Annotated in this window: 54 protein-coding genes, 2 tRNA genes, 1 pseudogene and 1 other annotated feature; of the genes and pseudogenes, 20 read left to right on the top strand and 37 right to left on the bottom strand. The window is 43.6% G+C overall.

Annotated elements, in window-relative coordinates:
- Positions 1-88: 88 nt before the first annotated feature.
- From glsB to trmB, 3 genes are all read right to left on the bottom strand, one after another.
- Complete coding sequence (glsB, locus tag H5073_RS07810) at positions 89-1,003, bottom strand: glutaminase B (RefSeq protein WP_182678616.1); 915 nt, start codon at positions 1,001-1,003, stop codon at positions 89-91.
- Positions 1,004-1,011: 8 nt separating this feature from the next.
- On the bottom strand, positions 1,012-1,338 hold the full coding sequence (locus H5073_RS07805; protein WP_182678614.1) for a YggL family protein: 327 nt from the start codon (positions 1,336-1,338) through the stop codon (positions 1,012-1,014).
- Positions 1,339-1,424: 86 nt separating this feature from the next.
- Positions 1,425-2,141 (bottom strand): tRNA (guanosine(46)-N7)-methyltransferase TrmB, encoded by a 717-nt coding sequence (gene trmB / locus H5073_RS07800; protein WP_182678612.1) that lies wholly within the window; start codon positions 2,139-2,141, stop codon positions 1,425-1,427.
- A 183-nt stretch (positions 2,142-2,324) separates the two neighbouring features.
- On the opposite strand from trmB, the gene mutY reads away from it, so the two are divergent.
- The 4 genes from mutY (at position 2,325) to H5073_RS07780 (ending at position 4,096) form a co-directional block, all read left to right on the top strand.
- Positions 2,325-3,383 carry an A/G-specific adenine glycosylase gene (gene mutY / locus H5073_RS07795; RefSeq protein ID WP_182678610.1) on the top strand — a complete coding sequence of 353 codons (1,059 nt, stop codon included), beginning with the start codon at positions 2,325-2,327 and terminating at the stop codon, positions 3,381-3,383.
- A 40-nt stretch (positions 3,384-3,423) separates the two neighbouring features.
- Positions 3,424-3,699, top strand: coding sequence for an oxidative damage protection protein (locus tag H5073_RS07790; RefSeq protein WP_182678608.1), 276 nt, complete (start codon positions 3,424-3,426; stop codon positions 3,697-3,699).
- Positions 3,700-3,937: 238 nt separating this feature from the next.
- Positions 3,938-4,013: transfer RNA gene (locus tag H5073_RS07785), tRNA-Phe, on the top strand.
- Positions 4,014-4,020: 7 nt separating this feature from the next.
- Positions 4,021-4,096, top strand: a tRNA-Thr gene (locus H5073_RS07780).
- A 149-nt stretch (positions 4,097-4,245) separates the two neighbouring features.
- On the opposite strand, the gene H5073_RS07775 is transcribed toward H5073_RS07780, so the two are convergent.
- The 3 genes from H5073_RS07775 to glnB form a co-directional block, all read right to left on the bottom strand.
- Complete coding sequence (locus tag H5073_RS07775; RefSeq protein ID WP_182678606.1) at positions 4,246-4,956, bottom strand: SapC family protein; 711 nt, start codon at positions 4,954-4,956, stop codon at positions 4,246-4,248.
- A gap of 196 nt (positions 4,957-5,152) precedes the next feature.
- Positions 5,153-6,439, bottom strand: a complete 1,287-nt coding sequence (locus H5073_RS07770; protein WP_182678605.1) for an NAD(P)/FAD-dependent oxidoreductase — start codon at positions 6,437-6,439, stop codon at positions 5,153-5,155.
- Between the two features lie 73 nt (positions 6,440-6,512).
- A complete protein-coding gene (gene glnB / locus H5073_RS07765; RefSeq protein WP_182678603.1) occupies positions 6,513-6,851 on the bottom strand; it encodes a nitrogen regulatory protein P-II in 339 nt (112 codons plus the stop codon).
- A 245-nt stretch (positions 6,852-7,096) separates the two neighbouring features.
- On the opposite strand from glnB, the gene H5073_RS07760 reads away from it, so the two are divergent.
- Both H5073_RS07760 and H5073_RS07755 read left to right on the top strand, forming a co-directional pair.
- Positions 7,097-7,612, top strand: a complete 516-nt coding sequence (locus H5073_RS07760) for a GspH/FimT family pseudopilin (RefSeq protein WP_182678600.1) — start codon at positions 7,097-7,099, stop codon at positions 7,610-7,612.
- A gap of 124 nt (positions 7,613-7,736) precedes the next feature.
- Complete coding sequence (locus H5073_RS07755; protein ID WP_182678598.1) at positions 7,737-8,258, top strand: GspH/FimT family pseudopilin; 522 nt, start codon at positions 7,737-7,739, stop codon at positions 8,256-8,258.
- A 130-nt stretch (positions 8,259-8,388) separates the two neighbouring features.
- Here H5073_RS07755 and H5073_RS07750 read toward each other — a convergent pair whose 3' ends face one another.
- The 12 genes from H5073_RS07750 to murJ form a co-directional block, all read right to left on the bottom strand.
- The gene (locus tag H5073_RS07750; protein WP_182678596.1) at positions 8,389-8,676 is read right to left on the bottom strand and encodes a TapY2 family type IVa secretion system protein; all 288 of its coding nucleotides are present in this window, start codon (positions 8,674-8,676) and stop codon (positions 8,389-8,391) included.
- Positions 8,676-9,065, bottom strand: coding sequence for a type IV pilin protein (locus H5073_RS07745; RefSeq protein ID WP_182678594.1), 390 nt, complete (start codon positions 9,063-9,065; stop codon positions 8,676-8,678). Before H5073_RS07745 ends, H5073_RS07750 begins: the two co-directional genes overlap by 1 nt.
- 4 nt (positions 9,066-9,069) lie before the next feature.
- Positions 9,070-12,642, bottom strand: coding sequence for a pilus assembly protein (locus H5073_RS07740; protein ID WP_182678592.1), 3,573 nt, complete (start codon positions 12,640-12,642; stop codon positions 9,070-9,072).
- A gap of 9 nt (positions 12,643-12,651) precedes the next feature.
- Positions 12,652-13,077: a PilX N-terminal domain-containing pilus assembly protein gene (locus H5073_RS07735; protein ID WP_182678590.1), complete on the bottom strand. Its 426-nt coding sequence runs from the start codon at positions 13,075-13,077 to the stop codon at positions 12,652-12,654.
- Between the two features lie 62 nt (positions 13,078-13,139).
- Positions 13,140-14,096, bottom strand: coding sequence for a PilW family protein (locus H5073_RS07730; protein ID WP_404948385.1), 957 nt, complete (start codon positions 14,094-14,096; stop codon positions 13,140-13,142).
- Between the two features lie 14 nt (positions 14,097-14,110).
- Positions 14,111-14,665 (bottom strand): type IV pilus modification protein PilV, encoded by a 555-nt coding sequence (pilV, locus tag H5073_RS07725; protein WP_182678588.1) that lies wholly within the window; start codon positions 14,663-14,665, stop codon positions 14,111-14,113.
- A 268-nt stretch (positions 14,666-14,933) separates the two neighbouring features.
- Positions 14,934-15,893 (bottom strand): 4-hydroxy-3-methylbut-2-enyl diphosphate reductase, encoded by a 960-nt coding sequence (gene ispH, locus H5073_RS07720; RefSeq protein WP_182678586.1) that lies wholly within the window; start codon positions 15,891-15,893, stop codon positions 14,934-14,936.
- Between the two features lie 6 nt (positions 15,894-15,899).
- On the bottom strand, positions 15,900-16,325 hold the full coding sequence (fkpB, locus tag H5073_RS07715; RefSeq protein WP_182678584.1) for an FKBP-type peptidyl-prolyl cis-trans isomerase: 426 nt from the start codon (positions 16,323-16,325) through the stop codon (positions 15,900-15,902).
- A 150-nt stretch (positions 16,326-16,475) separates the two neighbouring features.
- Entirely contained in the window at positions 16,476-16,988 is a 513-nt protein-coding gene (gene lspA, locus H5073_RS07710) for a signal peptidase II (RefSeq protein WP_182678707.1), read from the bottom strand.
- 22 nt (positions 16,989-17,010) lie between these two features.
- Complete coding sequence (gene ileS / locus H5073_RS07705) at positions 17,011-19,833, bottom strand: isoleucine--tRNA ligase (protein WP_182678581.1); 2,823 nt, start codon at positions 19,831-19,833, stop codon at positions 17,011-17,013.
- Between the two features lie 32 nt (positions 19,834-19,865).
- Positions 19,866-20,801 carry a bifunctional riboflavin kinase/FAD synthetase gene (gene ribF, locus H5073_RS07700; RefSeq protein WP_182678579.1) on the bottom strand — a complete coding sequence of 312 codons (936 nt, stop codon included), beginning with the start codon at positions 20,799-20,801 and terminating at the stop codon, positions 19,866-19,868.
- Positions 20,802-20,874: 73 nt separating this feature from the next.
- Positions 20,875-22,434: a murein biosynthesis integral membrane protein MurJ gene (murJ, locus tag H5073_RS07695; RefSeq protein ID WP_182678577.1), complete on the bottom strand. Its 1,560-nt coding sequence runs from the start codon at positions 22,432-22,434 to the stop codon at positions 20,875-20,877.
- 261 nt (positions 22,435-22,695) lie between these two features.
- Between murJ and rpsT the strand changes: the two genes are divergently transcribed.
- Positions 22,696-22,962, top strand: a complete 267-nt coding sequence (gene rpsT, locus H5073_RS07690) for a 30S ribosomal protein S20 (RefSeq protein ID WP_182678575.1) — start codon at positions 22,696-22,698, stop codon at positions 22,960-22,962.
- 314 nt (positions 22,963-23,276) lie between these two features.
- Here rpsT and H5073_RS07685 read toward each other — a convergent pair whose 3' ends face one another.
- Positions 23,277-23,573 carry a metalloregulator ArsR/SmtB family transcription factor gene (locus H5073_RS07685; RefSeq protein ID WP_182678573.1) on the bottom strand — a complete coding sequence of 99 codons (297 nt, stop codon included), beginning with the start codon at positions 23,571-23,573 and terminating at the stop codon, positions 23,277-23,279.
- A gap of 146 nt (positions 23,574-23,719) precedes the next feature.
- Here H5073_RS07685 and H5073_RS07680 point away from each other — a divergent pair, with 146 nt between their 5' ends.
- Positions 23,720-25,165, top strand: coding sequence for a M20/M25/M40 family metallo-hydrolase (locus tag H5073_RS07680; protein ID WP_182678571.1), 1,446 nt, complete (start codon positions 23,720-23,722; stop codon positions 25,163-25,165).
- 120 nt (positions 25,166-25,285) lie between these two features.
- Here the strand turns inward: H5073_RS07680 and yaaA are convergent, their stop codons facing one another.
- A complete protein-coding gene (gene yaaA / locus H5073_RS07675) occupies positions 25,286-26,062 on the bottom strand; it encodes a peroxide stress protein YaaA (protein ID WP_182678569.1) in 777 nt (258 codons plus the stop codon).
- A 98-nt stretch (positions 26,063-26,160) separates the two neighbouring features.
- Positions 26,161-27,597, bottom strand: coding sequence for a sodium:alanine symporter family protein (locus H5073_RS07670; RefSeq protein ID WP_182678567.1), 1,437 nt, complete (start codon positions 27,595-27,597; stop codon positions 26,161-26,163).
- 444 nt (positions 27,598-28,041) lie between these two features.
- On the opposite strand from H5073_RS07670, the gene H5073_RS07665 reads away from it, so the two are divergent.
- Positions 28,042-30,408 carry a phosphoketolase family protein gene (locus H5073_RS07665; protein WP_182678565.1) on the top strand — a complete coding sequence of 789 codons (2,367 nt, stop codon included), beginning with the start codon at positions 28,042-28,044 and terminating at the stop codon, positions 30,406-30,408.
- A 461-nt stretch (positions 30,409-30,869) separates the two neighbouring features.
- Complete coding sequence (locus H5073_RS07660; protein ID WP_259394849.1) at positions 30,870-31,988, top strand: OmpA family protein; 1,119 nt, start codon at positions 30,870-30,872, stop codon at positions 31,986-31,988.
- Positions 31,989-32,077: 89 nt separating this feature from the next.
- On the opposite strand, the gene H5073_RS07655 is transcribed toward H5073_RS07660, so the two are convergent.
- Positions 32,078-32,272 carry a hypothetical protein gene (locus H5073_RS07655; RefSeq protein ID WP_182678561.1) on the bottom strand — a complete coding sequence of 65 codons (195 nt, stop codon included), beginning with the start codon at positions 32,270-32,272 and terminating at the stop codon, positions 32,078-32,080.
- A 34-nt stretch (positions 32,273-32,306) separates the two neighbouring features.
- On the opposite strand from H5073_RS07655, the gene tal reads away from it, so the two are divergent.
- The 3 genes from tal to H5073_RS07640 all read left to right on the top strand — a co-directional run bounded on the left by tal (position 32,307) and on the right by H5073_RS07640 (position 35,278).
- Positions 32,307-33,260, top strand: coding sequence for a transaldolase (gene tal / locus H5073_RS07650; protein WP_182678559.1), 954 nt, complete (start codon positions 32,307-32,309; stop codon positions 33,258-33,260).
- A 16-nt stretch (positions 33,261-33,276) separates the two neighbouring features.
- A complete protein-coding gene (pgi, locus tag H5073_RS07645) occupies positions 33,277-34,914 on the top strand; it encodes a glucose-6-phosphate isomerase (protein ID WP_182678557.1) in 1,638 nt (545 codons plus the stop codon).
- A 178-nt stretch (positions 34,915-35,092) separates the two neighbouring features.
- Positions 35,093-35,278: a DUF3545 family protein gene (locus H5073_RS07640; protein ID WP_182678555.1), complete on the top strand. Its 186-nt coding sequence runs from the start codon at positions 35,093-35,095 to the stop codon at positions 35,276-35,278.
- Positions 35,279-35,407: 129 nt separating this feature from the next.
- Here H5073_RS07640 and H5073_RS07635 read toward each other — a convergent pair whose 3' ends face one another.
- From H5073_RS07635 to thrA, 4 genes are all read right to left on the bottom strand, one after another.
- Positions 35,408-35,968: a hemerythrin domain-containing protein gene (locus H5073_RS07635; RefSeq protein WP_182678553.1), complete on the bottom strand. Its 561-nt coding sequence runs from the start codon at positions 35,966-35,968 to the stop codon at positions 35,408-35,410.
- Between the two features lie 248 nt (positions 35,969-36,216).
- Positions 36,217-37,497, bottom strand: a complete 1,281-nt coding sequence (gene thrC, locus H5073_RS07630) for a threonine synthase (RefSeq protein WP_182678551.1) — start codon at positions 37,495-37,497, stop codon at positions 36,217-36,219.
- Positions 37,498-37,603: 106 nt separating this feature from the next.
- A complete protein-coding gene (thrB, locus tag H5073_RS07625) occupies positions 37,604-38,590 on the bottom strand; it encodes a homoserine kinase (protein WP_182678549.1) in 987 nt (328 codons plus the stop codon).
- A gap of 2 nt (positions 38,591-38,592) precedes the next feature.
- Positions 38,593-41,070 (bottom strand): bifunctional aspartate kinase/homoserine dehydrogenase I, encoded by a 2,478-nt coding sequence (gene thrA, locus H5073_RS07620; RefSeq protein WP_182678547.1) that lies wholly within the window; start codon positions 41,068-41,070, stop codon positions 38,593-38,595.
- Between the two features lie 57 nt (positions 41,071-41,127).
- Positions 41,128-41,244: a sequence feature (Thr leader region), on the bottom strand.
- A 529-nt stretch (positions 41,245-41,773) separates the two neighbouring features.
- On the opposite strand from thrA, the pseudogene H5073_RS07615 reads away from it, so the two are divergent.
- Positions 41,774-42,250, top strand: a pseudogene (locus tag H5073_RS07615) (peptidylprolyl isomerase); the annotation flags it as partial.
- Between the two features lie 264 nt (positions 42,251-42,514).
- Positions 42,515-42,889, top strand: coding sequence for a hypothetical protein (locus tag H5073_RS07610; protein WP_182678543.1), 375 nt, complete (start codon positions 42,515-42,517; stop codon positions 42,887-42,889).
- 140 nt (positions 42,890-43,029) lie between these two features.
- On the opposite strand, the gene trpR is transcribed toward H5073_RS07610, so the two are convergent.
- Entirely contained in the window at positions 43,030-43,305 is a 276-nt protein-coding gene (gene trpR, locus H5073_RS07605; RefSeq protein ID WP_182678541.1) for a trp operon repressor, read from the bottom strand.
- A 269-nt stretch (positions 43,306-43,574) separates the two neighbouring features.
- Between trpR and H5073_RS07600 the strand changes: the two genes are divergently transcribed.
- Positions 43,575-44,024 (top strand): cytochrome c, encoded by a 450-nt coding sequence (locus tag H5073_RS07600; RefSeq protein WP_182678539.1) that lies wholly within the window; start codon positions 43,575-43,577, stop codon positions 44,022-44,024.
- A 69-nt stretch (positions 44,025-44,093) separates the two neighbouring features.
- Here the strand turns inward: H5073_RS07600 and H5073_RS07595 are convergent, their stop codons facing one another.
- The gene (locus tag H5073_RS07595) at positions 44,094-44,768 is read right to left on the bottom strand and encodes a cytochrome b/b6 domain-containing protein (protein ID WP_182678538.1); all 675 of its coding nucleotides are present in this window, start codon (positions 44,766-44,768) and stop codon (positions 44,094-44,096) included.
- Between the two features lie 350 nt (positions 44,769-45,118).
- On the opposite strand from H5073_RS07595, the gene hpf reads away from it, so the two are divergent.
- Together hpf and H5073_RS07585 are read left to right on the top strand one after the other, a co-directional pair.
- Complete coding sequence (hpf, locus tag H5073_RS07590; RefSeq protein WP_182678536.1) at positions 45,119-45,472, top strand: ribosome hibernation-promoting factor, HPF/YfiA family; 354 nt, start codon at positions 45,119-45,121, stop codon at positions 45,470-45,472.
- Positions 45,473-45,759: 287 nt separating this feature from the next.
- Positions 45,760-47,748 carry a chorismate mutase gene (locus tag H5073_RS07585; protein ID WP_182678534.1) on the top strand — a complete coding sequence of 663 codons (1,989 nt, stop codon included), beginning with the start codon at positions 45,760-45,762 and terminating at the stop codon, positions 47,746-47,748.
- A 115-nt stretch (positions 47,749-47,863) separates the two neighbouring features.
- Here the strand turns inward: H5073_RS07585 and H5073_RS07580 are convergent, their stop codons facing one another.
- The 8 genes from H5073_RS07580 to ffh form a co-directional block, all read right to left on the bottom strand.
- Complete coding sequence (locus H5073_RS07580) at positions 47,864-48,199, bottom strand: hypothetical protein (RefSeq protein ID WP_182678532.1); 336 nt, start codon at positions 48,197-48,199, stop codon at positions 47,864-47,866.
- A gap of 121 nt (positions 48,200-48,320) precedes the next feature.
- On the bottom strand, positions 48,321-49,463 hold the full coding sequence (tyrA, locus tag H5073_RS07575; RefSeq protein ID WP_182678529.1) for a bifunctional chorismate mutase/prephenate dehydrogenase: 1,143 nt from the start codon (positions 49,461-49,463) through the stop codon (positions 48,321-48,323).
- Positions 49,464-49,475: 12 nt separating this feature from the next.
- A complete protein-coding gene (locus H5073_RS07570; protein ID WP_182678527.1) occupies positions 49,476-50,567 on the bottom strand; it encodes a 3-deoxy-7-phosphoheptulonate synthase in 1,092 nt (363 codons plus the stop codon).
- Positions 50,568-50,762: 195 nt separating this feature from the next.
- A complete protein-coding gene (rplS, locus tag H5073_RS07565) occupies positions 50,763-51,116 on the bottom strand; it encodes a 50S ribosomal protein L19 (protein ID WP_011497180.1) in 354 nt (117 codons plus the stop codon).
- A gap of 34 nt (positions 51,117-51,150) precedes the next feature.
- Complete coding sequence (gene trmD, locus H5073_RS07560) at positions 51,151-51,897, bottom strand: tRNA (guanosine(37)-N1)-methyltransferase TrmD (protein ID WP_182678525.1); 747 nt, start codon at positions 51,895-51,897, stop codon at positions 51,151-51,153.
- A gap of 15 nt (positions 51,898-51,912) precedes the next feature.
- Positions 51,913-52,443, bottom strand: coding sequence for a ribosome maturation factor RimM (gene rimM / locus H5073_RS07555; protein WP_182678523.1), 531 nt, complete (start codon positions 52,441-52,443; stop codon positions 51,913-51,915).
- Between the two features lie 20 nt (positions 52,444-52,463).
- Positions 52,464-52,715 (bottom strand): 30S ribosomal protein S16, encoded by a 252-nt coding sequence (rpsP, locus tag H5073_RS07550; RefSeq protein ID WP_011497183.1) that lies wholly within the window; start codon positions 52,713-52,715, stop codon positions 52,464-52,466.
- A gap of 289 nt (positions 52,716-53,004) precedes the next feature.
- Positions 53,005-54,378: a signal recognition particle protein gene (gene ffh, locus H5073_RS07545; RefSeq protein WP_182678521.1), complete on the bottom strand. Its 1,374-nt coding sequence runs from the start codon at positions 54,376-54,378 to the stop codon at positions 53,005-53,007.
- Positions 54,379-54,686: 308 nt separating this feature from the next.
- Here ffh and H5073_RS07540 point away from each other — a divergent pair, with 308 nt between their 5' ends.
- Both H5073_RS07540 and H5073_RS07535 read left to right on the top strand, forming a co-directional pair.
- A complete protein-coding gene (locus H5073_RS07540) occupies positions 54,687-55,475 on the top strand; it encodes an inner membrane protein YpjD (RefSeq protein ID WP_182678519.1) in 789 nt (262 codons plus the stop codon).
- 128 nt (positions 55,476-55,603) lie between these two features.
- Positions 55,604-56,890 (top strand): HlyC/CorC family transporter, encoded by a 1,287-nt coding sequence (locus H5073_RS07535; RefSeq protein ID WP_182678517.1) that lies wholly within the window; start codon positions 55,604-55,606, stop codon positions 56,888-56,890.
- Between the two features lie 170 nt (positions 56,891-57,060).
- Here the strand turns inward: H5073_RS07535 and H5073_RS07530 are convergent, their stop codons facing one another.
- On the bottom strand, positions 57,061-57,282 hold the full coding sequence (locus H5073_RS07530; RefSeq protein WP_182678713.1) for a hypothetical protein: 222 nt from the start codon (positions 57,280-57,282) through the stop codon (positions 57,061-57,063).
- Between the last annotated feature and the right edge of the window lie 389 nt (positions 57,283-57,671).

Genomic DNA, 57,671 nt, shown 5'->3' with positions numbered 1-57,671 from the left:
TATTGTTATCTATTCAGGACAAGCGCCTAGTCGAAGGTTCTAGATCTTGGGATAGATCGAGTGATAGATCAGAAGAGAGCTGAAGGGGCTAGAAAATAGAACGGCCTAATTCTTGGCTTAATAGCTCTAACATCGCCGTACCTGCTAGGGAGTTACCATTGGGATCGAGTGCCGGTGACCAAACGCAAATAGACATGTCTCCAGGAATAACCGCAATAATGCCGCCGCCAACACCGCTTTTACCCGGCATACCAACCCGATAAGCAAATTCCCCTGCACCATCATATAAACCAGAAGTGGCTAACAAGGCATTGAGCTGCCGAGTTTGAATGGGGGTAACTAACTGCTCACCTGTGAGTGTTTTGCCTCGATTAGCAAGATAAAACATGGCTTTAGAAAGATCAGCGCAATTCATCTTTAGTGCGCAGTAATGAAAGTAACTTTTAAGCACAGTGTTGACGTCACCGTCAAAGTTGCCAAAAGACTTCATCAAATAAGCGATCGCGGCATTGCGAGCACTGAACTGATATTCAGAATCGGCCACGACTTTATCGTAACTAATTTTAGGATTGCAGCTCAGATGCCTAACGATTTCCAACATCCGCTGTTTCGGTGCGCCTAGACGGCTTTGAAGTAAATCGGCAATAACCAAGGCGCCGGCATTAATAAAAGGATTACGGGGCTTTCCTCGTTCCAATTCCACTTGAACTAAAGAGTTAAATGAATGCCCTGACGGCTCCTTACCTACTCGGTGCCAAATCTCTCTTTCTTCATATAATCCCAGTGATGCAGTAAGGCTGAAGACTTTGGAAATACTCTGAATAGAAAAAGGCTCGAGATAATCTCCAGCCCCAATAGTGTTGCCATCCATAGTCGTAATTGCGATAGCAATTTTACTTGGACAAACACTGGCAAGCGCTGGAATATAATCAGCGACCTTGCCTTTACCGAGCAAAGGCCGAACTTGTTCGACCACATGCTCTAGCAGTGCTTTATCTGCCATTGAGGGAATTAACCCCACCAGATATCGTACAACGCACTTATCTCTAAATCTTTAACGGGTTTTGCCTGCCAAAATGCTTTAACAACAGCAATATCTTCTTCGGTGCATTTACCAATATCTTGAGTAGCAATAATGCCTTCCCATTCTTTATGGCCGCCGCCATGAAAACCCAGTTTACGAGGCTCAATGACTTCATTAATGAATTGGTCCACCAAGTTATCAATATCAGCTTCAGAAACACTGTCTTCAAAAACCCAATTGATATCAAAACCAAATTCTTGGAATTCATCGACGCGAAGTTTCTTACGTAAACGGAGACTACGATTCTTAGCCATTAGTGCATCACCTTTTAGTTAACGTTAATGATCACACACTGAGTCTGTGACCTTTTTAAAAATACTGATGTTATTTAAAGTTGGAGTTATTCAATTCTTTCGAACATTATGTCCCATACGCCGTGCCCTAGCCTGTGGCCACGCGCCTCAAACTTGGTCAGTGGACGGTGATCTGGGCGTTCAACCACAGTACCTGTCGCTGACTGATTTTTATAACCCGGCGCTGCGTTCATCACTTCAAGCATATGCTCGCTATAATTTTCCCAGTCTGTTGCCATATGGAATACGCCGCCAAGCTTTAATTTACGACGAATTAATTCGGCAAATTCAGCTTGAACGATACGGCGCTTATGGTGACGCTTTTTATGCCAAGGATCGGGAAAAAATAATTGCACCCGAGACAATGAACCATCAGCAATACTGTGTTCTAACACTTCCATTGCATCATGGTGATAGACCCGCAAGTTAGTCACTTTTGCTTCACCTGCAACACCTAAACACGCCCCCACACCGGGTTTATGCACTTCGATGCCAATGTAGTTAAGTTCTGGCGCCGCTGCGGCCATTTCAACTAAAGAGCCGCCCATGCCAAAACCTATCTCCAGCACTGTGTCCGCTTCACGGCCAAAAGTCTGAGTAAGATCGATAGCTTGTGGGGAATAATCTAGCCCCATGGCAGGCCAATGAGATTCAATTGCCTGAGCTTGACCTTTAGTCAAACGGCCTTCTCTTAATACAAAACTTCTGATCTTACGAAGGTATTTACCTTCCTCATTAAATTCAGCGGTAGTTACATCGCTCATTCTAGCCTCTATATATTCACTGACTAAAGCAGGGTTTAATCAGTCTAATTCAATCTGTCATTCATTCAACCTGCAAGTATATCTGCTATTAGTTAGCAAGTGCACCCAAGAGCATAATTATTTAGTGTCCCTCAGCCTTAACTAGCGCTTGTTTCACTAAATAGGAGCCGCTACACTGCCGCGATGAATACCATACCCCTTTTTTCTGAGCGTATTATCGCTTGGTACGACGTCCACGGACGTAAAACTCTGCCTTGGCAACTCAATAAGACCCCTTACTCCGTTTGGGTGTCTGAAATCATGTTGCAACAAACTCAAGTGGCGACTGTTATTGGTTATTACCAAAAATTTATGCTGCGCTTCCCCGATATTTTAAGCTTAGCGAATGCGCCTCAAGATGAAGTGTTGCACTTTTGGACTGGCCTTGGTTATTACGCTCGGGCGCGAAACCTACAAAAGGCCGCGCAAATTATTCGCGACTATCACCAAGGGCGCTTCCCCGAAGACATAGAGCAAGTGCTGGCACTGCCTGGGATTGGTTTATCCACGGCTGGCGCAATATTGTCGCTATCGTTACAACAACATCACCCCATCTTGGATGGTAACGTTAAACGAGTGCTAGCAAGGCATGATGCCGTTGCAGGCTGGCCGGGGCAAAAGATAGTCGAAAATCGTTTATGGGATATCACTAAGCTAAAAACCCCAAAAAATGATGTCGCCAAATACAACCAAGCCATGATGGACTTAGGTGCAAGCCTTTGTAGCCGCAGTAAGCCGAAATGCGAGCTTTGTCCAGTCAATGATGACTGCCAAGCTTATAACACTCAAACTCAAGCCAACTTCCCAGGTAAAAAGCCTAAAAAAGTCATTCCAGAAAAAACGGCTTGGATGCTGGTGTTATTACAAGATGGCAAAGTCTTGATGAATAAACGCCCTCCAGCAGGGATCTGGGGCGGACTATGGTGTTTCCCTCAATTTGACAGTGAGCAAGCCATAGAACAAAAGCTTGTTGAGGAAGGCTTAAGTACGCTACCCCGTGAAGCGCTTATTTGTTTTAGGCATACCTTCAGCCACTTTCATCTCGACATTAATGCCATAGTGATTAATTTAGACAGCCAAAATGCAGCTATATCACATAGCAATGAGATCCAAGAGCAAAGCAACACGCTTTGGTATAACATAAACCATCCAGATAAAGTGGGCTTAGCGGCAGCAACGGAGCGGATCCTTGCTCAGCTATAAGTCATAAAGTGCAACATAAATTACATTACTAGGAGTAACCATGGCTCGTATCATCAACTGTGTGTATTTAAACAAAGAAGCAGCCGGATTAGATTTCCAACTTTATCCAGGAGACCTAGGTAAACGTATCTTTGAAAATGTCAGTAAAGAAGCTTGGGGGTTGTGGCAACAAAAGCAAACCATGCTAATCAATGAGAAAAAACTCAACATGATGAATCTTGACGATAGAAAATTACTTGAGCAGCAAATGATTAATTTCCTATTCGAAGGTAAACAGGTAGAAATCGAAGGTTACGTACCGCCAGCGGAAGACTAATCTTTATCAGTAATGAGCCTAAAAGCATCATTTACCCCATAGATAATGCCAAATAATGAACTAAAAATGCTCATTATGAACAATTACTAGCCGAACGATAAAAAAGCGTTAAAAAGCACTTGCAGGATAAAAGCCATAACTATACTATGTGCGCATTCCAAACGAGGGACGACTTAGCAAGCTAGATAGCGACTAAGAAAGACCTTGTTAGAATAGTAAACTAACACTTAGTTTAGTTGCCCGAATAGCTCAGTCGGTAGAGCAGAGGATTGAAAATCCTCGTGTCCCTGGTTCGATTCCGGGTTCGGGCACCACTATTTAGCCGGCATAGCTCAGTTGGTAGAGCAACTGACTTGTAATCAGTAGGTCCCGAGTTCGACTCTTGGTGCCGGCACCATAAAAATAAAAAAGCCACTCAATGAGTGGCTTTTTTATTTCCTGTAATTTATCGATAGGCAAGCAGTGAACTAGCATTTGCGTAAATGTTAGTCATAAAAAAAGCCTCTACGTGAGAGGCTTAAATTCTAGCGCTAAGTCTACACCCTGTTAGCTAGCTTGTTGTGACAAGACTTCACTGCGGGCTAGACGGTTGACCTGATTTAGTGATGCAAAATGTGCATAAATCGGCGCCAGTAAACCGCGCTTACGCAAATCTAGGTAATCTTCATCACTTAACGAATTCAACTTCTCTTCATCAATGATAAATAAGCCATTAATATTGCGTTTCTCGCCCGCAACATCAACAGTGAGGCTTTGCGACTTAAGTAACCCTTTTTGTGATAAGAAACTTAAAATACCGCGGCTAGCTTGATCTTGTTCAAAGTGCGCAATTAATGCAGCTTTTCTAGCAGCCAAAAATTCAGACTCTTTTTCGCCATCAAATAAAGCATTACCTTCAGTTTTACTCACAGAAGCCGCTTGCTCACGAATACCAATCCACACCTTATCTTTGACTTCAGGGTTTAATACGAGACCTAGTGGGTAGTCACGTACAACGGCAGGAATATACAGACCTTGCCACTTACCTTCTTTAACGCTTAGGTTAGTCCCTGGTTTTAATCCCATCATAGCAACGGCTTGAAAATCATCAGAGTCGCCATTTTTAACAAATACTATTGGGTATTCAGTCGCTGCGTGAGCAATCTCATGCAAGCTAACGGGTACTATGTGTTGCTCAGCAACGTGCTTGAAATCTGTTGCTGCAATTTTTAACTCGCCATGCTTAGATGGCTCAAGTAAGGTGATTTTGTTAGGCATTATGCTTCCTTTAATCCTTTAACTTCAATAATTAATTGTATTTCATCAGTGGAACTTCGGGTAATTCGTACACTTTACACACATCAAAGTGTTGAACTCATGTTCCTATACTTATGATCTTTATAACTTAAATATAACATAACATAAGATTTCGCGCTTAACATCGAAATATTTAGGCTAATTGCTATTTTATTGATTAATGTAATTTAAGTTTCGGTCTATGCCAGCGTAATAGTTTTTGTGCAAAACGATATACAATTGCCGCCCCCCAGCCGTATAAACTGGCTAAGTGGCGCTGGTATAAAGATACGTACATGATTCTGGCTAGATGCCCTTCAATAAAAAAAGTCCCTGAGCGTAAGCTTCCCATTAGACTACCTACAGCAGAAAAACGGCTTAAAGATACCAAGGAGCCATAATCTTTATACACAAAGGCCAATTCCTGCTGCCCTTTTAGCTGCCGCTGTAAATTAATAAATAAGCTATCAGCCATTTGTGCTGCAGCTTGAGCCCTAGGCGGAACAGCTTTGCCATCAGCAAGAAACAATTCTGCACAATCACCTAGAGCATAAATATTTTCATGTCCCTGCACTCTCATGCAAGCATCAACCTTGACTTGATTACGTGCGGTTATAGGTAGTTCAATTAGCTGGCGAAAGATATTGGGGCCTTTAACCCCCGCAGCCCACACTTTAATATTGGCGCTGATGACATCACCAGAAGCCGTAACAAAGCCTGCTTTTGTGACCTCCTTAACTTGTACTCCAAGATGCAATTTTATCCCGAGTTTACTTAATAACGTTTGAGCTCTGAGACTGACCCTATCTGGTAATTGAGATAAAATTTTCGGTGCAGCTTCAATAAGATGTACTTCAAGGTTTTGAGACGAAATATTTAAGTAGCCGTAGGATTTAACTGATTCAATCACATGGTGAAGTTCTGCTGCCAACTCAACGCCAGTCGCTCCGGCTCCGACTATGCCTATACTGAGTTTATCTTGAGTTTCATTGATGTGTAATAAACCATCGAGTAACTTATTATGGAAACGCTCTGCACTGGGTAGGTTATCTAGGAATATGCAATGTTGCTCGGCGCCTGGAGTGTTAAAACTATTTGACACTCCTCCAAGAGCAAGCACTAAATAGTCGTATGAGATTTCACGTTTAGGGACAACTTCTTCGCCATCACTATCTATAACAGCGGCTAACTCAATAAGTTTTTTATCCGGCTGGCAACCACTTAATTCACCAGATAAAAATCGATAACCATTCTTAAGGCCATGGTCGCGATATAACACCCCCTCTAGGGATTGATCTATTATACCTACCGCCACTTCGTGCAATTTAGGCTTCCAAATGTGCATTGGACTCTTATCAACCAGATAAATATCCATCTCGCCCTTAAGACCAAACTTTCGCCCCAGCTTAGATGCCAAGGCTAGACCCGCAGCCCCGCCACCAACAATCACCACTTTTACAGCCATGTACTCACCTATGTGCCCATTGATAAGATTAACTTAATTTTTAGACATAAAAAAAGGGCCCATGGCCCTTTGATCAAACTGCTTCTTCGTTTTCTTCACCTGTACGAATACGTATAACTCTTTCTATGTCAGTCACAAATATTTTGCCATCACCAATTTTGCCTGTTTTGGCGGTCGCAACAATAACATCAATTGCTTGATCAAGTAATTCATCTTGGATCACCAGTTCAATTTTAACTTTAGGGAGAAAATCAACCATATATTCGGCGCCACGATAAAGCTCAGTATGGCCTTTCTGACGACCAAAACCTTTAACCTCTGACACTGTCATGCCGGTAATACCAATTTCAGCAAGTGACTCTCGTACATCATCGAGCTTAAACGGTTTAATTATGGCTTCGACCTTCTTCATCAAATCAACCTCTTCACTTGCTAAGTACTTGTATCGGCACTATCCATTAATGCCAGGATTGGCTTTATCTTACTTGAATGTTTTTGAAGTTAAAGCACTATCGCGAATTTTTTATTCCGCCCCAAGAAAGCTATGCAATTTCATACTAAGATTAACTTATGGCTCACTGTCACTAGACTCGTTTTCACGATAAAGTAATGACAAAAGCGATGTGGGAAATAGTGGCTTAGTTACAAGGATGAACTATGTATGCCAATAAATATCATGGCTTTAACTTAGTAGAGTTACTCACAGGTTTAACGATTTTTTTGCTGCTTTCAATAATAGCCAGCCCATCTCTGAATTCGTTTGTGCTATCAACACGTGCCGATAGCAGCATACGCACCATACAACAAACCTTAATACTCGCCCGTAATATCGCTATTTCTTATGGTACACGCGTCACTGTATGCCCGATTGAAAATAATAAGTGCACCACTAATTGGCAAGATGGCCTAAGTGTATTTACCGATACAGGGCAAAAAAATCAGATAGATGGCCAAGATACCATCATTCATGTTACAGGACACTTCAATGAAGAAGATATCGTCCTTTATAATCGACCTGCTATCCGCTTTCAAGCCGATGGGCTCGCCTCAGGCACCAATGGCACCTTCAAGTATTGCCCAGAAGAATTCGATAGCCCCTACTCTAAAGCATTAGTGGTTAATCAAGCTGGACGGGTGAGATTTTCAACCAAGAAAGTGATTAAATGCGACTAAACTAAATGATTGATAATTAATCACAAGTTAATTTTTAAGTCATGAAAACTAAATAATCAATAGGAAAAACTGTCTTCATTTGCGCTCTCCCTTATACTCAATAAGTATCGACTAGGAGATATCAATGAAACCACGTTGTCTTGTTGGCTTTAGTTTGGTTGAGTTAATTGTAACCTTAGTGGTTGCTATGTTACTTATCACTGTTGGCGTGCCTTCTATGAAATCACTCTATGAAGGCATACGAGTCCAAAATATCATAGATACCATAGAGTCTTCATTTGTACTTGCTCGTAATCAAGCGGTGAATTATGGTTCAAGAGTCTCTATATGCCCTTTGAAAGGGAATAATTGTAGCGGCAACTGGATTGATGGTTTTAGTGTATTTATTGATAATGGCGTTGCTGGCACAATAGATACAACCTCAGGTATCACTGACACAGTAATAACGGTTGTAAGTGGCTTCAATGATGATGATTTTATTAAATCAGATCTCAATATTTTCAGTTTTAATGCCGATGGTTTAGTCGCCGCTTCGGGGTTGATAAGATATTGTCCTGGAAGTAAAACAAATCCAGACTCTAAAGCTGCAGAGATTGGCTCTGCCGGAAAGGTAAAATTGATAGAAACGGGCATTAATTGTAATTAATACCTAGATATTCATACAGCGATTAGCTGTAGCCAGTTACTGATATTAAAAAGCCCTCAAAAGGGCTTGTTAAATTTGAGGCTGAACCAGCCTTTAACTACTTTTATCAATACTATTATGACAGTTCTTGCTAGCGGACTGTTTTCTTATCTAAAAGTATAGCCTCTGGTCGAGAAAAGTCTTGTGCCAGCGGAGTACACTCAAGCACGTCTTTTATATAAACATCCCCTGTGGCGGTTTGCATCTTACTCGCAATTAACTTGGCCATTTCTTGAACATATTGCTTTTCATACCAGCGATAAAAACCGATCTCATGACCCATGCTGGTTTTCAGGTAGCATTTATAATCCGTCCCCCCTTCCTCTGCATGGAGATTAAAAGCCAAAAGCAGTACGATTGTAATTATGCATGTCTTCATTACCAACACTCCGTGGGGCTCTTAACCCCGGCTGATGTTAAAGAAATTGTCGCACAAGCCGAATCGCGACTCGCTTGAACACCTATGGCTGTCGCGGTTACCGTGTAGTCACCCGCCACTACTGCCGTATCAACCTGATACAAACGGTTATCCACTATAAAAGGATCCGCTGGTAATCCAAGCTTAGTCATATCAGTCTCAAAGCCTCGGTTATCTAAATAGAATTGCTCCTGTAAGTTGGCAACCCGCATAATGCCAGCAACCGCGTCACCTCTCGCTCCTCTTGCAACATATTCTACATAGCTAGGATAAACGACGGTACTCAGTAGTCCCATAATAACCACAACCACCATTAGCTCGACCAAACTGAATCCAAAACTCTTATTCATTGGTTTATTCACTCACATGATAATAAATTTTATTGGTTTTTAAGCCGTCACCAACACAATTATTGATGCAATCATCTGGATCATCCTCTGGATTAGGATCTTTTTTCACCATATCATCACCCGCATCTCCAATACCTATCAAGTACATATATCCCTTGCCGCCAGGAGGAATAACAAGCTGAGGCGTGTCTGGCACCCTTTCCCCCATTTCAAGGTATGTTTGTGTGTATGAACGGGTGCCTTTATGAAGATCAAATCCATACAAGCGCCCTACACCAGCCACCAAACACTGATTAGAAGAAGAACTATCGCCTGGTACATAAGAAGTAAAGAACACTCGACCTCGGATAATGGCAGCAGCTGATAAACTTTTCTCACCAATACTGCCGAAAGTGTAATACCAGCCACGTTTAGCACCAAAAGCTAAATTTTGTGTCTCACCTACAGGGGAAGCGGAAGTCACATCATAGAGATCATCCTTAGTTAACACTGTAGGAACTTCATTCCCAGTCGAGCCATTAAATGGTTTAGAGACAACGTTTCTGTCTTGAAGAGTAAAAAACATATCTTGACGACCTTTATCTGACGGATGAGGCCTATTACCCGAGCCAATAACCACTGCATCATAAGGAATGTTTTGATGACTAATTACGGTACTGCTGTGCCCTTGGGCATCAGTAGTCGTTACTTGAGATATGTTAGTAAATACTGTTTTAGCTACGGAGGCCTCAGCAAAGAAACGTCTATCCGTTGTCACTGAATTCCCACCAAGGCTTGCAAATTTAAATGCCGTCCACGGGCGTTCAGAATCATTTGGATAAGCGCTCGGCATATCAATACGCCATACATTCGCGCCAGTATCAGTTAAATAAATTCTATCGGTTAATCTGTCATTATTACTATCGAGTAAAGCCACGCTATTGGGTACACTATCGACTATGCCAGAGAGTTTGGTGGCATTGCTTCCTGATGACGCACCAAAAGCATGTACCAAAGTACCAGTTTCAGCATCCAGTATAAACGCCCCTCGACTATTGGTATCATCGCTGCCCACAGCTGCGCCATCTTTAGTCGCAGGTGAGTAACCGGCACCAACAATCAATACGGGTTTGGCTGCTCCCGCGCTAGAGTTGCCCGCTGGCCATCCAGGAATAAAGCCTACCACTGGTTTCGACCATGTTTGTCCCAGCTCTGACATACCAGGGGAATTCGCGTCCACCTTCCACATAAAACTTGGATTGTCGGGATTGGTAATATCAATGGCATAATAAGACTTACCACCACGACGCATACCTACGAAAATCCAAGCTTTTTCTATACTGCCACTGGCACTACGCTTTACATAGGCAACAGGCGAACTGTCCATGCCGTATACAGAGTGCACCCCGCTTGGCACATTTGCCTTTAAGGGGCGCAAATTAGGCAGTAACTCATAAGGCATAAAAGCCCATGACTCAGTGACTGTGCTTCCTGCATCTTTAAACATATGCAAGAAGCCATGATTAGTGCCTAGAATAACCCTAATATCAGGGGTTGTTTCAGAACCAAAGTTTAACGCTAGAGGCTTGGAATGCAGTGGGTCCCCCATTATATCGCGGCGATTCTCAGTCCGGTTGTTATTGCCGTTATCATCATCAACATCTTTACCTATAGCCCAATCAAAATGGCTATCTAACGCTGTTTCATCTATACCAATAAAAGTAGCTAGGTTAGATGTTCCTCCTGCAAAGGTCGCTGCATTTTGCTTGGTTAAATTAACCATGCCTCCAGAAAGATTTGACAGCATTTTCCGATGACTTGATTGTCGTAGAGCTTCTGCGGTTCCACCAATAGTCACATCATTACCATCTCCGCCATCGCTTGCTGCTGCGCAAGTTGCACTGGGAGTCCAGAAGGAACACGCCAATGATTTAATATTGCCATCACTTCCAATCGCTTCAACCCCCTTACTATCAATTATCTTCCCACTGCTGGTGACTTTAAATTTCTTTAAATTACCAGACCAACGAGGGCCTTTATTGGGCAAAAACATAGCGTAATACACTGAATCGAATGTTTCTGTTCTGTCGAAGTTATTGCTCGCAATTGAAGGTGAAGTAAAACTGGCATTGACTTCAAGAATTTGAGTAAACACCTGTTGTAGCGCGGCTTGTAACTGAGCGGCACCTTTGGCTGCAAAATATTTACCACCGCCAAGCTCCGCTGTTTTAATTAATAATGGTGCGGCATCTGCTGCGCCATCACTAAAGCCAATAGTAAATGTACTCACATTTTGGTCACCGACTAAATTAGCGTTAACATCATTGTTGTTCATCCAATGGGCTAAATTAGGTAAATAACTGCTGAAATTAGGATTAGTGTTAACATAAGCGGTTTGATTTGCGTTAGGCAACCCCTTCACTAGTGTATTGGCATTTTGATCTAAGGTGGGCACACCATCTGTTATATACACCACATAAGCACGGTTTTGGCATTCTTTAAATGGAGTAATATACTTCCCTGACTGCTCTATGGATGTGTCCCTTGGTGGGGTGTTAGGTGTATAGTTATAGCCACTGGGCTTTTTATCTTTATTACCAAAAGTGAGCGTTTTTCCGCCGAAATATTGCTGTACTTCATATAAGGTCTCACACAGTGGGGTATTTGTTTCCGGATCCAAACCCGCAATAGTTCCCAACAAGGCCAGCTTGTTTGCTTCTGTCATACTTTTAATGCCAGACACTATACGTCCGCCATCGGCGTCACCTTCACTGAATGCATTAATATTAAACACGGTTAGACCAAAATCGACACTCGGGGTTGTCACTATGGTGTTTTTAATCACCTCCTTGGCAATATCTAAACGACTTTTAGGGACATTGGCTTGATCGCCATGATACCAACGCAGATAGTTGTCAGTATAAAGCGTTAATGCTTTGCCTGTGCCAAACCCAGTTTGCTTTGCTTTAATAATTGCAGCATCGATTTGTGCCTGAGTAGAACCTGCCGAAATGGGGGTGTAACGAATAGGGTTTTGCTTATTACCAGCACTGTCAATAGGAAAGCCTGTAGGTTGACCTGCTGCATTGTTCCACTTTTTTGCTTCGATATCATCGAAGCAATCAATGACGGTAATGTTGGCACCATTATTATCAGGCACTTCCTGCCAAGTACCATTCTGACCAGAGAAAGAATATTCCCTAAAAAAACCTGTGAACACGCCATAAGTATTTAAGTAATTCCAAGAAGTTTCACAACCATTAATTGCACTTAAAAAACGTCGGCTTTCAGAGGGACTATCAGGTACAGGCATGGCGGTATTGTCTATGCCTCCTTTAGTAAAATAGAGCATACGTTCTTGCAGAGCATTGCCACTGCCTACCGCAGGATAAGTGACATTAGGATCATAAAACGCCGTAGCATCAGACTCCACTGTTCGCATAGAACCTGAATTATCAAATATTATCATCACTTGAGGCTTAGCCCCTGAGCGGGATGTAGATTCAAAGACATACAACTCGGTATCATCAGCATGGCTGCTTGCAGCCCCGATAATGACGGCGAAAAAAATACTAAAGCAACAAATTCTTGTTAACATGGTAACCCCCTAAGGTAATACCTCTTGTTCAACACCTGCCACTATGGTCAGTTGACCTAGATCACCTCGACCGAATCGACTAACACTGGAAATTTCAATCCTTCTACAACGTATATCGACACTATTTGCTTTAGTCGTTCTTTGGCAATCAACATCTGCAGCCACCATAGGCGTTAATGTATTAGTTACGCCTAGCTCTGCATCAATTTCTGATGCTGGTGCCAACATGTTAACCATAAGTTCACTTCGTGATGCCACCACTCTGTCTTGAGAACCCTTGGCACTTATCATAGCCTCCATGCGCTCACTGCCCGCTCCAGCCATACGTAATGACTGAGTTGAATTAACCGCAAGCGCCACCCCAATAATCGTCATCAAAAGCAGTATGATTAACGAAAAAAAAAGCACTATGCCTTGCTGCTTGTAAAATGTCATTTGTCAACCTTATTTACTGCTTACCTATAGTTAACTCTGTTGCAAAAACAATACGTTAAGCATTAGTTTCTTATGATCACAGGGTTCTCTAACACTATGGTGGTTGATACCACCTTACGTCGATAATGATCATTAAAATCACTGAGGGTTTTATCAGCTAATTTGTAAGTTACATCATTAATATAACTATTATCTTCCTGGGTTGAGCGCACTAATAAGAATACTTTCAGTGACACTAATCGTTGAAATAACTGATTATCCCACATTAAATCTGTGACATTTTGCGCTGGCATGTAACTGTCTGCGGTGTCATCACCATCATTGTCAAAACCATAGAGAATTCGCATATTTTCTATGCCTTCGACTAGCTGCTCCTCATTATTCATACCATTACCGATAGAAAGATTTTTTCGTCTGAGAACCGGGATACTACCGTCATTGTTAATAAAATAAATATGATGTTGATATTCCCAAATTCGGCTATTAACAATGGCGGGAGCGGCTGCGCTACCATCAAAAAATGTCAGTTGATCTGACGTCACTGCGGCATAATAACGTGTTGCCGTGGTTGCCAAGGTTGAGGGACCAATCAAACGCTTTAATTGGATCACATCGGTATTGGCTTTAGCGGTAAAACAGGGGAAATTGCCCACGCCGACGCCTTGTTCAAACCCCCAAAGCACCCTAAAGTGAGCCGGCTGATTATTAGGGAAGCTGGCATTATTGATACCAGCACCCACACAATCATTTACCACAGGGGTTGCCGATATGCTGGTGTTTCCCGTAGTGAGACCTGTACCCGTTATATCCCCCATAAAACCCAGCTGACTTAAATCACGCTCCAATAGTGCCAAGGCGATTCGTCCATTCTCTTGCAACTGGCTAAATTGACTGGTGGTAGTCACATTGGTTGATGACATGTTAAACATGGTAAATAAGCCCAAGGTTAAAAATAGGCTGATCACCATAGACACCATTAACTCAACTAATGAGAATCCCTGTTGCTTAACTTGGATCACTTTATAAGCCTCATCTATATAATGACGGTATTAATGGCCAACGAACGGCGTCTATCATTAGCCGCACCACAGCCAGACACAAAAGTATCAGCATCATCAGCGGCACCATCAGAGGTTACCCGTACGCCTCTCCAGCTGATCACCACTAACACACTCACACCATCAACACGTATACAGGCCGTCACAGAATCTAGCCCGCCGATATTGACCCCTGATGCTGACTTTTCATTTACCCCTTCAAAAGAACGCACCCACTGGTAAAGATCCCAAGCTCGGGTTTCTGCCGTTGTACACAAATCGACAACACCTATAGCAACATCACAAGACTTAGCGCTGGACACTGAGCTTCCAGTATAAGTGCCAGCATAATTGCTTAACTCGCTGTTATTCAGCCGCATACGGCTAATAATAGTGTGTATATAATAAGTCGCTTGAGTTTGCTGAAATGATTCAAAACTACCTTGTTTAGCAACGATATGTAAATTGAAGATACCAATGAGTCCAATCAAGAGTATGACCAGAGACACTAAAACCTCAATCAGAGAAAACCCTTTTGCACTATTAAGCATAACGTCAACATCCCCCTACCAGTCAAATGTTTGACTTCCGCATATAAAATTTACCCTTCTAAATCTGATGCTTACAAAAACTAAAAAGGTCAATAATCAAGCATAGTGTAAATGTAGCTAACCAGCTAGTAACATTAGCGTCTATAAAAGTAGCTTAATATACTTTGTTATTTCGAGTTTATTATGGTCAAAAAAAAACATTCAACTAGGTTTTAGCTAGCTGAATGTTTCTATTGGTATTTATGCTGATTGAACCAGCTAAGCTTATTTAGCGCAGCTCAGCAGGTACAGCAAACACTGTATCTTCTTTACGGCCTTCAATCTCTGTCACTACACTTGGCGCAATTGCCGCGATAGCTTCTATGACCTGTTGTACTAAAATCTCTGGTGCCGATGCGCCTGCGGTTACTGCGACTCGGTTAACATTAGTAAACCACTCAAGCTCAACATCAGCGGCAGTGTCGACTAAATACGCCTGAGTACCGGTTTTTTCTGCCAGCTCACGTAACCGATTTGAGTTTGAGCTGTTTTGTGAGCCAACCACTATCAGTAAATCCACATCTTTTGCCATGCTTCTTACCGCGTCTTGACGGTTTTGAGTAGCGTAACAGATATCATCTTTTCGCGGCCCTTCTATTGAAGGGAACTTCTGCTGTAATGCAGCAATAATATCCATAGTGTCATCCACTGATAATGTAGTTTGCGTCACAAAGCACAAGTTATCCGGATTTTTCACCTCAAGCTTGGCGACATCTTCAGGAGACTCAATCAAGTAAACACCGCCATTAGGGTTATCATACTGCCCCATAGTGCCTTCCACTTCAGGGTGCCCTTCATGGCCAATCAAAATACACTCTATCGCCTTACGGCTCGCGCGGGTCACTTGTAAATGCACTTTGGTGACCAATGGGCAGGTTGCATCGAAGACTTTTAGGCCTCTGTCTTTGGCTTCTTTACGTACGGCTTGTGATACGCCGTGAGCGCTAAAAATCACTATGCTATTATCTGGCACTTGCTCTAGTTCATCGATAAACAATGCGCCGCGCTGCTTTAAATTGTCCACCACATATCGGTTATGCACCACTTCATGGCGCACATAGATAGGCGGTTCAAACAGCTCCAATGCACGCTCAACTATGCTGATGGCTCTATCCACGCCAGCGCAAAAGCCTCGAGGATTGGCCAATAAAATATTAAGCTCTGGGCTTGTGGGATCCATTTTCAACATAGTCGCTTAATCCTCTAATACCTTAACAACCTCAAGTTCAAAGGTTACCTTACGGCCCGCTAACGGGTGGTTCAAATCAACCGTGATTGAGTTACCTGCAGTGTCTCTGACAATGCCGGGAATTTCACTGCCGCCAGGGCCTGCAAAACTCACAATAACGCCGGCCTCTAATTCCATATCCGCAGGAAAACGGCTTCTGTCCATATGGTGGATAGCATCTGGATTTGATTCACCAAATGCATCTTTAGCTTCAAGGGTAAAGCTGTGCTTATCACCCGCTGACAGACTCTTTAACTGAGCTTCAAACGCAGGGCTTAGGCTACCGTCACCTATGTTAAGGCGGGCAGGTTTCCCTGATGCCTTGCTGCTATCGGCAGTAGAGCCATCTTCAAGGAGGATATTCATATGGCATACTAAGGATTTTTCTATCATTTGCTCTACTCTACTTCTTTATAAAATTTTAACTATTAATGCAATAGCGATGAAACAGGAGCCGTTATCGCTTCATTCTGCTAGTAAAAAAAGTGCCAAACGATTTCGCTTGGCATCTTTTTTCTAGCAATACACAGCAATCATTAACCGCTATTTCGAGCTATCTTGCTTCACCATGGGTTCTTGCTGGGGTTTAAACGAATCCCAAATAATGAGCGCTGCACCAATGAAAATAGCTGAATCGGCGATATTAAAAGCTGGATAATGATGAGTATTCCAATAAAAATGAATAAAATCTACCACATAGCCATGATATAACCTATCGACTAAATTCCCTAGAGCGCCGCCAATAACTAAGGTAAAAGCCAAATTAGTCCGCCACAACCGATGCGATTGCTTACGTAGCCACAGGGTTAGCAAGGTGCTAAAACCTAGGGCAATAATAGTGAAAAACCATCGTTGCCAACCACCTGCGTCGCTTAAAAAGCTAAACGCAGCGCCATAATTACGCACATAAGTAAAATTAAAGAATGGCAATAACTGCACAGACTCTTCCAATTTAAAATTGGCTAACACCCATATTTTAGACAGCTGATCGGCCACAAAGGCCAATCCTGCTACCCAATACCAACGCAAACCACTGTCTTTCCAGCTTGAGGGGATGGTGCTCATTGGGCTTTCGTTTTTAGGCGAATTCACGTTGCTCACCTTCACCTTCGATGTTGGTTACGCAGCGCTGACAAAGACTTGGATGAGCCTCAATCGTGCTCACTTCTTCTCTGTGATGCCAGCAGCGATCGCACTTTTGCGCTTCGCTCTTAGTGACCAGCAATTTAAGTGAAGCAAGTTCAGTGTCGATAGCATCTAAAGGTGCACCGGCAAGTTCGGCAACCGTTGCTTTAGAGGTCAATAGCACGAAACGTAATTCATCACCGACTCTAGCAAGGGCTGCGCTTAAGTTTGCATCGGCAAACAAGGTGACTTCAGCTTCTAATGCACCACCAATGCGCTTATCACGGCGGGCTTGCTCAAGCACTTTGTTAACTTCGTTACGTACTGTAAGCAGCTCTTGCCAGTAGGCATCACTTAAATCCGTGTCTAAGGTGACAGCTTCTAAGCCTTGATACCACTCTTGAGTGAACACGTATTTATCACGTTTACCTGGCAATAGTTGCCACACTTCATCGGCAGTGAAGCTTAGGATTGGCGTCATCCAGCGCACCATAGCTTCAGCTATGTGGAATAATGCCGACTGACAACTACGACGGGCATGACCTTCTTGTTTAGCGGTATATTGTCTGTCTTTGATGATATCAAGATAGAAACTACCCAGCTCAACTGAACAGAACTGCATCAGTTTTTGCGTCACGTTATGGAAGTTATATTGATCATAAGATTCAATAATTTCTTGTTGCAGTGTCGCGGCGCGGCGTACAACCCAGCGATCTAGCGCTACCATATCTTCACTGGCAACCATATCAGTTTCTGGATTGAAACCGTTTAGGTTCGCCAATAGGAAACGTGCTGTGTTGCGAATACGGCGATAAGCATCGGCACTGCGGTTAAGAATTTCATCAGAAACCGTCATTTCACCGCTGTAATCTGTGGCAGCAACCCATAGGCGCAATATATCAGCACCGAGTTTATTGGTCACATGTAAAGGCGCAATCACGTTGCCGACAGATTTTGACATCTTGCGGCCTTTACCATCAACGGTAAAGCCATGCGTCAGCACTTGCTTGTAAGGCGCTTTGCCATTCATGGCGGTCGAAATCATCAAAGATGACATAAACCAGCCTCTGTGCTGATCGCTACCCTCAAGATACAAATCAACTTCATGACCATGGAACTCTGGGCGTGAAGCAACCACAGTTGAGAAGCTTGACCCTGAGTCATACCACACATCTAAGGTGTCAGTTACTTTACGGTAAAGCGGCGCTTCATCGCCTAATAGCTCAGCGTCATCAAGATCCCACCAAGCTTGAATGCCCTGCTGTTCGATGCGGTGCGCAACGCGCTCCATCAACGCCACGCTATCTGGGTGCAGCTCTTCGGTTTCGCGGTTTACGAATAACGTAATAGGCACGCCCCAAGTACGCTGACGTGAAATACACCAGTCTGGACGGTTCTCAACCATTTTTTCGATACGGCTCTGGCCCCAATCAGGGATCCACTTAGTCTTCTCGATTTCGCTTAAGGCTTGGCTGCGCAATCCTTTGTTATCCATAGAGATGAACCACTGCGGCGTAGCGCGGAAGATAATCGGTGACTTGTGACGCCAGCAATGTGGATAGCTGTGACGATAAGCCACGTGATTAAGCAGCGCGCCTTTTTCTTCCAGTAGCGTCACGATATTCGCATTAGCTTTAAATACGTGTTGGCCAGCAAAGACTTCAGTGTCGGCTTTATAAACGCCGTTATCACCCACAGGGTTTGCCACTTCTAGGCCATATTTTTGGCCCACGACGAAATCGTCTTGACCGTGACCAGGTGCTGTATGGACGATACCCGTACCCGCATCTGTAGTAACATGGTCTGCAACAATCGCTGGTACATCAAAGGCGTAGAAGGGGTGGTTAAAGCGCATTAACTCAAGCTCAGCGCCTTTAGTCTCGCCTAAAATAGTATGTGATTCAGCACCAAAGCGCTCAAGGCATGACTCAACTAACACTTGAGCTAAGATTAACGTCTTAGTCACGCCATCTTTAGTGAATTCCACTAGGCTGTAATCTAAATCAGCACTTAAGGCTAGCGCGCGGTTAGCAGGCATAGTCCAAGGTGTCGTAGTCCAAATAACCATGGACACTGCACTTGCATAATTAGCCACACCAAATTTGGCGGCAACAGCAGTGCTGTCTACTGCGCTAAATGCGACATCAATAGCCGGTGAGGTTTTGTCTTCGTATTCAACTTCAGCTTCAGCAAGGGCTGAACCACAATCGGTACACCAGTGCACAGGCTTAACACCTTTGTGCAAATGGCCTGACTCAATCACCTTAGCCAGCGAACGCACAATATTAGCTTCGGTTGAAAAATCCATCGTCAGGTAAGGATTGTTCCAATCCCCTAAAACCCCTAAACGGATAAAATCGTCACGCTGGCCATCCACTTGAATTGCCGCATATTTACGACATTCTTCACGAAATTCTGCCGCAGAGATTTTAATCCCAGGCTTACCGACTTTTTGCTCTACTTTGAGCTCAATTGGCAGACCGTGGCAATCCCAACCTGGGATATAAGGTGCGTCAAAACCTGACATGGTTTTAGACTTAATAATGATGTCTTTAAGAATTTTGTTAACTGAGTGACCAATATGAATACTGCCATTCGCATAAGGAGGGCCATCGTGCAAAATGAAAGGCTTGCGGCCAAGGCGGCTGTCACGGATCTGTTGATACAGTCCATCTTGCGTCCAGCGAGTTAACATTTCTGGCTCGCGATTTGCCAAATTACCACGCATCGGAAACTCAGTTTCCGGCAAATTCAAAGTAAATTTATAGTCGCTCATTGATCCCATACCGTTATTTGAGCTAAGTATTCTTAGCTAGCATCATTGCCAAACAAAGCTCGCGCTTGGTTTGCATCATTCAAAATTTGTTGTTTTAGTGCATCCAGAGATTCAAATGGCTGCTCTTCACGTATTTTGGCCACTAACTCAACCTCAACATGCTTGCCATATAAATCACCTTCAAAATCAAACAAATGCACTTCTAGTTGGCAGGTTTGCCCTTGTACTGTCGGCCTAAAGCCCACATTAGCAACCCCTTCATAAATATCGCTATTTTGCCAATAAATACGTACGGCAAACACCCCCCGTACCGGTACTACCTTACGTTTCATGGCGATATTCGCCGTTGGAAAGCCGATAGTACGACCGATCTTTTTACCGTGAGCCACGCGGCCACTTAACATAAACGGGTGGCCTAATAAACGCCGTGCTTGCTCAAGATTGCCAGCAGCAAGTTGTTCTCTTACTGCTGTTGAACTCACTCTGTGAGAACCTAACATAAAACTTTGGGTACTCACCACAGTAAAACCGTGTTTTTTACCCGCTTCAAGCAGCATATCGAAATTACCCAGACGACCTTTACCGAAACAAAAGTCATCGCCAACCACTAAATACTTAACTCCAAGCTTTTTAACCAATAAATCTTCAATAAAAACTTCAGCGGCTTGGCAGGCAAATGCATGGGTAAAATTCACACACAATAGCCGGTCAACTTCTAACTCATCCAATAAACGAACCTTATCCCTAAGCAAGCTCAAACGCGCTGGGGCGTTTGCGCCTAAGAAACGTTCTCTAGGCTGCGGCTCAAACGTCATCAGCGTCGCAGGTAATTGAAAATGATGAGCTTTGCTTACCAAGTTATTGATCACTTGAGCATGGCCACGGTGCACACCATCGAAATTACCTATGGTAAGCACACAGCCATGGTGTGAGGGTAAAATATTGTGTATACCGCGGATCAATTCCATTATGTCTGGTTACTGCTTGCCGTAAATCGGCAGATTATATACCCAAATGGGCCTAAGATGCGAGGCTGACACATCAGCTGGCCTTTTTCAATTTCCATGGTTTCACTCCAAGTAGCAGCAAGACCATAAAATAACTTAGGGCGCCGCCAGCAATTACCATGCTTAACCCCATTAATCGCTCGCCAGTATGCCAATCAAGCCACTGCTGCTCTGCGGGGCCAAAATAGAAAATACACAGAGCCATCGCTAGGGTTGCTGCCGTTACCTTGCCAATAAACATCAATGTTTCAGAGCTTATTCTATAAATATTTTGTAAATGCAGCCCACGGTACAAAAGGCCCGCATTGAGCAGGGCTGATAAAGAGGTCGCTATCGCTAGCCCTACGTAACCAAAAGGCACTGCAAACATCAGGTTAAGCACCATATTACTGACCATAGCAATAATGCCATATCGTACTGGAGTTTTAGTATCGTGCCGAGAGTAATACCCTGGGGCTAATACTTTTATTAACATGAAGTTAAGCAAACCACTGCCATAAGCTATCAAGCTGTAAGATGCCATAGTCGCGTCTTCAAAGCTAAAAGCGCCGCGCATAAATAGCACCATTAACATAGGCTTAGCTAAAACAACTAAGCCAAACATCGCCGGCATACCTAACAAGAATATGGCTTTCACTCCCCAATCCATGGTGCGCTTAAAGCCCTCACCTTCGGCATTGACAAAGTTACGGGACAGCGCAGGCAAAATCACTGTAGCAATGGCAATACCAAAAAGCCCTAAGGGAAATTCTAATAATCTGTCGGAGTAATATAGCCAGCTAATGGAGCCTGTCATCAAGAAACTGGCAATAAAAGTATCGAACAATAAATTAATTTGCGATACCGAGACCCCAAAGAGTGCCGGGATCATCAAGGTACGAATTTTAACGACTCCAGGGTGGTTCCAGCCCCAGCTGGGTTTAACTAGCGCTTTCTCCCCCATTAAAAAAGGAATTTGAAACAAGAATTGGATTAAACCACCAAAGAAAATCCCCCAAGAAAGACCGATTTCAGGCTGCTCCATTTGCGGTGCCAGGTATAAGGCAAAGCCTATTACTGAGATATTTAAAAATACCGGCGTAAAGGCTGAAACCGCAAAGCGGCCTCGAGTATTTAGAATCGAACCGGCAAGAGCTGTAAAAGTAATAAACCACAGGTAAGGGAAGGTAATCTTAAGCATTAAAGAAGCTAATTCGAACTTTTCAGCGTTCGGCCCATCATTTAACCAGTCAAGAAACCAACCGCCGCCAAATAGTGCGGCTAAAATAGGCGAGCCAATTACACCAAATAAAGTCACTAGGGTCACCAGCAAACCTAAGGTGCCTGCCACCTTGCTTAACAGCTCACGGGTTTCTTCGGGGGTTTTCTTTTCTTGGTATTCTGTCAATACTGGCACGAAAGCTTGAGCAAAGGCACCTTCAGCAAATAAGCGTCTTAAAAAATTGGGGATTTTATTGGCGAAAAAGAACACGTCAGCACTGCTACCCGCGCCCATTAGGTTAGCAATAACTATGTCTCGCACCAGACCTAAAACACGAGAAATCAATGTCATAGCACTAACTATGATCCCAGACTTAATTAACTTTTTACTCAAACATCCCCCTGACGCAAATCATGCCTTAGCACACAATAATGCAGATATATCTTAAAAATATGATTCAAAGTCTGTCACACAGCCTTAAGAGCTGTTAGAATTGCGCCACATCTTACACGAGTTGGGTTGAAGATAAGCACGCTAGATTAAGATATTTATCTTTATGATGATATTGCAATCAAAGTCATTGACAAAGTGACAAATAGCAGGCATATTCCTCGGCCTTTAAAAGTCTCAAATCCAGTTTTTAGGAGTTGCACCTTGGCTAATAGCAAGTCTGCAAAGAAGCGCGCGCTTCAATCTGAAAAGCGTCGTCAGCATAACGCTAGCCGTCGCTCAATGTTACGTACGTACGTGAAAAAAGTCATCGCTGCTATCAAAAGTGGTGACCATAAAGCGGCTACAGAAGCGTTCGCTGCTGCACAACCAATTGTTGACCGTATGGCGACTAAAGGTCTTATTCACAAGAATAAGGCTGCACGTCAAAAGTCACGCTTAAACGCTAAGATCAAAGCACTAGTTGCTTAATTCTTAATGTTTAACTTTAAAAAAACCGGCATTGCCGGTTTTTTTTTGCCTAAAATTTGGTAAAAGTAATTAGAAGTTAAATTAATGGCTTCTAGGAATGAGTAAAGCTCTGAAGAGTACTTGATAGGATGTTAGCCTGTAGAAGACAATTTAATCATTATGCAGGACTGAATTAGATAAATACGCTATTGCAGGTAAAAGGAATGCAATGGCGAGACCATTAGATGCCTAGCTGATCTGAACTTGTGGAATGACTAAAAATAAGGACAATGCCGCTCGCGCTTACGCACTTTACGGCATTGCGAGCCCAAGTTTTAATGGCAATATAAATTACTTAATACTGAAATAAGCTGCTTCACTTCATCACTCTTTAATGAATAAAAAACCGTTTGCGCCTCCTTCCTTGTACAGACGAGTTTATCCTTCCTCAACCATGCCAAATGTTGCGACAACGCAGACTGACTAAGGCCTAATTTTTTATTCATATCACCGACACACATTTCGCCTTCATTAAGAAGATGGCACAAAATAAACAACCTTCGTTCATTTGCCAGTGCTTTTAGCAGCACAACTGCGTGATCAGCCTGTTGCTGCATTAGTTCTATATTCATTTTTCGCATTTTCTCCTTATACGAACCCTGAACTAATATAGCGTTTACTTAAAAATAGGATCGCGACATGCAGCACACTTTTTGTTAGATTGTGTTCAAAAGTGAGACCAACACCCTATTCTGACAAATTAATGCCAAGGAACCTCATGATACGCCATAAAAATATTTGGATTGCCGGCCTAACACTCGGCTTGATAACCAGCTGCCAACAATACTCAGCGCCTAAGGTATACAATGCCCCGCAAGCCATTAATCAGTCCCGTGATGCCGATAATGGTGTTGAGCTTGCGCGTCAGGCATTATCTTCATCACGAGCTTTTGAGATAGTTGAATCTCTTACCGTTGAAGTAGGTCCTCGTCTTCCTGGTACCGATAAAGACATAGTCGCCGTTGATTGGGCCATGGAAAAACTCTGGAAAATGGGTTTTGATCGCGTATACAAGGAATCTGTTCAAGTGCCAGCTTGGTCTCGTGGCCTTGCTAAAGCTAGCATAATAGCGCCCTATGAACAGCCATTAGTAATAACCGCACTTGGCGGCAGTGTCGCCACTCCAGATCAAGGCATACAGGCACCAATTGTACGTTTTGAATCGTTAGCTGAGCTTGAAATTGCCTCAGTGGGCCGCATCAAAGGTAAAATCGTTTTTATCGACCACAAGACTGAACGCCATATTACAGGCAAAGGTTATGGCGAATCTGTTGGCGGTCGCTCCAAAGGTGCAATCGTTGCCGCTCAAAAAGGCGCCCTAGCTATTATTATTCGCTCTATAGGCACAGATAGCGATCGCATGGCCCACACAGGCATGATGCGCTATGACGAAGACGTCACAAAAATTCCCGCAGCAGCGATGTCAAATCCCGATGCCGATCTTATCAATGCCATGTTAACTCGCAGCAACAATGTGGTGCTGTCGTTAAACATGAGTCCTGAAAATCAGGGGATTGCGACCTCTTACAATGTCATTGCCGAAGTTAGAGGCAGCAGTAAACCTAATGAAATAGTGCTTATTGGTGCCCATTTAGATTCCTGGGATGAAGGTACAGGTGCGCTAGATGATGGAGCTGGTGTTGCTATCGTCACTGCTGCAGCCAAACTTATTCAAGATTTGCCCGAACGCCCCGCTAGAACCATACGTGTAGTGCTTTTTGCCGCTGAAGAACTTGGTTTAATCGGTGCAAAAGCTTACGCCGAGCAACATAAGGATGAGATGGAGCTGCATTACGTTGCTGCTGAGTCTGATTTTGGCGCAGGAAAAATCTATCAAATCGATTTCAATGTACACCCAAGCGTATTCGAGAAAGTAAAATTTGAGCATTCAGCCATGATACGTAATGGTGTTGCTTTAGGCACTAATGAAGCCAGTGGTGGCCCAGATGTGTCTATTCTGCCAGCCTTAGGCGTACCAGTGGCCTCCTTACGCCAAGATGGTAATGACTACTTCGATTATCATCACACCCCAAATGACACCTTAGATAAAATTGATCCAAAGTCATTGGCACAAAATGTCGCGGCCTATGCGCAATTTGCCTACATGATGGCTCAATCAGAACTTGATTTAAGACCCGTCAATAAGACAGGATTGGAAGAATAATAGTCCAGCTCTTGGTAAATAAGAGCCATTGAAACAAGTGCTATGCAGGCAAAGTAACAAGTCCCAATAACAATCCTGCCATTTGGCAGGATTGTTATTAACTCAGGATAACTTAGCAAATTACGCTTGCTCATCCCTTAAAAACACAGGGCTTGATGCTGTCGACTGGGCATCACTGTAATAGTAACCCTCAAGATCAAAGCTTAGCAGCGCAGCTAACTCTTTTGGCTGCTGCTCAACAATAAATCTGGCCATTAAACCGCGCGCTTTTTTCGCATAAAAACTAATGACTTTATATTGACCGTTTTTGCAATCTTTAAATACTGGCGTGATTAATCGTCCCTTAAGTGATTTTTCTTTTACCGCTTTAAAATACTCGTTTGAAGCCAAATTCACTATAATGTCATCCCCTTGCTCGATTAAAGCGCGGTTAACTTCATCAGTGATAATTTGCCCCCAAAACCCATACAGGTTAGTGCCTCTCGTGTTAACAAGACGCGTCCCCATTTCTAAACGGTAAGGTAAAATCAAATCCAGTGGTTTAAGCAAACCATAGAGCCCAGAAAGAATACGTAAATGAGTCTGTGCTGACTGCAGCTGCGATGCAGATAAACTGTCAGCATCAAAACCTGTGTACACATCACCGCGAAAAGCGAATATGGCTTGTTTTGCCTCACCTAAGGTGAAATTAGGCTGCCATTGCGCAAATCTTGCCGCATTGAGTCCTGCAATTTTATCGCTGACTTTCATTAATGATGCAATCTGCACTGGAGTTAACTTTTGACACTCTGCAATCAATACTTGGCTATGTTCAAGCAAGCTCGGTTGTGTGAATTCTGTTGTTAGTGGCGGATTTTCAAAATCCAATGTTTTTGCAGGTGATACTAAAACCAGCATGGGGTTTACTCCAATTAAATCAATTAGTCCATGATACTTAACTGACATAAAAAAACCATGCAAACTAGGCATGGTTTTTTCGATTAAGCTAAGCGCTTTTAACTCTTTTCAGCAGTTTTGGACGCAGTCCAAATCGTACCTTCAAGTTGCTCGTCAAGTTCAGGGAACTCACTAACATCAAAGATAGGATCTTTACCGGCATTAATTTGATCGCGGTAATCGTTAATAACCCGAATAGCTAATCCAGAAAGCAATAGCAAAGCCACAATATTAACAATTGCCATTAACCCCATGGAGACATCCGCAAGATCCCATACTAAATTAACTTTAGCTAAAGCACCAAACATCACCATAGCAAGTACAACTAAGCGAAATACGGGTAACGCTTTCTTACTGTTACCCGACAAAAACATGACGTTGGTTTCAGCATAAGAGTAGTTAGCGATAATAGACGTAAAACAAAACAGCAAAATTGCAAACGCAATAAAAGCGCCGCCCCAATCACCCACATGAGACGATAGCGCATTAATGGTTTTGGCTATACCATCACCAGAGCTTGCCACATCACCAGAAAGTAAAATAATTGCCGCCGTTGCAGTACAAATAACGATAGTGTCGAAAAATACCCCCATCATCTGCACAAAGCCTTGCGATGCAGGATGATTGGGGTTAGGTGAAGCGCTAGCAGCCACGTTTGCCGCACTGCCCATCCCAGCTTCATTGGAGAATAATCCTCGCGCAATACCCGCTTGCATTGCTTGAGCTACGCTGTAGGCCACGCCGCCCGCAGCCGCCTCTTGCCAACCAAACGCACTGTTTATCACTAAACTAAATACTGCTGGTAACTGCTCAAAATTCATAAATACCACCACAAAAGCGATGGCAACATAAGCCAGCGCCATCACAGGTACTATATACTCTGATACTTTAGCGACTTTACGTAACCCGCCCATAATGACATAAGCACTTAACCCCACAATCGCAATACCCACATACAAAGGTTCAAAACCAAAGACCTGAGTCATAGCACCGGTAATCGTATTAGCCTGCACTGCATTAAACACTAAGCCAAAGGCGATGATCAAAAATACTGAGAACAAGATACCCATCCAGCGTTGGCCTAAACCTTTCTCCATATAATAAGCAGGCCCGCCGCGATATTGGCCGTCTTCATCTTTGACTTTATAAATTTGGGCTAAGGTGGACTCAATCATGGCCGTTGCCATACCTAGTACTGCAATAGCCCACATCCAAAACACAGCTCCAGGCCCCGCTGCGCCTATAGCAACAGCAACCCCAGCCATATTACCCGCGCCAACCCTAGCGGCCATACTGGTACAGAAAACTTGAAATGATGATAATCCGTGTTTGCCTGGCCTGCGACTAATTGCCAGCACCTTTAAACCATGAACAAAATGCGTGATCTGAATAAATCCCAAGCGAACGGTAAAAAACAATCCTGCACCCACTAGGCCATAGACGAGTAACTTGCCCCACAGCAAGCTATTTAAAAAATTAACACTGGTTTCTAACATATTCTTGCTACCGCCTTGTGAATGCTCTTGCTTATATAAGCATTGCTTAACTGTGCAGCAATACCCTGTTATTGGCATGCCGCGAAAGAGTCGCAATTGTGAAGCTTAGTAGGCCTTAGAGCAAGTTTTGAATAAATATCAGTAATTAATGACGAAAAATAACCAACTTTTTTGCCTGTAGCGCAAACCTCCTACCCCTAACCAAAGTTGCCACCGTGATCAAGTTCACATTATGAATATCTTCTATCAATAAGACATTATGAAGCTTTAAAATAAAAACTCATTAAATTTCAGCAAAATAGATAGCAAACCATAATAAGCCAGCTTCAATATTCAGCGGCCATGATGAAAAGTTAGAGGGAGGACACGTTTTCGTAATTAAATTACAACTACATTATCAGCATCAGATTGAAATTATCTTTGATTGCAACAGTGAGGCTGAACATGACCCAAGCTAACGAAATTATCGCCCTTAAGAAGTATGTTAGAGCAACAAACTTTTTAGCCACGTCTCAGATTTACCTTAAGCAAAACGTGCTATACAAACGTCAGCTTGAGCACACAGATATCAAGCCTAGACTACTAGGTCACTGGGGAACATGCCCTGGTATCAACTTTGTCTATGCTAACGTAAACCGTCTTATCGTTAAGCATAACCGTGAATTCATCTACCTTGTCGGTCCTGGTCACGGCTTCCCTGCAGTGCAAGCTAACCTTTTCATGGAAGGCTCTTTAAGCCATTTCTACCCAGATACGATCCCATTTACTGAAACTGGCATCGAAGATATCTGTAAAAAATTCTCAGCAGCTTATGGTTACCCATCACACGCGAACCCAGAAGCTCCAGGCCAAATCCTTGAAGGTGGCGAGCTTGGTTACTCACTGTCTGTCGCATGGGGTTCTGTTTTAGATAACCCTAACCTTATTGCCGCTTGTTTAATTGGTGATGGTGAAGCTGAAACAGGCCCACTTGCAGCATCTTGGTATGCAAACCGTTTGGTGTCTCCTAAGCATAACGGTGCAGTATTGCCAATCGTACATATCAACGGTTACAAAATCTCAGGTCCTACTCGCATGGGTCGCATGAGCCATGAAGAACTTGATTTAGAATTCCGTGGTCTGGGTTACCACCCAATCATTGTTGATGATGAACTTGATACCGATATCTATGAGCAAATGACTGCAGCCATGGATTTATCTTATGACATGATCACCGACATTCAGCGCCGCGCTCGCTCTGGTGAAGATGTGGTTAAGCCACGCTGGCCAGTGATCTTAATGAGAACAGCTAAAGGCTGGACTGGTACTTCTGAATACGCAGGTAAAAAGCTTGAGGGTAACTGTGAATCTCACCAGGTTATCGTCAACAACTGTGCCACAGACAAAGGTCATTTAGACGCACTTGATCAGTGGTTAGCAAGCTACAAATTCAATGAATTAGTACAAACGACTGCAACTGGCGAATTGGTATTTGATAAAGACATTTTGTCCTTAGTGCCACCAAAAGACTTATGTTGTGGCCGTCAACGCCTCAGCTACGGCGGTGAAGTAGTCCGTGCGCTTGCCAACCCAGATCTAACTAAGCTTGGCTATGGTGCAGAGACTCCAAGGGGCCAACGTGGTTACTCTATGCTGAAAATGGGTCAATGGATGCGTGACGCATTCAAACTGAACCGTGATCAACGCAATCTGCGCATCTTCAGCCCAGATGAAACTTATTCAAATCAACTTCAAGCTGTGTTTGAAGAAACAGATCGCGCTTGGCAGTGGCCAATTGAGAGCTGGGATGAGGATATGTCTCGCGATGGCCGCGTCATCGAGCTGCTATCTGAAAACTTACTTTTCGGTATGTTACACGGTTACACAGTGACAGGTCGCCACGGCATGTTCCCAACTTATGAGGCTTTCTCTCAAGTTGTGTCATCAATGGCAGATCAATACTGTAAATATGTACACGCAAGCCAGGGCATCCATTTCCGTAAGCCAATTCCTGCGTGTAACGTAGTATTGTCTTCACTATTAGAACGTCAAGATCATAACGGTTACTCTCACCAGAATCCGTCTTTCTTAGGCGCTATGTTAGAGAAACACCCAGACATTATCTCTGCTTATTTACCAGCAGATGCTAACAGCACCTTGGTTTACACCGAACGTGCCTATGCTGACCGCGATAAACTCAACATTATCGTTGCAGGTAAGAAGTCTCTTCCACAGTGGTTATCACTGGATGAAGCCCGTAAGCAAGCAAAAGATGGCATCATGGTGTGGGATTTCGCTTCTGATGAAAACCCAGATGTAGTACTTGCTGGTTGTGGTGATTACGCGACTCAAGAATGTATGGCATCACTAGTGCTAATTCGTGAGATTTTACCAAGAGTACGTATCCGCTTTGTGAGTGTGTCAGAACTTCACAGCAGCGGTCTAGGTAGCCTTAAGTTCCAAAGCAAGCCTTGGATGATGGATGAAGTCTTCACTGAAGATAAAGGCGTGGTATTTAACTACCATGGCTACCCAAACACCATCAAAAAGCTAGTATTTGATTATAAAGGTAACCGTCGTTTCCGCATCAAAGGTTATGAAGAAGAAGGTTCAACTACAACGCCATTTGATATGGGCGTGCGTAACGGTACTTCTCGCTACCACCTAGTGATTGATATGGCATACAAGTTATTCCAACAAGGCGTGATCGATGAATCACAGCATGTTGGATTGACAACGGACATGCTACAACGCTTGGTTGACCACAAGAACTACATTAAAGCAAACGGTGTAGATCCTGAATCAATCGAAAACTGGGTATGGACTCGCTAAGGTTAACGACTCTAAGAAACGGATCGCTTAATTAACCTTTTAAAGAGCTATCCTTCTCATCAATAACAATGCGCCCATCAATGGGCGCATTTTTTATGTGCTAATAATTCTCCAAACTAAAATCAGATGCGTCCATGCTTTCAGCTGATTTATGACACACAGGTAGTACTCTCCGCCGCTTCACAACTTTTTAAGCTAGTTAAACACTGACGCAGCTTGAAAAGCTATCAAATATAGAGCACACGCAAAAAATTAAATCAATAGCTTAGTTACGGTATTTTTTTGACAAATGACAAATAAAAGTCTTTCAAACACTGGAAATTGATTGTTTTTACAACCATAATCCGCGTCGCCAACTACAAGAGATAAGAATCACCACAATAAGTGTTGGCAATGCCGATTCGACTTGCAATAACAAGAGAGCGGCATACTGGTGGAGTAAAATAACAATGGACTTACACATGATGAAGAACACATTAAAAGTAGTATTACTCACCTCAATGTTACCTTTTGCCGCAAGTGCAGCAGAAGAACTCACACCTTGGTATGTTGGTACTGGCGTCGGTGTAAACAACTACGAACCAAGTTGTGACCTAAAAACCATGAAGACCTGTGGCAAAGACGATCCCTATGCATGGGATGTGTTTGGTGGCTACATGTTCAACGAATATTTTGGTCTTGAATTGGGTTATCGCGATCTAGGTCGTGCCGATTGGACTGACTACAGCAACAAATCACACGATGTGGGCGCACGCGGCGCATCACTAGGCTTAGTGACTCGCATTCCACTGGCCAACAACTGGAGCATCACAGCAGAAGCTGGTGCCTTCAATTACCTATTGTCAAACAAAAAACAAGCGGGCAGTGAATATTATAGCGACAACGGCGTAGCACCTTACGTTGGTGTGGGCGTGGGGTATAACTTTACCGACAACTTAGCACTACAAGCTAAATACCGTCGTTATGAAACACTAAACGAAAAACAGTGGGATACACTGTCAATGGAAAGCAATTACTGGGGTCTAGCGTTAAGCTACCGCTTCGGTACCGCTGCAAAGCCTAAGACTAAACCAGCGCCTGTGGCACCAATGGCTCCTGCAATACCAGGCGATGCTGATAAAGACGGCGTGACTGACAACTTAGACAAATGCCCTAACACACCTATGACTCACAAAGTTGATGCTAAAGGTTGTTCTGTGTATGAATTCGTGACTGAAAAATACGACCTAGGCAGTATCCTATTTGATAATGATTCATCTGTTATCAAACCTGGTTCTTATGCTGATGTTGAGATATTAGTGTCTCACCTAGAAAAGTACCCACAGCACACAGTGATCATCGAAGGTCACGCGTCAAACGTAGGTAAGCCAGGTTACAACCTGTTGCTGTCTGAGCGTCGTGCTAATGCCGTAGCGACGGCGTTAACCACTAAGTACAAAATCAACACAACTCGCATCAAGTCTGTGGGTTATGGTGTAACCAAGCCTAAAATGTCTGGTGACACTGCTGAAGCGCACCGTGTAAACCGTCGCATCGAAGCGATAGTTACTGGTACAGAGAAGCGTGTAGTACTACGTTAATTACCCACCTAATTTAGGCCAGTACCACGGCCTTATTAAAATCGCTGCCTAGGCAGCGATTTTTTATTGTCTTTTGTTTTATTTCTTTCTTAAACAGCACCATGCATTCTTCCTGCGTTCACCAGCAGCCTTAATAACATCAAAACTATTACCTCTGCCCTAGACATCTTAATTGGTGCTAAAATACAGTTTCGAGCACAAAAAACAAATAACCGCCTAACTTTTGGTAATTTTTTTACAACTATTGTTGGAATATGCGCTAAAATCGCTTCTAATAACAGCATTACCAATACCATTTGCTTTCAGAGGACATTCTCAATGGCTAACACACTCGCACAGCTTAAATCACTGACTACTATCGTTGCCGACACCGGTGATATCGAAGCGATTAAGCGTTATCAGCCGCAAGATGCGACCACCAATCCATCACTGATCCTAAAAGCCTCACAAATTCCAGAATACGCACCTTACATAGATCAAGCGATTGCTTGGGCAAAAACCCAAAGCAATGATGTTGCACAGCAAATTGAAGATGCTGGTGACAAGCTTGCAGTCACTATCGGTGTTGAAATTCTAAAGTATGTGCCAGGACGTATGTCTACAGAAGTCGATGCTCGTTTATCTTTTGACAAGCAAAAGTCTATTGATAAAGCTCATAAACTGATTAAATTATATAAAGAAGCTGGCGTTGATAAGTCACGTATCTTAATTAAGCTTGCTTCTACTTGGGAAGGCATTTGCGCCGCCAAAGAGCTTGAAAAAGAAGGCATCAACTGTAACTTAACCTTATTATTTAGCTTTGCTCAAGCCCGTGCTTGCGCCGAAGCGGGTGTTTATTTAGTATCGCCTTTTGTTGGCCGTATTCTTGACTGGTACAAGAAAGACACAGGTCTAGATTACAGCGCAGAAACTGACCCAGGTGTTGTCTCTGTCACTGAAATTTACAACTACTATAAGCAGCATGGCCACAATACTGTCGTTATGGGTGCAAGCTTTAGAAATACAGGTGAAATCATTGAGCTTGCCGGTTGCGATCGCTTAACCATTGGCCCAGCACTGTTAGAAGAGTTAGCCAACAGCGACCTACCTGTGATGCAAAAATTGAAACCCGCTCTAACGCAAAAACCAGCGCCAGCGCCTATGAGTGAAGCTGAGTTTCGTTGGGACTTTAATGAAGATGCCATGGCTGTTGATAAGCTCGCCGAAGGCATACGTAATTTCGCTATCGACCAAGGTAAACTTGAAGTCATGCTAAAAGCAAAATTGGCTTAGTTTTAAGGGGCTTCCCATGACACAACTGACTCAAAGCAGCAGCTGGCAAGCATTGATTGCCAATGCCAGCAACCTGCCTCATATGCGTGATTTATTTGCTCAAAATCCACAGAGATTTGAGCAAATGAGCCTGAGCGCCTGCGGTCTTTTTTTGGATTACTCAAAGAATCGTGCCGATAACACCACTCTTAAGCAGTTATTTGCATTAGCAAAAGACGCCAAGCTTGCGGATACCATTGCCGCCATGTTTAATGGCGACATTATCAACACCACAGAGCAGCGGGCAGTATTGCATACTGCCCTTCGCAGTAAAGCTGGTCAAGATATCAGAGTTGATGGGGTTAACATTATCCCTGAAGTGCAGCAAACCTTGGAAAAAATGACCAAGTTTGTCGCTTCAGTCCAACAAGGTCAGTGGTTAGGTTATACAGGTAAAAACATTACTGACATCGTCAGCATTGGCATCGGCGGTTCATTCTTAGGCCCTAAAATTGTCTCTCAAGCACTGCGTCCTTATTGGAAAGCGGGGATCACTTGTCATTTTGTTGCTAATGTTGATGCCAGCTCCATTTGTGAAAAATTGAAGCTGCTTAATGCTGAAACCACACTATTTGTGATGTCGTCAAAATCTTTTAGTACTCAAGAGACACTGACAAACACCATGAGTGCTAAAGCGTGGTTTTTAGACCAAGGCGCAACACAAGCTGATATCGCCAAGCACTTTGTCGCTGTGACCTCCAATGTCACCAAAGCCACTGAGTTTGGCATGGACGCTGACAATATTTTCCCTATGTGGGATTGGGTTGGTGGCCGTTATTCCTTGTGGTCAGCCATAGGTTTGCCCATTGCACTATTGATTGGCATGGATAACTTCCGCTTGCTACTCGATGGTGCTCATCAAATGGATGAGCATTTTAAGGCGGCGCCTCTTGAGCAAAACATGCCAGTGATCATGGCACTGATGTCTGTGCTCTACACCAACTTCCACGGTGCTCAATCCCATGTGGTATTGACTTATGATCATTATTTACGGGGTTTGCCCGCGTATTTCCAACAGCTAGATATGGAAAGTAATGGCAAATCAGTGACCTTAAACGGCACGCAAGTTGATTACAGCACTGGACCTGTGATTTGGGGCGGTGAAGGCACTAATGGTCAGCACGCTTACCATCAGTTGTTACATCAAGGCACTGCACTTATTCCTGCGGATTTTATTATGCCGCTGCAAAGTCATAATCCGCTAGGTGAGCACCATGCACAACTGGCGTCTAACTGCTTTGGTCAGACTCAAGCCTTAATGCAAGGTCGAACCTTTGAAGAAGCAATGGCAGAACTTGCACAAAGTTCTGCCAGTGATGCAGATAAGGCCCTTATTGCTAAGCATAAAGTGATGCTAGGCAATAAGCCTAGTAACACCTTGCTGATGGATAAGCTAACGCCGCAGACTTTGGGGTCGCTTATCGCACTCTATGAGCACAGAACCTTGGTACAGGGCGCTATTTGGCAAATAAACTCCTTCGATCAATGGGGCGTTGAGCTTGGCAAGCAATTAGGCAATGATGTATTAGATCGCATTGGCGCAAAAGAACAGGCTACTGAACTGGACTCTTCAAGCAATGCTTTGATCAATTTATTCAGACAAGGCAAGCTGTAAAATTAGCCTGCCACAGGATTTATCGACTAAAAAACCAGCTTAGGCTGGTTTTTTTATGCCCAAAAATAATATAAATAACACCTAAAGTTAACATTTATGAAACACAATTCTTGCATCCTATAGTCTAAGTATGATATTTAATCGCATAGAAAAACATCATATAACAAGGGAGGTTGTCATGGATCGTTTAGATTATGGTACTGGCGTTGATGAAGTTATTGAGAGACCCACTCGTAGTAAGGGGGCGAATAAGAAGCGTAAATGGCGTGAAATTGAGGCTATCAAGGACAAGCATCGCTTACTCAAAGAGCTTCAAGATATGGACTACAGTTTTGATTATGATTTAGATGCTGCAATGCGCTAAATCTTGCTTACACTAAAATACAATTAACATTTAAGCAAAAGCTGCGTATTATCATTTACCCTCCTCTGTGCTGATGATGGATCTTCACAGACACAAAAATGCCACCCTTAGGTGGCATTTTTATTGGCTTTAGCGGCTCGTATCCGTATTACTGAAGTATTCCCTTAAGGATTCAAATAACACGTCGTCTGTTTGACTAAATAGCGGATCATCAATCAACTTTTGCTGACAAGCCTGATTTATCTCTTGCCAATCTACAGCACTTAAATGCTGTTCAAACAATGGAAATAGCCTGCCTTCCTCGTATTCCATATGCTGCTGTTGCAAGGTTAAATAGTCACTTAAATCAGCTACCAACTTGTCCTTAGATAACACAACATCCGACAAGACTAAATTAATACTGAACATAAGATTCTGGCTTGCAGCAATGAGCTTATGATGCTCATCTTCAAGCTGCATATCATCGAATAGCTTATTATCCAGTGAAACTGATTTAGCAACAAAATGACTAAAGATAATATCTTCTACCGGATGATGACTGTGCTCAGCATAGACTTGCATATACTCGACTATGTCCCTTATCACCTTGAAGTCGACACCACTGCCAGCCAATAGACGTAGACGCTTCTGGACTAAGATATCCAGTAATATTGAGATGTGTTTATGATCTTGCAATAACCGTTTAAGCATAACGCCCTCCTAGCTCCCTAACAGTCAGTGTAACCTAAGGAAGAAAAGTCGCTCAGATCTAGATCATATAAATGCATTTTGATCATAATGATACTGGCACTATTCCTATTGACTATTTTGCCATAAGGCGGAAATTCACAGAATATGAATTTAAGGCTGAGGCTTGCTAGCTTAAGACTTAGGCTTAAGACAAAGCCTAGCTATGTCAAAAGCCTCTAACCCTAAGTTATGTGGCCCAGCCCTAACGTTTAAGCTAGCCGCTGTAACAGATGCATCTTAAGTAACTCAAAATTAGCACTAAGAGGCTCAGACAGAATGGCTTTAGCTTCAACGGCGCTCAATGCTGGAGGTAAGGCTAAATCTGTACCCAATAAACGGTCAACCACATCTTTAAATTTAGCTGGATGGGCCGTGCCTAAAAATATTCCCGTTTCATTTTCATTAAGCGTACTTAGCCCGTGAGCAGCAATACTCCCATGGGGTTCAGACTGATAACCTAGGCTTGCTAATGATGCCAATGATGCTGCGGTTTGGGCTTCATCTACCCTCACACCACTTATCACACTTAGTGGCCAACCCATTGCAGTACAAATCGCCTCGACTCTTGGCCAATTACTCGGCTCTGAGACGTCCATAGCATTAGATAATGTCGCTACCGTGGTGTGAGGGGCCCATTGCCCCTCGACAAGGTAGCGTGGCACGGTATCGTTGCTGTTAGTTGCCGCAATAAAGCGCGCAATTGGTAAGCCCATGGCTTTAGCAAATAACCCCGCGGTTAGGTTACCAAAGTTTCCACTTGGCACTGAGACAACAATGTCTTTATCGCTGTATTGCCTTACTTGGGCAACCGCTTCAAAGTAATAGCAAATCTGCGCTAACAAACGGCTTATATTAATAGAGTTTGCAGAGTTCAGCCCCAGTGTTTGCCTAAGTTCTGCGTCTTCAAAAGACTGCTTAACTAAATCCTGACAGGCATCAAAATCTGACTCTACCGCTATGGTGTGGATGTTTTTACCCAAGGTAGTAAACATCTTCTCCTGCAGCAGACTTATCTTGCCCTTAGGGTAAAGCACCACCACTTGGACTTTATCAAGACCGAAAAAGGCATCGGCCACAGCGGCGCCAGTATCCCCTGATGTCGCCGTTAAAATAGTCAGGCGTTTATCCTCAGCTAAGGCGCTAATGCACTGGGCCATAAAACGTGCACCAAAGTCTTTAAAGGCCAAGGTTGGACCATGAAAAAGTTCAAGGCAAGCCCGATTTTCATCCACCCGAGTTAAGGGTAGCGAGAAATCAAATGCGTTATCCACTAACCTATCAACTTGAGCCTGACCTAATTCATCCCTAAGCCAAGCACCGATAATTTTCTTACAACGGGCCACAAAAGGCAGCGCTAATAACTCATTCATATCATCAAGCTTTGGGATCTTCGTTGGGAAAAATAGCCCTCTATCCTTACCTAAGCCTAATTGCAGCGCTTGGCTGAAGTTAACTCGCTCTGATACATGCTTTAAATTATATAATTCCATGGTGATGCCTTTATCTTTTTCTGTGGCTTTACGCCAATCAATGCTTAATCTCAGCGCTCGTCATTTTTTATCGTTTAATTATGGTTAAAGCTACATAGTCCCAGTGCTAAACCCGTCTGGCCCCTAGCTCATCAATGCGGCAAATATGCACAAAACCGCCACTTTGGCTCACATAATGCTGAGCTAACCAAACTTTGGCTTGCTCGGCCACCGCAATATCATCTGTAATACTGAATAAGGTAGGGCCACTGCCTGAAATTCCTGTGGTTAACATGCCAAGCTCAGTTAATGCGCTGCAGGCTTGTATGTAACCTGGAATAGCATCCTTGCGGTAAGGCTCTGCCAGCACATCTTTTAAGATCTCAATGGCAAGTTTAGGGTTTTGACTGTAACTGGCATGCACAAACGCACTTAAGTGCCGGCCAAAATCTATGGTGACGGCTTTATCATATTGTGCCGGCAGTAACGCCCGCATCTTAGCGGTGGACAATGAAACCCCGGGATACGCCACCAGCCAATACCAGTGCTTAAAGTGCGGTATCGCTGCGCAAAGCTCAGTAGGGCTATCTAGCATTAATTGCATGCCCCCAAGGTAACTTGGCGCTACGTTATCATAATGAACGCTACCAGAGATTTTGCCTTCAAACTCCCCCATTAATTGCAATAGTGCTTGAGTCCCAAACGGTGAGTCAAAATATTCATTCAAGCCATAGAGGGCGGCAACCACAGAGCTTGCGCTGGAGCCGAGGCCACTTCCCACCGGCAGGTTTTTCTCTAAATTAACTGCGATGTCAGTATGAAGCCCAAGTTTTTCCAAGAAAAACCGCGCACACTGATAAACAATATTATCCTCAGGGTTCGAGGGTAGTTTATGGCACCATATTCCTGTTTGACTAAAGATCACCTCACCCTTAGTGTTGGATAAACCCTCGGCTAAATTACCACCTTGGGATTCACTGATCCTGACTTTATCGCCCAGTAAACTACCATCAATTGGGGCAAGCGCCGCCCCCAATAAATCAAATCCGACGCCAACATTGCCCATGGACGCTGGCGCATAAACGGTTAATGGCGCTTTTTTATTACTTATCATAATTATAAATCCACTTCACGAGTCCAATTCACAGTTCTAAGCATGTCGGCAAACACCCCTGCAGCAGTGACATCTGTGCCTGCGCCATACCCTCGAAGTACGAAGGGGATCGGTTGATAGTAACGACTATAAAATGCCAATGCGTTCTCGCCGCCTTTAACGCTGTAAAGCGGATCCTTGGCATCCACGGCAATAATACGCACATAACACTGACCTTGCTCAATTTGGCCAACATAACGCAATACTTTACCTTCACGTTTTGCCGCTTCGACCTTGGCCGCGATATGAGCATCTAATGATGGCAGGCGCGCCATAAAGTCTGCCACATCGCCAGAGTCATCAAAGTCGCTTGGCAGTACAGATTCAACCTGAATGTCATCAAGTGATAACACCATACCCACCTCTCTTGCGAGAATAAGCACTTTACGCGCCACATCCATGCCGCTTAAATCTTCACGAGGATCGGGTTCTGTAAAGCATTTATCACGGGCTATTTTAGTGGCATCTGATAAGCTCATACCTTCATCTAGCATGCCGAAAATATAAGATAACGAGCCAGATAATATGCCGTTAAACTTGATCAGTTTATCACCGGCGCAGAGTAGCTTTTTTAGGTTATCGATAACAGGTAAGCCCGCGCCTACTGTGGTTTCATAAAGAAATTGACGACGTTGGGACAATGCCGTTTTGCGAAGCGATTGATAGTACTCATAGTCACGTGTATTAGCTTTTTTGTTCGGCGTCACCACATGAAAACCTGCATTCATGGCATCTAAGTAACTGTCGGCAATCTCATCGTTCGCTGTGCAATCGACCAGCACAGGGGTTAATAACTGCTGATCTTTAGCCCACTCAAGCAATTTGGCTAACTCAAAATCATGACGTTGCGGTGAATTGTCGTCAGCTAACACGCTACGCCACTCATCAAGCTTAAGACCTGTGCTGTCTAGCAGCATTTTTCGAGAGTTCGCAATACCACAGACTCGAATGCTAATATGCTGCTCTTTTAAGAACTCCTCTTGCTGGTTAATTTGCTCAAGTAAGCCTGCACCAACATTGCCACAACCCACAAGAAATACATCTAAATATTGCTGAACATCGAAAAATGCCTGATGACAAGCACACACAGCATGTTTGGTTTTTGCTTGCTCTATCACTGTTGAAATCGAGCGCTCAGAAGAGCCTTGAGCAATCGCGATAATATTTACACTCGCCTTTGCCAGCGCGCTGAAAAATTTAGCTGCCACGCCTTTATGAGTCTTCATGCCATCACCAATTAACGACACTATCGCAAGCCCCTGCCTTAGCTCTATCGGTTCAAGAAGCTCGCTTTTAATTTCAAGTTCAAACTCCTGCTCTAAAGCCCACTTGGCTTTTTGTGCTTCACTGGTAGCAACGCAAAAGCTTATGGAGTATTCAGACGAACTTTGAGTGATAAGGGATACTGAAATACCACTTCTTGAAATGGCTGCTAAAGTACGACTTGCCATTCCCACCATGCCTTTCATGCCAGGTCCTGAGACATTAAACATAGTTTGATGATCAAGATTTGAAATCGCTTTAACCTGTAAGCCTGTCCTATCTTCATCATTAGAGACTAAGCTGCCTGGGGCGCTGGGGTTAAAGCTATTTTTGATATAACAAGGAATATGATATTGCGCTATGGGCGCTATGGTTTTTGGGTGTAATACCTTGGCGCCAAAATAAGACAGCTCCATCGCCTCTTGATAGCTGAGTTGCGTCAGCAATTTGGCATCATGGACAACCCTAGGGTCGGTATTATAAATGCCATCAACATCTGTCCAAATCTCACAGCAGCTGGCATCTAAACATGCCGCGAGCACCGCAGCCGAATAATCTGAACCATTACGCCCTAAGGTAACCACTCGGCCTTTCGCATCGGCTGCGGTAAAGCCTGGCATCACCCATACTTTATTGCTGTCTAAAGATAATGCGGCAAACCTAGGCTTACTCACACCTATGTCCACCACAGACTCTAAGACTTCACCGTGGGCGACAAACAGTGCCACAGGATCTAAAAGCCCCGCTGTGACGTTTCTGCCGAGTAACACTTGTTGCATTAAAGCTGCGGATAATCGCTCACCAGACACTACGATTTGCGCCCGCACGCTATCCGGACATTCCCCCAGCAGCCCTATGCCATTAAGTTTATCCTGCCACTGCTCAACTTGGATTTGAAACTGCTGCGCTAACAATGCTTGCTGCGCTGGTGCTAGCTCAGAGGCTGCACCTTGATACAATTCATCAAACACGGTTTCGATATGCTTAATCACAGGCGTAAAATCTTTTTTATTAACTGCAAGATCAGCGATTTCCAATAACGCATTCGTGACAGTTGCTGGGGCTGAAAGCACGGTTGCAACCGCCTCAAGCTGAGCCGCAGCGATAATGATATCGGCCGCCATTGAAAAACGTGACCAGTTTGCTAGCGATGTTCCGCCGAATTTCATTACCTTCATCTTGTATTCCCTTTGCCTGTACTTTGCTCAATTCGTTAAATATCGTGTAGAACCAAAAACAAAAAAGCCCGCTTCTTGTGGGAAGCGGGCTTTTTTTATAAATCTTTTAGGTGCGCTAGCCCGCCCCCACAATATTGATTGTGGTGGTTGTAATGGTGGTGATAAGAGTAATACTCTGAGTATGGCTCGTGATCATTGCATGTACACCTTGGCTAAATGAATAAAGGTCATATTATTACTGACCGACTATGAGCTAATAGAATTAACCCTTGCGCTACCTCTTGTTAACAGAATTGCTTTTTTAGCACTGACTTGTCAAGAGGCAAACAAGATTATTTTTTAGGCTTTAAAGATAGAAGTGAAACAAAACACCTCGAAATGGCTAAAACTAGCGCTTTAGCGGGCTCGTTTTGACTAAACAGTCCCAAAGCGAACCTTTACGTCAACGTAACAAAATAAGTGACACTTAAAAAATAGCACTATAAATCAATAAATTAAACAAAAACCAAAGTCTAAGGCAATATAAAAGTGAAGCTAATGTGAATTATACTCAAGATCTTGCTTTAACTTCGCATAAATACACTTTTAAGGTCTGCTATTCATGCTGCAATTAGCATTATTGATTAAACAAAATGCCCAGTGGAATCTCGCATGACGTTAAAAAGAAAGGTATCATGCCTGCACATTTCGAAGCGGAGTTAATATGAAAATCACTAAGCACGCGGCTGTTACAATCCATTACCGCCTGTCAGACCAGCAAGGTCTATTAATTGAAAGTTCATTCGAAGGCGAGCCTATGGTCTACCTTCATGGCACTGGCAACTTGATCCCAGGTCTTGAAGCAGAACTCGAAGACAAAATCGTTGGTGATAAGCTTGAAGCTAACATTCCTGCTGAGCAAGCTTATGGTTTATACCATGATGGCCTTAAGCAAGAGGTTCCAATTGATGCCTTCGGTGATGTTGAAGATATCGTACCTGGAATGCGTTTTATTGCCGAGACTGAAATGGGTCAACGCCCAGTACAAGTAATAGAAGTAAAGGATGATGTTGTCGTTGTCGATGGCAACCACCCTTTAGCAGGCCAAGCACTGAATTTCAGCATTGAAGTAATAGAAGTGCGTGAAGCGACTGAAGAAGAACTGGCCCATGGCCATGTTCATGCTGCTGGTGGTTGTGGTCACTAATAATTGCTGCCGCAGGGCATAAGCAAATAGCTTAAGCCGAAAGTGGTAATGATAATGGGTTTTGCGCATATTATGGGCAAAACCCATTTTTTTGAGCTATAGTTGGTGAAGTTATGTGCACTAGGTTAGCACTTAATGCACAGCAACACGATTGAGCCGCATTACTTGGTTTTGACCAATAAAGGATAGTTACACCAGTCCCATAATGCGCTTTGCCCCCAAATACAATAACAATTAATAGCGAGCGACGGAGTGCTTATGTTAATTAAACCTATCTACGAACTCTTGCCCTTCACTTATATGGCTATAGGCGGCTTGAGCTTACTTTATCTAGAGCCAAAATATGCGATTGCTGCAGCAATATTGATATATATACTTGGCGCAAGAATTTATATCTTACGTTCTAACAACAGACGCACAGATCTTAAGCGAAAGCGTAAACAAGGCATAATGCCGCAAACGCTCTACAACTATTTACCCTTTCTTTGTATTTTGGCAGCAGGCATCTTATACCGCTTAGTCCCCAGAGACTCAAGCGTGTTGATCGCCATTTGCTTGCTTACCTACGGTTTATATATCCTAATGCGCCGAGCAAGTTATCGTAACCACAGAGTGCCAGCATCAAGTTTTTAAGTGAAAAGCGAAAAGTCACCAACCAAAATCGAGCTGTAAAAACAGCTTGATTTTTTGTATTCAAATGCTGAAATACTGACCCTAATCCATAGTTAACAATGACTCCTAACTCCCAGATAGGCTAGCTGAAACCTAATTCACTAAAGGATCAATTCTCTGACCTTACGCTTTTCTTCTGTAGTCATATGTTTAAGATAATTTGAACAACGGGTGATGGTCGCTATGCTGATCTCAAATTCGGCAGCTATCTGCCGCTGACTCAACTCCCCCTCTAGCAATAACTGAAAGACTTTAAGACGACCCGCAACCGCACTACGCTCCTCTTCTGTTAGCAGTAAGCTAAATAAGGTCGAGAGTTCAACCTGATTACTGTGTGTCAGCACTTTATCAATAACGAGTTCCCATCCAGCGCGCATTTTATTCCTTATTTGTCATGCCATGGCAGTACAGATTGTATCAAGAGATACTGAAAACTGACAGCCAATACCCAGATGCAATTCTCTTGTATGGCGTAGCTATGTCAGCTTGTCTTTCCAAGACATAAAACCCTTTATGTTCGGTATTGTTAATCTTGCACAAACTGAAACAAAAATTTGTTCAAAAAAATAATTGAAACAGGATAATATGAATCAAGTAAGTCACAATAATCATAATCCACCCCTAAATAATTTATAAGAGAGTAGCAATGAACAAGTTCTCAATCGCACTGTTAAGTGCCAGCTTATTAGCCCCAATCGCTCAAGCTAACAACTTCGATGATGCCAATGACGCGATTAACTACCGCCAATCAGCTTTCGGATTAATTTCTTACCAATTTGGTGACATGAGCGCCATGTTAAAAGGTAAAAAAGAGTTTAACCAAGAAGTGTTTGCTAGCCGTGCAGCCAATGTTGCAGCTTTAGCAAAGCTACCACACGAAGGTTTTATTCCAGGTTCAGATCAAGGTAAAACAGATGCTGCGGCCAAGATTTGGCAAGATAAAGCCGATTTCGATGAAAAAATGTCAACATTTGAAAATAATGCTGCATTATTGGCTCAAGCCGCTCAAAGTGGTGATAAGAATAAAATGAAGCAAGCCTTTATGGAAACAGGAAAGAGCTGTAAAGGCTGCCATGATGTTTATAAAAAAGACTAACTAATCTTAAATTAGGCGATGGTTCGCCCATCGCCTAACAGCCTTCTCCCTAATAATACCCTAAGCCTGCTAGATGTAATCCAGCACTGGCTTTAGTAAATAAAACCACACAGGCAACGCCAGCACCGCTAATAGAATTAGCGCCATCAGGGTCGATTTCATTTTAGGGATATTGCTTGACGTAAGTTGCTCACTGAGCTCTTTGTAACCTGTTAGCATAGGTTTAATAAGATTTTCACCGTTAAACCAGTAAATAAATACCGCCAATACATGCACAGCTGCACAAACAAGCAGTATGTTAAAATTAGTTTTATGCAACCAAGTTAAACCTAGCGCCACCGACTCATCCACTAAGCTAAATAATGGGCCTTCAGTAAAAACCTCATCGGTTGAGAATAATCCACTCACCAACTGGATAAGTAATAACCCCAACATAAGCAGCACCATATAACCACCTAATGGATTATGGCCTAAACTTCGCGGTTTAGGATTAGCGGTCAAATACGCTAATGCCTTGGATGGCGGCACAACAAAAGCGGTAAATCTTGCCGTATCACTGCCAATAAAGCCCCAAAGCAGACGAAAAATAATCAGGATCAGCAAGCAATACGCCAAAACTTGATGCCACTGCATCTCGCCTTGTTCTGCCGTCAGCCACAGTCCGGCAAACAACAAGAGTAATAACCAGTGAAAAAGGCGCGTTGATATATCCCATACTTTAACTTTTACCGCTGTCGCACTCATAGCACCTCACCCAATACCTAACTTGATTAAGACATATTTTAACTAAAAATACTGAAGCTGTCAGTGTACTGCGAGTGAGGTAATTAAAAGTCAGAAAAATAAAAATAAATTGGAGGATTGTTTGACCATAAATGCCAGAATGGATAAATGGACTAAATCTTATCCCAGCCAATATGCGCCGATTATTTTTCTGATTCAAGCAAATAAACCGCACTTTTTAGCATTTTTGTCTAAACGATCATATTTTCAGCAGTCACACCTGCAAAGCCAACAAAGCGTGATGTAGATCACGCTTTTTCTGGTAAACCTTGCTAACCTGAAGTTAAGCACATAACAGAAGGTTCTAAAATATGCTGAAAATCACAAGCAAACAACTTGAAGTCACAGCCCTTATTCGTGAACGTATTGAAAATCGCTTAGAAAAGCTATCCAGACATGATCTTCATCTCATTAACCCGCATATCATTATTACCCAAGAAAAACAGCTTTTTAAAATAGAAGCTTCTGTAGGCTTACCCACTGGAGAGTTATTTGCTCAGGCGAAAAGTGAAAACCTGTATGCAGCAATTACTGCAATGGGGCAAAAGCTGGAAAAACAGCTCAATCGCCTAACTCATAAACCCCAAGCTCAACGCCATGGTGACCTCAATATTGAGACCCAAGATGACTTTGAGTATGACTATAAGGAGGAAAACGCAGCTTGAAATGTTTAACATCTAACCACAGCGCGCCTCATAGGCGCGCTTTTTCATTCAACCAACGACAAGCTCTGCATCTTGAGCAGAATTGTATTGACACCTAAGCCTTGGCGCTTTAGTTTTAAGCTATGAAAACGACATCACATTTTACTTTCACAGTGTTTTTTATTCAGCCCACCTAGGAGGCGGTTTTTCTGTGTGAAAGCAAAAATGAAAATACCTAAGCCTCCCAACGGAGGCTTTTTTGTTGCTAAGCGTTAATCCATTGAACACTTTAAGCGGAATACGTATTTATGACCACACCACCGACACTCGATAGCACCAGAGAACAAATAACAGCACTAGATAATGAACTGTTAACGCTATTGGCTAAACGCAGAAATCTCAGCTTAGATGTCGCCCGTAGCAAAGAAGTTGATATACGCCCGATAAGAGACACTCAAAGAGAAAAAGAGTTGCTGGCAAGGCTAGTGCAAAAAGGCAGAGAACAAGGACTAGATGCACACTTTGTGGTATCGCTTTATCAAGGGATCATTGAAGACTCAGTGCTTAACCAGCAAGCTTACCTACATGGTCGTGCGAACCCTGATACCCAAAAACAGCAATATGCGGTGGCCTACCTTGGCGCCAAAGGTTCTTACTCTTTCTTAGCCGCATCCCGCTATTGTCAGCGAAGACAAGTGAATATGCTTGATTTAGGCTGCCAAAGTTTCGATGAAATTATCCAGTCGGTAGAATCTGGTCATGCAGATTATGGCTTCTTGCCGATTGAGAACACCTCTTCAGGCTCCATCAATGAAGTCTACGACGTCTTGCAACACACCAGTTTATCTATTGTTGGCGAAACGACCATAGAAGTGGGCCACTGCTTACTCACCAAAGCTGATGCTGCACTTAACGAGATAAAAACCGTATACGCACACCCTCAACCCATCAGCCAGTGCAGCAAGTACCTAAGCCAGCATCCAGAGTTTAAACTGGAGTACTGCGCCAGTAGCGCCGAAGCGATGGCAAAAGTTATCCAAGCGGCTGATAATAGTGTCGCTGCCATAGGCAGTGCTGAGGGTGGCGCCCTGTACCAATTACATGCCCTTGAAAAGGGACTTGCTAACCAAAAAATTAACCAAAGCCGCTTTATTGTTGTCGCCCGTAAAGCCGTAGATGTGCCATCACAATTACCGGCAAAGACCACCTTGATTATGGCGACGGGACAGAAGCCTGGAGCCTTAGTGGAAGCTTTATTAGCCCTAAGAAAGCATAATCTAAACATGTCTAAACTTGAGTCACGGCCAATACCCGGCACGCCTTGGGAAGAGATGTTCTACCTTGATGTTGATGCCAATATTGCTAACCCCATGATGCAAGATGCCTTATTGGAGTTATCGCGCTTAACTCGCTTTATAAAGGTATTAGGCTGTTATCCCTGTGAGACAGTCAAACCGACCCAATTAAGCCAAGAGCAGCTGATCCTCGCACCTGAAAGCGTTCATGTAAATCCTGTTCCTGAGTCGACGTTGGCAGTACAAGCTCAGCCTCATTCTCGCAATCATAAATCCCAAGACAGCCAAGTCAGCTGCCAAGAAATAATGATTGGCGCTAACGCCTTAGTCTCTTTTGCCTATATGGATTTGTCAAAGTCTAGTGATATGTCAAAGGCTCAAGAAGGGGCTGCAAGCTTTGAGTACAATGAATTTGAACATAAGATTAAAGCCATCAAAGAAACAGGCTTTCAAGGGGTGATCCTTGGGGGACAAATAAAGAACAATAAGCTCGCGTACTATAGCCAGACATTACGCCAAGCAGGACTCATTTGTATTTTGACCTTAGATGATAGCGCTGATATCGACGCCTTGACTCAAACCGCTGATTTATTGCTGCTAAGCGGCTCACAAATGTATAACCAGTCACTATTGACAAAACTGGGCACACTAACCAGCCCTGTTATCTTAGAGCGTCATCCCCTCGCCAATATCAATGATTGGCTTCGCGCCGCAGATACTCTGTTAAGTGGCGGAAATAAACAATTAATCTTGTGTGATTCAGGGATAAGCAATCCAGCGCAACCTAAAAGGCTCGCCTTAGATCTGGCGGCATTAGTTGAAATTAAAGGCCGCAGCCACTTGCCTATCATTATCAACCCAAGTCACAGCGTCGATACTGCTATGTTAGCCACCCAAGCACAAGCGGTGAAACAGCTACAAGGTAATGGCATAGTGCTGCCTTTTAAGGATATTGAAAGCCTGGGCTCGTATCACAGCTGGCTGCATACTCTCTATAGCTAACCTCATAAGGCGACTCGCTTATAGGCGATAGCTAGTAAGACTGATGGTTGCAATAGTTACAATTAGCGCAATAAAAAGCCGAACTAAGTTCGGCTTTTTTGTATGCACAGCACCGCTAAGGCGCGATCCCATCATGCAAGCTTAACCAGCCCTTAAAAATACGGTAGCAGAACCAACTAATTCCCACAGTATACAAGAGTAGACTTAACCAAAGCACTGGCGCTAAGTAGCCTAAAAGCAGTAACGGCAAGACGCCAACAATACTGTGTTTCTGCCAGTTTAAATGTGCTGACAAAAGCGAAGCCTCTGGGATGTGCTTTTGACTCATATTAAGCCAAAGACTCAGCATCACAGGCATAAAAAATAGCGGAAACGCACTCATTAACCCATATAAAAAATGCGCAAGGGTGACATCCTCTGTCAAATACACGTCAGCGTTACTTGCAGACATAAGACCCCCTAATTAATTGACTCACTGACATTTACTCACTAAATCACTTTTTGCTGATGATTTAACCATAAGCCGTGAACCCCAATAACGCAATGGCAAAAGCATTGAATTACACGTAATTCTACTCGCTTGGTTTCATGTCGTTAACTGACTGTAGCATCATTTTACTCTCTCGAGCAAAAGCCGGTGCATACTCACCAAACCAGTCAGATATTTGGCTAAACTGCCGAATAAACTCATCTCTGTCACCGCGTTTTAACACAGCTAACGCCTCTTGATAATGATCTAAATAATCACTCATTACCTGAACATTTCCAGGCTGGGCTAATATGATATCGGCATAAAGCCCTGGGTCTTGAGCAAACAAACGCCCCACCATGGCAAGTTCGAGTCGATAAATCGGTGAGCTAAAGCGCAGTAGATTAGCAATATCGGCATTATTTTTAAATAAATTCAATCCATAAACAAAGCTGGAGAAATGCCGCATTCCTTGAACCAACTGCATAGCATCATCGTGTTTTTTAGCTTCCGTCACTTCAATTCGTGCGCCCCAAATCAAAATCTGATCTAAAAACCATTGATATTTTTTCTGTTGGCGCCCGTGGCAGACAACCACGACTTGTTTAGCAAAGCTACCGACATCAGGGCCAAACATGGGATGCAGCCCAAGAACGGGTCCCTTGTGAGCATCAAGCATGGCCTTAAGTGGCTCAGCTTTTACCGATGTTAAGTCCGTAAGAATGCATTGCTCAGGCAACTGGGTTAATTCACGACGAATTAGCTCGCAAGTCGAACGAATAGGTACTGTCACTATCACCATAGCCGCACCAAAAAACAATGCTTTAGCTTGCTGCCAGTCATCTTTATCTAAGCTTTTTACCTGATAACCTGAAAGGCTGAGCATCTGAGCAAACAGTGTTCCTAACTTACCGGCACCGCCCACGATGACAATATGGCCAATATCAGGTTTAACTTGCTTAAAGCCGACATCTTTTTCATTCAAGTAAGATTCACGCATTAATCGGCGCAGCACATCTTCAATCAATTGCGGCGATACCCCAAGCTTTGTGGCTTCGTCTCGGCGCTTAGCCAGCATCGATGCTTCACGCTGCGGCGCATAAATAGGCACCCCTGCGCCATGTTTTACCGCGCCCACTTGTGCCACCAAATCTAAGCGCTTGCGCAGTAGCAACAGTAATTGCTGATCTACGCCATCGATGAGATCTCTTAAGTGCTCAAGATCTGCAGTGGTTTTCTCATTCATGGGTTGTTCCATTTAGCTATTTACCGCCTGTTTAACATTAAAGCGACTTGGTAGTAAACCACTGAATTGATGCGCGCCTTGGCGTAGGATAACCTCTGTGGTTTGCCAATCAATGCAAGCATCTGTAACCGATACGCCATACTTAAGTTCTGCTAATGGCTGATCACTACTTTGGTTGCCTTGGTGTAAATGACTCTCCAGCATTACTCCAATAATCGATTGATTTCCATTGCGAATTTGTTCAAACACATCGTAACATACTGTTTGTTGCCTTAAGTGATCTTTTGACGAGTTGCCATGGCTACAATCAACAACCAATCGCGCAGCTAAATTTGCCTTATGAATTTGTGTTTCGCATTCAGCCACACTCGCCGCATCGTAATTCGGAGTTAAGCCGCCGCGCAGAATAATGTGGCCATCAGGATTGCCATTAGTTTGAAGTAATGACACTTGACCTTCTTGATTAATGCCCATGAATCTGTGGCTACTGGCTGCTGACTTTAACGCATTAATGGCCACATCAAGCTTACCATCAGTGCCATTTTTAAAGCCTACAGGCATTGAAAGCCCAGACGCCATCTCTCTGTGGGTTTGAGATTCAGTGGTACGGGCGCCGATAGCTGACCAAGTGACTAACTCAGACAAGTACTGCGGACTGATTGGATCAAGTGCTTCCGTTGCCACAGGCAGTTCAAGTTCAGCAAGCCAAATCATCAACTCACGAGCCATTCTTAGGCCTTTTTCTACATCGAATGACTCATCCATATCAGGATCGTTAATTAAGCCCTTCCAGCCCACTGTGGTGCGAGGTTTTTCGAAATAGACCCGCATTAGAATGTAAAATTCATCCTTAAGCTCATCGTGGAGTTTTTTAAGCTTTAGGGCGTATTCTTTTGCCGCTTTAATGTCGTGGATAGAGCAAGGACCTGCGATAACCAGCACCCGACTGTCTTGCTTATGGACTATGTTAGCCACCGTCTGACGAGCATCAAGAATATAGCGATAGCCATGCTCAGATAACGGCAATTCTTGCTTCAACTGCAATGGCGTGGTCAACACTTGCTCGGCACTGATATGAACGTTATTGATAGTATCTTGTTGCATGACTTGGCTCACTTAAAGGCTAATAAACTTAACTGTATTTTTGTAATGATACACCATTACACTCAGGAGCTAACTATGCCTGCATCATGAGATAAGATCAACACTTGTTTGATTATTTTCTCCCCACAAACAAAAACCCGCCTTTCGGCGGGTTGTTGTGCGAACACTGCATCTTTTAATCTGTAGTGGTAACTATTACTTAGTTCCCAACTTCTCACGAATACGTGCAGATTTACCTGAACGCTCACGTAAGTAGTACAGCTTGGCACGACGAACACGGCCACGACGCTTAACTTCGATGCTTGCAATCAAAGGGCTGTGTGTTTGGAAAGCACGCTCAACACCTTCGCCATTAGAGATTTTACGTACTGTGAAAGCTGAGTGCAGGCCACGGTTACGCTTAGCGATAACCAAACCTTCAAACGCCTGAAGACGCTCTTTCTCACCTTCTTTAACGCGTACTTGAACTACTACTGTATCACCAGCACCAAAATCAGGTACGTCTGTCTTCATTTGCTCATCGTTGAGCATTTTAATGATGTTGTTCATAACTTACTCCATTCTAGAATTAACTGAGCGTTGACTATGCGGACTTGTCCGTATCATTTACGAACTGCGCTAATAAAGTCGTTTGTTCGTCAGTCAGAGCTAGATTTTCAAATAATTCTGGTCGTCTCAAAAAAGTTCTTCCGATACTTTGCTGTAAACGCCAGAGTCTAATTTTTTCGTGGTCGCCGCTTAATAAGACTGCCGGTACGTCCATACCATCCAATTGTTCTGGGCGAGTGTAATGAGGACAATCCAGTAAACCTTCAGAGAAAGAATCTTGCTCTGCCGATGCTTGCTTGCCCAGTACACCAGGTACTAAGCGAGCCACTGAATCGATTAAGGTCATTGCCGGTAACTCGCCGCCCGAAAGCACGTAATCACCAATAGACCATTCTTCATCCACTTCAGTTTGGATAATGCGCTCATCAACACCTTCGTATCGACCGCACACTAAAATCAAACTGTCTGATTTAGCCAACTCAGTTACGCCACGCTGATCCAGCTTGCGCCCCTGAGGAGACAGATAAATCACCTTCGCACCATCACCTGCAGCCGCTTTGGCTGCATGGATAGCATCACGCAAGGGTTGCACCATCATTAACATTCCCGGGCCACCACCATAAGGGCGGTCATCCACAGTACTGTGTCTATCATGGGTGAAATCACGAGGATTCCAGGTGTGCAACTCAAGCAGGCCGCTTTTCACGGCGCGACCCGTAACACCAAAGTCTGTAACGGCACGAAACATCTCTGGAAACAGGGTTATTACCCCTAACCACATATGCAGTACCTCGACTTAGAAGTCAGGATCCCAATCCACAACAATCTGTTTACCTTGCAAGTCCACCTGTTTAATGAATTGCTCGGTGACAAAGGGGATCATACGTTCCACTTTGCCAAATGCATCTTTGGCGTTAGCTTTAACCAGCAGTACGTCGTTCGATCCTGTTTCCACGATCTGATCGACAATACCTAAGTGATAGCCGTTTATATTGGTCACTTCACAATTGATAAGATCTCTATGATAAAAATCATTATCATCGAGCTCTTTCATTTGTTCAGGCAGGATCGCAATTTCACAATTTGTGAGCATTTGCGCCTGTTCTCTGGTGGTTACGCCTTCAAGTTCAGCCACGACAGCCTTACCTTGAAAACGCCACTGGGTGACCTTAACTTCACGCCACACGCCTTGATCTTTTATCAACCAAGGCACGTAATCGAAGATGCCTTCAACAGAATCGGTATAGGCAGTGATTTTAAGCCAACCTTTAATGCCATGACTGGAGCCTAATTTACCCAGTACGACTGGCTGTTGGTTATCGCTCATCTATCTATACCTTTACGCAATTAAGCAGTAGCTTTACGCGCGTCTTTGATAAGCTTTGCAACACGGTCAGATGTTGCAGCGCCAGTAGCAACCCAATGCTCAACACGATCAAGATCTAAACGTAAAGTTTCTTCTTGGCCACGAGCCAATGGATTGAAAAAACCAACACGTTCGATGAAACGACCGTCACGAGCATTGCGGCTATCAGCAACAACGATATTGTAAAATGGACGCTTTTTTGCGCCGCCACGAGCTAAACGAATGGTAACCATGCGTTTTATTCCTCTAATGATTTGCTTGAAGCAAAAATAAAAACTGGAACTCCGTGTTCGCGAAGAGTTCCAGAAAGAAAGCCGGAAGATTTTACCTGACTTTTCAACGAATGCAACCAAATCCGGCGATTTTTACACCTAAGACTTGAGTCGTTCCTTGATGTCAGGTTCAGTTTACCGACGAAAATTATCAAGCGAATGTGTAACTTAAGTCACTCTACTTGCTACACACTAGCCTTAAAACTGCCTTATCGAGCTTGCTCACTCAATAAGATTAACCTCAATCAGATTAACGCCCTGGGAATTTCATTCCTGGTGGCATCATGCCGCTCATGCCGCGCATCATCTTTTTCATGCCGCCTTTGGCCGACATCTTTTTCATCATCTTTTGCATCTGGGTAAACTGCTTAAGTAGACGATTCACATCTTGAATTTGCGTGCCAGAACCTAACGCGATACGGCGTTTACGTGAGCCTTTGATTAAATCTGGGTTTTTACGCTCTTTGGCTGTCATGGAGTTAATAATGGCTTCCATTTGACCTGTCATCTTGCCATCTTGCACTTGGGCTAAGGCTTCTGGAGGCAACTGGCCAACACCAGGCAGCTTTTCAATCATGTTCATCATGCCGCCCATGTTTTTCATTTGCTGCAGCTGCTCACGGAAATCTTCTAAATCGAAACTACCGCCAGACTTCACCTTAGAGGCCAGCTTCATCGCTTTGTCTTTATCGACACCGCGCTCCACTTCTTCTATCAGTGACAGCACATCCCCCATACCCAAAATGCGTGATGCGATGCGATCAGGGTGGAATGGCTCTAGGGCATCAGTCTTTTCGCCCACACCTAAGAACTTAATCGGCTTGCCAGTAATATTACGGATAGATAACGCCGCGCCGCCGCGAGCATCGCCGTCAACCTTAGTTAAGATAACGCCGGTTAAAGGCAAGGCTTCGTTGAAGGCTTTAGCCGTATTGGCCGCATCTTGACCTGTCATGGCATCGACCACAAATAAGGTCTCAACCGGATTAATAGTGGCGTGTAGCTGCTTGATTTCATCCATCATGGCTTCATCGACATGCAGGCGACCTGCGGTATCAACAATCACTACATCAATGAACTTTAGCTTAGCGTGAGCAATGGCAGCCTTGGCGATATCAACCGGCTTCTGGCTAACATCCGATGGGAAAAATTCTACGTCTACTTCTGCAGCTAGGGTTTCGAGCTGTTTAATTGCCGCAGGACGGTAAACGTCGGCACTGACCACAAGCACAGACTTTTTATGGCGAGTGCGCAGCAATTTACCCAATTTGGCCACCGAGGTAGTTTTACCCGCACCTTGCAGGCCCGCCATCATGATCACAGCAGGTGGCACGGCGGCTAAATCTAGGGCCTCATTGGCTTCACCCATGGCTTTTTCAAGCTCATTTTGGACGATTTTAATGAACGCTTGCCCTGGGCTTAAGCTTTTTGATACTTCTTGGCCAACAGCGCGTTCTTTTACGCTATTAACGAATTCTCTGACAACTGGCAGAGCAACGTCAGCCTCGAGCAGCGCCATACGCACTTCTCGTAGGGTTTCTTTAATGTTGTCGTCAGTTAAGCGACCACGACCACTAATATTCTTTAGGGTCCGCGACAGTCTGTCGGTTAGATTCTCAAACATTGCTCAGCTCTTTACCTTAAGCGTATCAATAATTGCCGCTCATTATACTCATATAGGTTTAATAAGCGAGTTTCCGGCACAGTAAGCTGGGGGCAAATCTTGGTGATTAGCAGCATTCAAACCACCTCAGAGTAGTGGCTTAGCTTAAAAACTTAGTAAATAAGCTTGGAGCTTAGGCTAAGATACTGTTAAATTTTGTGTTACTGGTCACAGTCAAAGCCTTGCTGACTCATGCTACCCTGTGAGATAAGTTGCAAGTAGGCGTTAGTTGACCCCTTAAATTACATTACCGATAGGCTTAAAATCAGATGGTTATTTTTCCTGCAGTAGCGATGTTTTTTTACTGTGCAGCACTTATTTTAGTTACCAGTCGCTTGTTTCATATCAGCGGTCCTAATCGCCCTATCGTCGCAGGCATTGCTGCGGTCGCCGTGCTATTTCACGCGTTATCGCTATCCCAAGCCATTTTTACCACAGATGGGCAAAATTTCAGTCTGACAAACGTGATTTCATTGGTTAATTGGATTATTGCCTTTACCTTTACTGTGCTGCTACTGCGGCTAAAAGTCATCATAGTGGTGCCTGTGGTGTACGCCTGCTCCATTATCTCTGTCGCATTATTGTGGTTGCTACCACCTCAGTACATTATTCATTTTGAACTTTATCCGGAGATATTAGGTCATGTGGTGCTATCACTCATGGCCTACAGTGCCTTGATGATTGCCGCCTTATACGCCATCCAATTGTGGTTTATTCAGCAAAAACTTAAATCCAAGCAATTAGTCATCAGCTCAGCCTTACCACCACTGATGACAGTTGAGAAACAGCTTTACCACTTAGTCATAATAGGCATGAGCCTGCTAAGTTTATCTTTAATCACAGGATTTATCTTCCTTGAAGACATGTTTGCCGACGGCAAAGGCCATAAAGCTATACTGTCTCTATTAGCTTGGTCAGTCTATGCCACTATGCTATGGCAACATTACACCTTGGGCTGTAAAATTCGCACCGCAGTGCTTTATACCCTGTCTGGGGCCGGATTATTGACCATAGGTTATTTCGGTGCAAGAGTTGTTAAGGAACTGATTTTAAAGTAAACATTTAATTTACTTTCGGATAGTTCACTAATCCTGCTTGACTCTACGCCTCAGTCATTAATAATGTCCGCTTGAAAATTACGTTTAGGTCAACTAACTGACCTCCACCTTAACAATGGAGCCCCTTTTTGGACGCTATATCTACCAGCGCACTCCTTCTTTTCTTATTCGCATTAATTCTGATGTCAGCTTATTTTTCTGGTTCAGAAACCGCGATGATGTCACTCAACCGCTATCGGATCCGCCACCTTGCTGCCACTGGGCACAAAGGTGCTATTCGGGCACTCAAACTGCTTGACCGTCCTGACAGATTGATTGGCCTTATTCTTATCGGTAACAACCTAGTCAACATCTTGGCCTCCGCCATAGCGACCATCATCGGCATGCGCTTGTTTGGCGATATGGGTGTGGCTATCGCCACTGGTGTGCTCACTCTCGTGGTGCTAGTGTTTGCCGAAGTGACCCCAAAAACCTTTGCTGCGCTGCATCCTGAACGCATTGCTTTCCCGTCCAGCATCTTGCTAGGTTGGTTATTGATCTTGTTATCGCCTCTGGTCAAAATCATCAATTTAATCACCACAGGCTTCTTGCGCCTTATGGGGATTAAAAATGTTCGCTCCGATGATGCATTGAGCCAAGAAGAATTACGTACTGTAGTACATGAAGCGGGCGCGCTTATTCCCCAGCGCCACCAAGAGATGCTGCTGTCGATCCTCGACCTTGAAAAAGTGACAGTCGAAGACATCATGATCTCACGCTCAGACATTTACGCCATTAACGTCAACGATGACTTCAAACTCATCAACCGTTTAGTGGTTCAAAGCCCTCACACCCGAGTGCTGGTTTACCGTGACACCATAGACGATGCCGTCGGCTTTATTCACTTACGTGATGCCTTACGCTTACAGTCTAAAGAACAATTCAGTAAGTCCACCTTATTGCGCGCAGTGAAAGAGTTGTACTTCATTCCAGAAGGCACGCCACTTAATGTCCAGCTGACTAACTTCCAGCAAAACAAAGAACGCATAGGCCTTGTGGTCGATGAATATGGTGACATTCAGGGCTTAGTGACCCTTGAGGATATTCTTGAAGAAATCGTCGGCGACTTCACCACCTCTATGGTAACCACAGCCAGCGAAGACATTAATATTCAACAAGATGGCAGCTATGTGATTGATGCGACGATTAACATTCGCGATCTCAATAAAGAAATGAAATGGGACTTCCCCATCGATGGCCCTAAGACCTTAAACGGCCTTATCATCGAACACTTAGAAGATATCCCAGCCGCCAACACCAGCTTAATGCTGTCAGGCTATTTTGTTGAAGTCATCGAAGTGGCCGACAACATGGTTAAGTCTGTTAGGGTTATCACCAAGCATACCCCAATCAGCACAGACGATAACGACGAATAAGCTTTAGGCTTATTTAACCCAATAAAAAAGGCGCCTAGCGCCTTTTTTATTGGGTCTGTGTTGGTAATCTGTAATGAGGAATATTCATATCGACAACGCTGTTTTAGCCTCTATGAACGTCTATAACATCAAGATTAGCGGCTAATTAACTCGTCTTTAGACTGAACGAGTTATAGAATTTTTAATCTGTGTTCTGTTTGTTCAAGAGTTAAAAATCTTAGCGTTAGCTCGAATTCATCTATCCAGGCTTGCCATGGCATTCGCTCTACGACACGCAGCAAGTCCATCCGTGGATGCTCGAACATCCCGTCTGATGTGAAAGGACTCACGAATGCCGTGATGGCATGGATGCCAGAGAGCGGCCATGGGATGGACGGTCGTCTCGCAAACACTCATGGTTCACCTTTTCAGCATTGGCGTATCTGTTAACCTTAAAAGATGACCAGCCTAACTTTAGCTATCGATAAGCATCCACCGCGATCAGATTTAACTCGTTTTTGGACATAAACGGGATTGAATTCAAGCCAAAATTTAACAATGAGTAGCTCAATTAATGCCTGTTGATAAAAGCAGAAAGGTAATACTGATGCTAATGAGAGGGTGTTGGACTAAATAGCTCGAGTCTATCTCTTGAATGAGGCAGCAGGGATGCTGCGCCGTAACCGTCTAGCGAACCACACCTCGCATCATTGATCTGACTATTTGAAAATACCTGCTCAATGATAAATTTGGAGCAGGTGATGAAAACATACAGAACAGCGGCACAGTGGCTCGGTTTACT

This window comes from Shewanella sp. SR44-3, from assembly GCF_014163735.1.
GTDB lineage: Bacteria > Pseudomonadota > Gammaproteobacteria > Enterobacterales > Shewanellaceae > Shewanella.
The sequence above is the reverse complement of the archived record's forward strand: the minus strand, read 5'-3'. Positions and strand labels throughout refer to the sequence as shown.

Coding starts and splice junctions, on each gene's coding strand:
- H5073_RS07750 (WP_182678596.1), bottom strand. CDS start 8,676: ATGAAGACATGCATAATTACAATCGTACTGCTTTTGGCTTTTAATCTC.
- H5073_RS07770 (WP_182678605.1), bottom strand. CDS start 6,439: ATGGCTGTAAAAGTGGTGATTGTTGGTGGCGGGGCTGCGGGTCTAGCC.
- H5073_RS07655 (WP_182678561.1), bottom strand. CDS start 32,272: ATGCTGTTATTAGAAGCGATTTTAGCGCATATTCCAACAATAGTTGTA.
- H5073_RS07570 (WP_182678527.1), bottom strand. CDS start 50,567: ATGCAACAAGATACTATCAATAACGTTCATATCAGTGCCGAGCAAGTG.
- H5073_RS07580 (WP_182678532.1), bottom strand. CDS start 48,199: ATGTCTGCAAGTAACGCTGACGTGTATTTGACAGAGGATGTCACCCTT.
- yaaA (WP_182678569.1), bottom strand. CDS start 26,062: ATGCTGGTTTTAGTATCACCTGCAAAAACATTGGATTTTGAAAATCCG.
- glnB (WP_182678603.1), bottom strand. CDS start 6,851: ATGAAGAAGGTCGAAGCCATAATTAAACCGTTTAAGCTCGATGATGTA.
- H5073_RS07595 (WP_182678538.1), bottom strand. CDS start 44,768: ATGAGTGCGACAGCGGTAAAAGTTAAAGTATGGGATATATCAACGCGC.
- trpR (WP_182678541.1), bottom strand. CDS start 43,305: ATGCGCGCTGGATGGGAACTCGTTATTGATAAAGTGCTGACACACAGT.
- H5073_RS07775 (WP_182678606.1), bottom strand. CDS start 4,956: ATGCCTAACAAAATCACCTTACTTGAGCCATCTAAGCATGGCGAGTTA.
- thrC (WP_182678551.1), bottom strand. CDS start 37,497: ATGGAATTATATAATTTAAAGCATGTATCAGAGCGAGTTAACTTCAGC.
- ileS (WP_182678581.1), bottom strand. CDS start 19,833: ATGAGCGACTATAAATTTACTTTGAATTTGCCGGAAACTGAGTTTCCG.
- ribF (WP_182678579.1), bottom strand. CDS start 20,801: ATGGAATTGATCCGCGGTATACACAATATTTTACCCTCACACCATGGC.
- H5073_RS07610 (WP_182678543.1), top strand. CDS start 42,515: ATGTTAATTAAACCTATCTACGAACTCTTGCCCTTCACTTATATGGCT.
- rimM (WP_182678523.1), bottom strand. CDS start 52,443: ATGAGCGATAACCAACAGCCAGTCGTACTGGGTAAATTAGGCTCCAGT.
- H5073_RS07665 (WP_182678565.1), top strand. CDS start 28,042: ATGACCCAAGCTAACGAAATTATCGCCCTTAAGAAGTATGTTAGAGCA.
- mutY (WP_182678610.1), top strand. CDS start 2,325: ATGAATACCATACCCCTTTTTTCTGAGCGTATTATCGCTTGGTACGAC.
- trmB (WP_182678612.1), bottom strand. CDS start 2,141: ATGAGCGATGTAACTACCGCTGAATTTAATGAGGAAGGTAAATACCTT.
- H5073_RS07585 (WP_182678534.1), top strand. CDS start 45,760: ATGACCACACCACCGACACTCGATAGCACCAGAGAACAAATAACAGCA.
- pilV (WP_182678588.1), bottom strand. CDS start 14,665: ATGCTTAATAGTGCAAAAGGGTTTTCTCTGATTGAGGTTTTAGTGTCT.
- tyrA (WP_182678529.1), bottom strand. CDS start 49,463: ATGAATGAGAAAACCACTGCAGATCTTGAGCACTTAAGAGATCTCATC.
- pgi (WP_182678557.1), top strand. CDS start 33,277: ATGACACAACTGACTCAAAGCAGCAGCTGGCAAGCATTGATTGCCAAT.
- hpf (WP_182678536.1), top strand. CDS start 45,119: ATGCTGAAAATCACAAGCAAACAACTTGAAGTCACAGCCCTTATTCGT.
- H5073_RS07670 (WP_182678567.1), bottom strand. CDS start 27,597: ATGTTAGAAACCAGTGTTAATTTTTTAAATAGCTTGCTGTGGGGCAAG.
- rplS (WP_011497180.1), bottom strand. CDS start 51,116: ATGAACAACATCATTAAAATGCTCAACGATGAGCAAATGAAGACAGAC.
- rpsP (WP_011497183.1), bottom strand. CDS start 52,715: ATGGTTACCATTCGTTTAGCTCGTGGCGGCGCAAAAAAGCGTCCATTT.
- glsB (WP_182678616.1), bottom strand. CDS start 1,003: ATGGCAGATAAAGCACTGCTAGAGCATGTGGTCGAACAAGTTCGGCCT.
- thrA (WP_182678547.1), bottom strand. CDS start 41,070: ATGAAGGTAATGAAATTCGGCGGAACATCGCTAGCAAACTGGTCACGT.
- H5073_RS07660 (WP_259394849.1), top strand. CDS start 30,870: ATGATGAAGAACACATTAAAAGTAGTATTACTCACCTCAATGTTACCT.
- ispH (WP_182678586.1), bottom strand. CDS start 15,893: ATGTTGAAAATGGATCCCACAAGCCCAGAGCTTAATATTTTATTGGCC.
- H5073_RS07740 (WP_182678592.1), bottom strand. CDS start 12,642: ATGTTAACAAGAATTTGTTGCTTTAGTATTTTTTTCGCCGTCATTATC.
- H5073_RS07680 (WP_182678571.1), top strand. CDS start 23,720: ATGATACGCCATAAAAATATTTGGATTGCCGGCCTAACACTCGGCTTG.
- H5073_RS07600 (WP_182678539.1), top strand. CDS start 43,575: ATGAACAAGTTCTCAATCGCACTGTTAAGTGCCAGCTTATTAGCCCCA.
- H5073_RS07805 (WP_182678614.1), bottom strand. CDS start 1,338: ATGGCTAAGAATCGTAGTCTCCGTTTACGTAAGAAACTTCGCGTCGAT.
- trmD (WP_182678525.1), bottom strand. CDS start 51,897: ATGTGGTTAGGGGTAATAACCCTGTTTCCAGAGATGTTTCGTGCCGTT.
- H5073_RS07635 (WP_182678553.1), bottom strand. CDS start 35,968: ATGCTTAAACGGTTATTGCAAGATCATAAACACATCTCAATATTACTG.
- H5073_RS07685 (WP_182678573.1), bottom strand. CDS start 23,573: ATGAATATAGAACTAATGCAGCAACAGGCTGATCACGCAGTTGTGCTG.
- fkpB (WP_182678584.1), bottom strand. CDS start 16,325: ATGATAGAAAAATCCTTAGTATGCCATATGAATATCCTCCTTGAAGAT.
- H5073_RS07745 (WP_182678594.1), bottom strand. CDS start 9,065: ATGAATAAGAGTTTTGGATTCAGTTTGGTCGAGCTAATGGTGGTTGTG.
- H5073_RS07760 (WP_182678600.1), top strand. CDS start 7,097: ATGTATGCCAATAAATATCATGGCTTTAACTTAGTAGAGTTACTCACA.
- tal (WP_182678559.1), top strand. CDS start 32,307: ATGGCTAACACACTCGCACAGCTTAAATCACTGACTACTATCGTTGCC.
- H5073_RS07755 (WP_182678598.1), top strand. CDS start 7,737: ATGAAACCACGTTGTCTTGTTGGCTTTAGTTTGGTTGAGTTAATTGTA.
- H5073_RS07540 (WP_182678519.1), top strand. CDS start 54,687: ATGGTTATTTTTCCTGCAGTAGCGATGTTTTTTTACTGTGCAGCACTT.
- H5073_RS07640 (WP_182678555.1), top strand. CDS start 35,093: ATGGATCGTTTAGATTATGGTACTGGCGTTGATGAAGTTATTGAGAGA.
- thrB (WP_182678549.1), bottom strand. CDS start 38,590: ATGATAAGTAATAAAAAAGCGCCATTAACCGTTTATGCGCCAGCGTCC.
- H5073_RS07735 (WP_182678590.1), bottom strand. CDS start 13,077: ATGACATTTTACAAGCAGCAAGGCATAGTGCTTTTTTTTTCGTTAATC.
- ffh (WP_182678521.1), bottom strand. CDS start 54,378: ATGTTTGAGAATCTAACCGACAGACTGTCGCGGACCCTAAAGAATATT.
- H5073_RS07790 (WP_182678608.1), top strand. CDS start 3,424: ATGGCTCGTATCATCAACTGTGTGTATTTAAACAAAGAAGCAGCCGGA.